Source organism: Clostridium sp. D5 (assembly GCF_000190355.1).
Lineage (GTDB): Bacteria > Bacillota > Clostridia > Lachnospirales > Lachnospiraceae > Faecalicatena > Faecalicatena fissicatena_A.
In genome coordinates this window covers 44,178-88,030 of the sequence record NZ_GL870813.1, presented here as the reverse complement: position 1 = coordinate 88,030, position 43,853 = coordinate 44,178, and the positions used below count along the sequence as shown (strand labels likewise).

The following is a 43,853-nucleotide window of genomic DNA, read 5'->3' as shown; positions in this document are numbered from 1 at the left end:
CGGCCAGGCCGTAAGGAGGAGCGCTTCTGGCACAAGTACGGTAAGTCGCACACTTACTGTATGAACCAGCGCACAGCCTTATAATTGCATAGAACCTTACCACAAAGTTTGTTTGCTAACAGGCTTAGTTAAAGTATGCCACTTTTAAATAAAAAAGTAAATGTCTGAGCATAAATTCAAAAAATTCATATGTCATTGCTGCAATTTGTAATATTACTTTCCAAACTTGTGGATCGTTTTGTATGGATTTAGCTTTGTGCAATTTTACTATACCTTAAGTTAATGACATTGCCCTATAGGGACAATTGTTCCCGCCGAAGAATTCTTATCCTGCTCAATGGGGTTGAAATTGTACATGACATCAATCTGTTTTCCACCCATTACCTGGATCGGAAGATTCACCTCATATTCCTGATCCTTGGGCATAATATCAAAACTGACATTTTTCCACTTCTCCGTTGTCTGAAGATAATCCAGTGCTTCAACCACTGCGGGATTATTTAACTGATCATGGATAGAAACCACCAGTTCACCACTGTAGCCTCCAGTATCGGCTTCTGATTCCGTACCTGACCCTTTCTTGCCATCTTCTTTTGGCTCGTCTTTCTTGCCTCCGCACCCTGCTGCGAGACTTACCGTCATAGCAGTCATTAGAAGCAGGGACATCATTTTCCTTACTTTTTTGTTGTACATACCTTTTCTCCCTTCTTTCTATTAGCTCGTTACTTTTATATTAATTACCCTTTGATACCTGATGAAGCAATCCCCTCAATAAAGTGCTTCTGGGCAATTAAATATACTACAATAATGGGAATCAGAGCCATGGATGCTCCCGCCATCTGCAAAGCATAATTTGCACTGTACTGTGCTTTAAAGGACGCTATGCCCACGCTCAATACCTGTTTGCTCAAATCCTGTATATATACCATAGGTCCTGTATAATCATTCCACCCCCATGTAAATGTTAAAATGCCCAGTGCTACTAACGAGGATTTCACAAGCGGCAGACAGATCTTAGCATACAATCCCACAACTCCGCACCCGTCAATTTTTGCCGCTTCCATCATCTCGTTCGGCACTGCTGTAAATGCCTGCCGCATGAAGAAAATAGAAAAACCTACAAACATTGCCCACGGCAGGATTGGGGCCCACATGGTATTTAGCACCCCTATTTTTTTAAATAGCAGGAACTGAGGAATCAGACGTATCTCTGCCGGTATCATCAGAGCCGATATATACAGCATAAAAATAATATTTTTACCTTTGAATTTCAGCTTCGCGAAAGCAAATCCTGCCATAGACGAAAACAATAAACTAGCAATAACAATTATGACCGTATTTCTTGCAGTATTGATATACCATGACAAATAAGGAAATGCAGTAAATGTCTTTATGTAATTGGAAAATGTCGGGTTTTCCGGAATCCACTGTATCGGAAAATTGAATACCTCGGCTTCAACCTTAAAAGAAGTCGAAACCATCCAGACCACTGGCGCCACCATTACAATCCCGATTGCTGCAAGTATACATGTTTTTACAATTTTCCCTATAAGGAGTGCCTGACTATGTTTGACTCTTCTGCTCATTTTTATCCCCTCCTTAATAGTTCACCCATTTTTTCTGTCCTATCCACTGAACCAGTGTGATTACAAGGATGACAGCAAAGAATATTACTCCCGCCGCTGCCGCATATCCCATGTCGTAATGTTCAAAAGCCTCTTTATAAATCATATAAACAATCGTGTAGGACGAAGTTCCAGGGCCTCCTCCGGTCATTACTTTTGTCTCTGCAAATATAGAAAACGAGAAGATTGCCATCGTAATCGCCAAAAAGAATGTCGTAGGGCTGATAAGCGGAAATGTAATATACCTGAATTTCTGTAAAGCGCTTGCTCCGTCAATCGATGCAGCTTCATAATATGATCTGGATATACCCTGCAGTCCTGCAAGAAAGATAATCATACAGTACCCGAGCATCCTCCAAACCCAGAAGATTGCAATCGTTGGTGTCGACCAGTCTACACTTGCAAGCCATTTGGGCGGATTGGCTATTCCAATCGCACGCAGGATTTCATTAACCGGACCGAATTCTTCATGGAACAATGCGGCAAACACAATTGCCGCAGCCGTGACAGTTGTGATATATGGCATAAAATAAACTGCCCTTAACGCCCCGCGTCCAAAAACGGCTGTATTCAATACTGACGCCAGGATTAATGCCAAAATCAGCAGAACCGGCACTGCAATAAATAGTATCTTCAGGTTGTTCATAAGACCTGCCTGGAAGTATTCATCGTGAAATACATCTATATAATTGGCTGCCCCCACAAATTCCGAGCCGTCCAATCCCTCAAACATATTCCAGTCCCAAAAACTTAAGAATATTGAATAAAACAGCGGATATGCCATAAATACTGTAAAACCTATAAATGTAGGCAGTATAAATAAATAGCCTGCTATGTTTTCCTTGAAATGCTTTCTCTTCATACAGCTCTTCCCCTCTCTCCCTTTCGTATTAAAGGCTTTCCTTATGCTGTAATGATAGCATCTGCATCCAGTTCTCTCCATGTTGTATTTTTGTATTTCTTGACATATTTTTAGGTCTTTTTCCTGCTCTCGACATCCTGCTCCATATACTTCTTTGGAGAGACACCAACACAGGACTTAAAGACCCTTGTGAAGTGTTCAACATTCCGGTATCCAACCGCCTGACTAATTTCATAGATTTTCAGATTGGAATTTTCCATCAGTTTCCGGGCATGGTTCACCCTTATGTTTTTAAGATAATCGCTAAAACTTGTGCCAAATTCTTTTTTGAATTTACTGCTGAAATAGCTTTCATTCAAACCTGCTATGCTTGCCGCCTCTGTGAGATTCAATTCCGCGTCTGCATAATTATCCATGATATATCTGCGCACTGCCTCAAATGACCTCTCCCCCCTGTTGGATGACGTTTTCTCGAGATAATCGAATAAAAACCTGTTAAAGTTATACATCCAGATCGTATAGTCATTCGCATTCGTCAGTCTCTCCAACTTTTCAGGAAAGGAGACATTCTTTCCAAAAACACTCCACATAGATGCCCCCATATTTTTCAGCATAATCCCTTCCAGATAGAGCATATAGATACATTGCTTTTCAATCTCTTTCTTTTCCATCCCCCTCAGTACTGCAAATAATTTTTCTTGTTCCTGCATCAGTGCCTCGTTGTCCCTTACCCTAAGAGCATTCAGAAGACCCTGAAAAAAATTCTTTTCGTACTCAAGGTATCCGAAATCAAGAAGTTTCTCCTGCTTTAGGTAAACCCTGTGCTCCCCAAATACGTACCGCAGGTTTAGCAGTGCCATGCTCTCCTCTGTTGCTTCTGATATACAGCCGGCACCTTTTCTGACTGCAGATGCACTGACAGTCACCTCCAGATTCATATAATTTTTCAACACCGTCTGTATCTGTCTGCAAATTCTTAAGATATTTTTTTCCACCAGCATTTCATCATGATATCTGAGGATAAGACAAGAGTCCGTATACTCTGAATGTTCACACCGCTTCGACACCCCCGGAATCTGCAAAAGCAGTTCTTCCATTGGCCAAATCAAATCCTGTCGTATGTCCTTAAAGCGCCCCTGAAGCTTCTGTTCATCAGATACATCAACCTGTATGATGGAAAACATATGTCCATCATCATAAAGGTCTGTATTCCCTTTCAGAAAATTATCCAGGACACTCTTCTTCCCCTTCTTATTTATCCTCACACACTTTGCATCCAAGTCCTTGTGTATCTTTGTCAGCAACTCACACAGATGTCCCTGATCCAGATGCGATTTTAAAAGGTAGTCTTCTACTCCCAGTTTAAATGCATCTCTGACCAGTTCAAATTCGTCAAAGGAACTTAATGCTATGATCGTAATGTCTTGATTTTCTAACTGCTTAATAAGCTCCAGACCATCCATAATTGGCATCTTCATGTCTGTAATAAGCACATTCACATCATGAGAATCCAGAAACTCCAATGCAAGCTTTCCATTTTTTGCTTCGCCTACAATTTCAAAGCCCAGAGATTCCCAATTCACGATATCTTTCAGCGTGGCGCGGATTACCAAGTCATCATCTGCTATTACTACTGAGTACACATGCATCCCCTCCTCCCATGTCCAATACAGCTTTGACATATTCTTTTACAACACTGTACCTGAGTTTAAATCAATTACTGACAGGTATCCGTATTTCCACTTTTGTGCCTACTCCCAGGCTGCTTTCTATCAGAAAAGCAAAATCTTCACCATAGTACAGGGGAAGCCGCTTTAAGACATTTGCAATCCCTATTCTGCCTGCTTTTGTTTCATATCCATCCTTTATTTGCTCCAGTATCTCATTTGATATCCCGCAGCCATTGTCTTCAATCACAATCACAATAAACTTTCCTGCCTTATGGATCCCCACTTTTATTCTGCCTTCTGCCATCTCATCCAAAAGCCCATGGGTCAGTGCATTTTCAATAAATGGCTGCAGGACAAGCTTCGGTATTCTATAGCCTTTGCACTGTTCTTCTATATCAATCATAACGCTGAAGTTTTCAGCATATCTTATTTTCATAATACAGAGATAAGCCTCCAGCATATGGACTTCATCCTCCAATGTATGGGTACTTTCAAAATCTCTGAAAGAGCAATCCAGAATCTGCATCAAAGCATCTGTCATTTGCCGGATCCCTTCATTCTTAGATACTTGTGCCATAAATTTAATTGTATTGAGGGTATTGGAAAAAAAATGTGGATTAATCTGCGACTGTAAGGCCTTCAGTTCCTCCTGATGCCTCGCATATTCATTTTGCTGATTGACTGTCACAAGGTTCTGGATCCTGCACACCATTTCATTAAACTGCATTTGAATCTGTTGTATTTCATATGGTGCTTCTGTATTTATTTCAATTGAAGAGGCCTTCAGATCTAATGCCTGCATCTCCTTGGTCAGAGTGGCAATAGGAAGCGCGAGCGTATTAAAAAAGCCCCGTGCAAAAAGATAAAATACAAAAAAAATAATAGCCGATATAAGCAGCATGAATCCGATATTCTGTATATACTCTCTCAAAATTAGCCCTTTATCCTTAATTAATATCAGATGCCAGTTTGTACCATAGATTCTTATACTTTGTGAAATCGTATTCCATATCCCTGATTTGCTCTGCAAGTCCTCAGCCTGCCCGACATAGCGTTCATCTGACTTAAGCAGGACATTCCCCTTATCGTCTGCTATATAAGCACTGTAATCTGTTCCGCTCAGCCCGGATAAAGAATCGAAGATAGTGCAGCCCTGTACCATTAAAACCAAATCCAGCTGTTCTTTGGGATCATATCTTTCCGGACTTACCAAAAAAAGCAATGCCTTTTTGTTCTGCCCCGATACATTGGGTATAAAATCCGCAGCATCTGCAATTGTTACATGTACTCTGTCTGTGCCTCTTTTAGTTTCCTTATACCAGAAGCATTCTTCTATCTCTGCTTTTGTCAAGCTTATATAAGTCCTGTTTCCATAGCTTTTTCCATTATTAAAGTAAAATTCTATCCCTTCAACATTGGAATCCGGTGTTGTCAGATAGTTAAACCGCTCTTCCATCTCTTTACGCTTATTGTAATCTATCGCACCTTCCGCCTCGGAATACTCTGACATCATCTTAAGCATTTCATTTTCATTAATCAGAAGAAACTGGCTCAGCTTCATGGATCCCTCACTGATTTCCTGTTCCAGGGACGTCTCATAGCTGCTTAGCATAACATCCAGATTCTGTAATTCATTTTTTTCGATTTGATGAATCAGCAACGGAATCCCCATTGCAATTAATAACAGAATCGGCAGAACCACAAATAAAATAAACCTTTTAAAAAATATTTTCTGCATATTCTGCCTCATACTCAATCTTCCTCCCAAGTATCTTCAACTCCCCTGACATACACGTAATATGCCCCGATGCTCCTGCCATCATCCATGAAAAATCTTGTTCTGAGATGAGTTGCTCCTTTGGGTAGTTTCAGCCTGAAAGTTACACATGCCCACGCTGCATCTGCCTTTGCCTCTTTTTTGATACCGGCAATACGGATATCCGCACCAACAATAGCATATGCTTTTCCTTCTGCACATTCTTCAAATATTCTTTCGTTCTTTGGAAGTTTCCCGCAGGTGTCCCCAAGTGCAAGACCAGACTCACGTGGATATCTTCTGAGCTCAAATTCATATGTACCTTCCTCCACAACCTCAACAGCAAAGAATCCATTTGCTTCAATTCCTTTCCGGATACTTGTCTGGCTGAAGCACATTTTGGTACATTCATGCCATGCATGGCAGGTCAGCTTCACCGGATGGCCTTTGGTCAGATATATGGGGCTGTACCTCATCGCTTCTTCCAGACGTTCATCATACCACTCTTCATAATATCGTGTGAGCTCAATTGCCAGCGGAATATGCTCCTCATAACAATTATGCTCCTCATAAGGGTCTTTTTTTATGTCATAGATTTCCGGAACTGCATCTTTTCCAGATTCAAATGCTCCCAACAAATAAGGATTTGTCTCATTTGTCAGCGGACACACAAGACGCATATTGTTCTTCAATACTGTATAATCCTTATATTTCTGGGGCATATCACGCTGCATGTTATGTATGACCAGCACCCTGTCCTGATTGATATGGTCTTCTCCTTTGGCAAGAGCCTGATACAGGCTGATACCATCTATTTGTCCGGGAGGCAGAAGCCCGCATATCTCTGCCAGAGTAGGCAGGATATCCATCTGTGCCGTTATGCCGTGTACTTCTCTGGGCACGCCTAAAAGATTCCCGGGAGTGGTGATAAAACATGCATTTCTATGGGCGCCTTCATAAGCCATCCCCTTCTTCCCTCTCATCCCTGCATTATAGCCCTCCAGAAGCCTTCCATTTTCATCCATCACACATCCATCGGCCGTTCCATTGTCTCCAAAATAGATAATAATGGTATCCTCGTATACTTCTTTTTCTTTGAGATGGCTGATCAGCTTACCAATATTTTTATCTACACATTCAATCATCCCATAGAATCGGGCTCTTTTCTCTGGTATTCCCATATCAATGTACTTCTTATAATAAACCGGTTCAACATTTAAAGGTCCATGGGGTGCATTTGTAGGGATATAACAAAAGAAGGGCTGTTCTGACGAGATGCTGCTGTCTATAAACTGTTCTGCCAATTTAAACCAGACGTCAGTACAATAACCTTCGAAGGGCTTTTCTATCCCATTTACCAGATATGTGTCATCAAAATACTGATTGTTCCAATAATCAGGTGTCTCCCCAATCACACCACCGCCAAAGCTGACCACCGTGTCAAACCCTCTGTTTTCAGGGCAGTAGGGATATGTATCACCGAGATGCCACTTTCCAAACATGCCTGTTGCATATCCCCCTTCTTTGAAACAGTCTGCCATAGTTTTAAGTTCCGGCTTCATGTAATATCTTCCATTGATTGTAGAATATACCCCTGCGCCAAATGAATATCTGCCGCTCATAAGGGCAGAACGTGCCGGGGCACACAATGGATCGGTATGGAAATCTTCCAGTCTTATGCTGTGCCGCCCCATCCAGTCAAAATTAGGCGTATGCAGCCAAGGGTTACCATTCACATGGATATCGCCGTATCCCTGATCATCGGTTACAATTATGATTACATTTGGTTTTAATTTTATTTCACAACTCACTCCTTCTCCATTCCAACCTACTCATTCCATCTATGGAGACCGGTCTTATTTCACTGCCAGCCTCAAAAATTCCACTGCCCGCTCCATTCTCTCACTGTTTTGGATAATGCCAATCACCACATCATCCCCCACAAAATCATAACACTGCATCAATGCCGCATCAGTACTCATGTAAATACCCACAGGCACTGGCTTTTCCATCAGCTCGGGCTTATGGGGATCAAAGTCATTCGTTCCATATTCTTTGCCATTTGCCGCATCCATTGCTTCTATGACTGCCTGATCGACATAAAAAAAGGAGGATTGATATTTTTCAATCTCTTCTTTCGTCAGAAAAGTTGTAAGGTCTGTAAACGCTCCATTTAAACACACTCCCTTATATGTGTTCTCCTCACTGACAAGCACATCCAGCTCTCCTGCCCCAATCATCGTTACCAATTTCTGCTGACCTGTCACAAACGCCATATCCTGACGCTGATAGTCCAAATAAATAGATGTATCATAATGAAAAGCATATTCATCCGGACTCATTCCAATGGATTCCGCAAATTTCTGCTTAAACCCGGACGCTTTTGCTTCCACTTCAGTGCCGCTGATAATCATTGTCTGAATTGCAATCTCCTGCTTATCGACAATAGTATATATGACAGCGCAGACGAGTACCACAGCTGCTGCAATAGCCAGCAGATGGTATTTGTAATAATACCAGTAATATTGCATCTTCTTTTTTAGCGCTGCATTTTTAATTTTCTCACGTTCTTCTTTAAATTCATCCATAACAGGCATAATGTTACCTCCTAAAAGTAGTATAAATTTGATGAAGTAGTTGCTTTACATTTATTGTATATCCTTTTTTAGATTTTATCAAGATTTTTGTATACAAAATCAGGTGAGCGATAACCCATGACAATGATTACCTTTTTACAAGAAACATTAAAAACGCAGCCGTTTCCGACTGCGCTCTCTGTATGTTATTCAATTTTATTACAACAAACTTCGATATTCCCGTGCCCCATATAACACGCGCATGATTACCACCTGTTTTTGATCCGAATCAACCAGATAGAAGACCAGGTAGTTTTCCACCACCAACTTGCGATATCCCTTTCGGGCAAGGTAAATGTCATCTACCTCGCTTCCGATATACGGGAATTGTACAAGCTGGCTGATCGAGTTCTCCATCTCTTCCAGCAGTCTTTCCGCCGCCTGTGGATTTACAAGAGTTACGCTGATGTAGGTGTCGATTTCATCCAGATCTTCATAAGCCAGCGGTGTAAAACGAATCTGAAAGTTCTCATTCTCCATGCTTTTGTCTCAGTCTTTGAAAGACCTCTTTCCCTTCCAGAAGGGGGACACCATCCTCCATCTGCGCCTCTGCGGCGCCAAGCTTTCGGTAGACATCCAAAACTCCCATTTGCTTATCATAGGTATCCATGCTCATAACAACGAGGTGGCCGCTGCCGTTTTTGGTGATAAACACAGGCTCATTTTTCTGGTAGCACAGCTCAGATATTTTCCCAGTGTCCCGAAGGTCGGCCATCGGACGAATCGTAGGCATAAAATCAGCTCCTTTCTCGCCCATAGTATATCACAAAGATCGGTAAAAATTCAAGCATTATTATGCCTTATCTTTTTTCAATTCATTTCCCCGGCAACAGTTCAGACAAGACCGAACTGCTAGTTTCCCCGACCATTTTATTGGGATCGCCGCCACCGTCAATTACTTCCTGCTCTACCGGACTTAGTGTAATCCAGCCTTCCTCCGAAAATATTTTTCCTGCCCCTTAAACACCTCCAGCAAAGCCAGTATATTCTCTGGAGGCACATCAAATGCAAGTGCATGGGTCGGAGCAATAATCTGACCTCCCCCTGTATGTAATGCCCTGTATATCCGAATTGCTTCCTCCTTTACCTCCTCCGGCGACGCAAAGGGAAGAACCTGCTGGGTAGATATCCCACCCCAAAAGGTCAGCTTATCACCATATAGTTCCTTCATTTTATAAATGTCATATACTTCAGGCTGAAATGTCTGGTAACAGTCCAGCCCTATTTCTATCAACTCCGGAAACAGCTCATGACAATCTCCGCAGGAATGCTGCATGACAAACAGCCCCTTGTCCTTCACTTTCTTATAAAGCCTTGCCATCTGCGGCTTGATATAATGGCGCCAGTGTTCAAGCCCCATAATCAGCCCTTTCTGCTGTCCCCAGTCATCTCCAAAATATACTCCATCCAAATCATATTCTAAGGCGATATCCACTAAATGACAGTAATAGTCGCCGATTTTTGTGAAAAGCTCTTCCATCTCTTCCGGATATAGAATCATATTGCACAACGTATTTTCAATCCCCATTAGAGACCAGGCGCGTTCAAACATTAGAAAACCAAATCCGTACATAATAAAACGGTCATCCTTTTCCTTATCTGCAGTAAGCTCCTCTAGTTCTTTCCTCAATCGCAACTCATCACAGACAGGAAACTCATAAGTACTTTCCTCCAAATCCTCAATCTGATATTCATCCGGAAGCCCAATATCTTTATCGCTGCCATTTCTGTTCCATATAACGCCAAACTCGTCCTTGAAATATCCCGGCTTCCCTTCAATTTCTGTTGGCCATCCCCAATACTGCTTATAGTGCAAGTATGTTCCCAGTTTACTTTCTATATCTGGATCTTTCGTAAAAATAATCAGCTCTTCTAATGCCTGCTCGGTAAAGTCCATATGGTACGGAACAGGAAATGTTTCCTTATGCCGTAAAGTATTTATAACTGCTTCTCTTCTGGTCATTTTTTCCTCCTTTTTAAGTGTGGGAACTCTTAAATTTGCAGGTATACATCCCAACTATGCCGCTTTTTGTATACACCTATTTCTTCTAATTTACCTGAATTTCTATTGCATCCGAACGTGTATTTCCAGATTTTGCATAAATTCCTATCCGACCTTTCTCCTTCCCCTGAACAACGAGCATGGCCAATCCCTGATAAGTCATAAGCTTAAGATTTTTATGGTTCTGCACATTTGAATTATCTCCGTTGTCCGTTCCGATTATGATAGCCGGTCCCTCTACAACGAACTCTACTTCTGCCTCTTGTGTCCGTATTCTTTGTCCTTTTTCATCCGTAAGAAGCAGCTCCAAATGAATTGCCGAATCTATGTCCGCCTGTAGATTCTTTTTATCGGCATGCAGGATAAGTTTTTCAAAAGATCCTGTCGTACTGCATTGTGCTTCAACGCTTTTCACACCAGTTACACCAACAGCCCGAAGAGTACCTGCCTCATATGGAACTGCCCATTTGTAAATATGATCCTCAAATTCATCCAGTCTATGTGTTCCCAAGTGCCTGTCATTTAAGTACAATGCTACTTCCTCACAATTGCTGTACACCTCTATTACCGTCATTTCTTGTTCTGTATAATTCCAATGTTCATTTACTTCATGCCAGCGCCACAGTCTTCTTTTCCAGCTGCCCTCTTCCTTTTCTGCCAAATTCCCGTTTTCATCCAGCTTATAAAGAGAATCACTGACCTTCTGTGTCACAATATGTATATACGGATCTTCCCGCCATAACGAACGAAACATATGATAGGATGCCCTGGGGTTCCCATTCAAATCCAGCAGCCCATTTTTCATGGCCTTCTGAGGCCATCCACAGGATTGAGCTTCTCCGATGTAGTCAATTCCTGTCCACAAAAAAATCCCCGGAATATACTCTTTTTCCAATACGTGTTTCCATTCATGCCACTGGCCTAAGTTTTCCGTCCCCATAATTGGTTTGTCAGGATAATTCTTATGCCCATATTCGTAAACTACCTGCCGGTAACTGTAGCCTACAATATCCAGCGCATCAGTATAGCCTGATTCATAGCTGGCACTTGGCAGAATGCAGTTTGCTACTACAGGTCTGGTTGTATCCATATCCTTTACCCATTTAGAAAGCCTGTGTGCAGTTTTATTCACATCATACATATCCCGTGGCAGTCGGGCAATCTTCTCTCTGATCTGTTCCTTTGAATACGGAGGCAGTGTCCAAAAATAATTACCGCTGGCATCCGCATTAAAATATCCTGTTGCCTGATTGTATTTTGGATATGTCCATTCAATTTCATTTCCAATACTCCACTGGAAAATGCCTGGATGATTGTAATCCCTTCTGATTACATTCTGTAAATCCTGCTGCGCATAGTCTTTAAAGAATTCTGTATAGCCTCTTGTTATATAATCTACAGTTTTTTCCGTGCCGTTTTTTCGCTTATCTTTCGGATTGTCCCATTCGTCAAAGAATTCTTCCTGCACCAAAAACCCCATTTCATCGCATAGGTCTAGGAAATCTTCAGATGCCGGATTATGCGCAGTACGTATCGCGTTGCACCCGCACTCCCGCAAAGCCAGGAGCCGCCGCTTCCACATATCCAAAGGAACCGCGGCACCCGCAAGCCCTGCCTCATGATGCAGACAGACACCTTTAATTTTCCGGCTGCGCCCATTGAGAAAGAAACCTTTGTCTGCATCAAAATGGAAATAACGGATTCCCGTCCGTTCCTCCATCACCTGAACCTCCTCTTGTACTTTTGCCTCTATTCTTACACTATATAAATTTCCTTCATGGATATCCCAAAACTTTGGTTCCTCGACTGTGAGTTCAGCATCTAGCTCCTCACGATATCCTGCAGCTATCATTTTTTTGTACTTCTTCTCATAGAGCCTTTTTCCACAAGGATCAGTAAGTATAACCTTTACTTTCGCTGTAGATTCAAATGCTGTTGTATTCTCCAACTGCACATTACAATGGATTACTGCACTTTGGTCACCCTTCACAACAGGAGTCAGCTTCACACCCCATACCGGAATCCGGACTTTCGGAAGAATATATAAGGATACCTTTCTATAAATTCCGGAGCCGGTGTACCATCTGCTGTCCGCATATCTGGTGTGGTCCACACGTACTGCTATGACATTCTTCTCCCCACAGGGATTTAGATAATCTGTCAATTCTACAAGACATGGAGAGTAGCCATAGGGATGAAATGTTACGAGTTCTCCATTGCAATATATACTTGCACGATTATATATGCCGTCAAAATTAATGAAAACGGTCTTTTGGCACATATCTTCCGATGTAACGAATGTTTTTCTATACCATCCCAAGCCTCCCGGAAGATAACCGGTACATGCCTCTGCTTCTTCAGAGTATCCGCTTGCTATGCTCCAGTCATGGGGAATTCTTACGTTCTCCCATCCACTGTCATCTATGTCTGTTTCATGTGGGGACGGAGGCTGCTCTAAAGTAAATCTCCATCCATCATTCCATACAATTCCTCTCATAGTTCTTCCTTTCCCGTATATACTCAAGTTATTAGATGCCATACAGCCAATGATAAAAATATGAGTCCTCACCCCTTTTTATCCGCAGCTTCATTCATACATTGTCTTTGTCATATAAACTTCCTTCTGCCATTCATTAATATCAAACCGGCGGATATAGCCATACCCCTTAGTCACATCATGGCAAAGCCCCCACCTCATGCCTTCCAAAGGGTTATCCTGGCTTTCCCCTGCGCGGAACGGTCCCGATGCCTCCGGTCCGCCCTTAATCACGGATTTTATTTCAAAGTTGATTCCGTCTTCTGCAAACTGGATTGTATTCTTCTCTACCCCATCTGTACGCAAAAATGCTGCAATGCCACCCGCATACTTCCAGAGACAAGTCTCATGGCCACTGTTCGTAATCGGATTGTATTCGCTCCTTGTATAAGGTCCCTCAATCTTCTCTGCAATGGCAACGCCCCACTTTGTCTCCCTTCCGCCCATATATAACTGCTCGCCCATAGGCTCTCCTTTATAATACAGATAAAATTTCCCCTGAAATGGAATCAGCAGAGGGTCATGTACTTTATGGCTGTCAAAACCGCCCTTTTTTTCCACTAAGAACCTGTTATCTTCCTCGCCTTTCCACACACCATCCATTGTAGGCGCCAGTATGGGCTCTTTTGATTTTACAAAGGGGCCGTCCGGGCTATCTGAAACAGCCATTGCAATATATTCAAAGCTTCTGCATTTATAAGGGGACTTTACAACCTGATATACCAAATAGTACTTCCCTTCATATTCCAAGGCTTCCGGTGTAAATACGCTCCTATCATCATAAGCTCCTGTTTCCCCTCTCTGGACTGCAATCCCTTTCTCTTCCCAGCGGTACCCGTCTTCTGAAACCGCATACCAGATATCACAGTAGTCCCATGGAAATACCTTGGCATTGTCATCGCCCGAATGAAACCCTACATGTTTGCCAGTAGATTTCGTATACCACACATAGTAAAGGCCTCCCACCTTCAAGACACTGCTTGGATCCCTTCTGTGTACTCCTTCTTCATATCCGATTCCTTCGACATCTGATTCATTAAAATCACAAAACCATTCACAGCTTTGATAATAATTTCTTTCCATCGCTCTCTTTGTTGCACTGCTTAACTTCATTTTCTTCCTCCTTTTTGTATACTTTATATTTTGTTCTTCTATTTTTATTGTATACTTATTAGTTTTGAAAGTCAATTTCTTTTTAATGAATTAAGGTTCTGTACCACAAGCCGGAAATCACTGAATCCGGCACATGCAGACGCTTTATTTCTGCATTTCCTTCATATGATAAAAGCTTCCTTTCAAAGCCATAAGCTCTTCATAGGTTCCAAACTCTTTCATCCCACCCTTTTCCATTACTATAATCTTATCTGCATCCCGGATCGTAGACAGCCGGTGCGCCACTACGAACGTGGTACGGTTAGATGAGAGCTTTGCAACAGCATCCTGGATCTGCCTTTCTGATACGCTGTCCAGTGCGGATGTTGCCTCGTCCAGAATCAAAATCTTCGGGTCACGAATAAATGCCCTCGCTATAGAAATTCTTTGTTTCTGTCCCCCTGACAAGTTCCCGCCGTGTTCTCTAATTTGGGTATTCAGCCCATCCGGCAGGCTCTCTACCATTTCTTTCAAATTCGATGCCTCCAGAACCTTCTGAAGTCTTTGCTCTGATACATGTTCCATGCCATACGTTATGTTGTCCCGAATCGTACCGCTGAACAGAATAGAGTTCTGAGGAACTACCGCAAGATGCTCTCTGTATGTCTGCAGGTCCAATGCGGTAATGTCCGCGCCATCAATCAGTATCCTCCCCGCCGTTGCTCTTGCAAATCCGATAACCAGATTTAAAATTGTTGATTTTCCGGCCCCTGAGGCCCCCACAATCGCTACGGTTTCCCCTGCCTGTACAGTAAAGTTTACATCTGAAAATACCGGCTGCTCTGTATCCTTATAGCAAAACCCCACATGTTCAAATTTCACTCTCCCCTCGACATTTATGACTTGCTTATTAGTTCCAGAATCCTCCACATCCTCGGACAGCAGCACATCCCCGACAGACTGCACTGATTCGAGCCCCTTTGAAATCACCGGAACAAGCCCCACTATTCCGGTAATGCTCCCAACGATAGTACTGAAATAGGATTGATACATAGCTACATCCCCAACTCCAATCTCCCCCTTTAACCCCATGAAGGCCGTATAGATCAGACACAGCACCTGAAACAACTGAAAAGTCACCCAGTTTACGGAGCTGAAATAAGTCTGGAGCATATCAAGCCGGAACCCTTTATTCGAAACACACTCAAGTCTCTGCTCCATCTTGCTGGTTTCTTGGTTTTCCTGTGCATGGGCGCGGGCTACAGGTATCATCTCAACCATCTCCATAACCTGAACAGACGTCTCCTCCATTTCTTTACGGAATTCCGTATTATAATTTTTTATTTTCTTTCTGAAATGAATAATAACCAGGGCAGCCACCGGAATCGTGCAAAGGAAAAATAGGAAGACCTCTTTGCTCTTTACCAGAACAACAATAAGCGCAACAGCAACATTCACCAGTATTCCAAGAACCGTAATAAAAATCTGGGCGCTGAGATTCTCAATCTGTTCTACATCCCGCATAATCTTTGACTGAAGGCGGCCGGACTCGATCTCCGTATGGTAGGATATCGACAGCTGCTGCAGTTTTCGGACCAATGCGCACCGAAGTTCCTTCTCCACCTGACGGATAGCCTTGGAGTAAAAATAAGTGTACATATAATTTGTAGGAATATTCTGCATCAGCACAATGAGCATAAAAAGTGAATACATCAAGATTTTATGCACCGCATTCCCCTGTGGATTCGTAACCACATTGATAATCCCCGCAAGAATCATCGGAGACAGCCATGCCGGCGAACTTTTAATCAGGAAAAACACCACTGACCAGAATAACTGCACATATTTGCCCTGGTACATCCCCAATAGTGTCCTGAAAGTTCTGTCTTTATTTTTTCTGAAGATTTTCTGATAATCAGGTGCATAATTTTCATGTTTTTTCATACTCCACCTCATTATTTACTTGTTAGTTTGCTACATATGGTGCATTTATGTATACATTTTGATTTATTATGTTTATTTTATGTATGTTTTTCAATCAATCCGCTTCCTTTTTCCACTGTTATTATTTAAAAATTACATTCTATTTTTTCAAAAAGCTTGATTTCTCAGCTTTTTTTGTATACTATAATTATAAATATATAAATTTAGTATATTTAAAGAAAGGAATAAACTATGTCAAGAGTAAGAGGAGAGGCTGTTAATCTCGCAACCAATTATATCCTAAAAAAAATTGAAAACTATGAGTTTTCAGCTGGCGATATCGTATCAGACTTAGAATTATCCAAAGAATTTGATATGAGCCGCACACCAATCCGTGAAGCAATCATGTCCCTCATCGACAGCGGCATTCTGGAACGTACTGCTACGAAAGTTGTTGTTAAGTCAATCACATTAACCGATATCACTGAGATACTTCAGGTACGGGAGGCCATCGAGCAGAAAGCCGCCTCCATTATTATTGAAGCCGCAGGCCTGTCAGCTGCTCAGGAGAAAGAATTTTCGGAAATTCATATGGAATTACTTCAGAACGTTACGTCCGGCAATTTTTCAAAGAACTTTCAAACTGATGAGCTATTCCACCGGAAATTGATTGAATTTTCCGGCAACAGCAGGCTGTTGGACATTGCAGAGCGTCTCTCGCTGCAGTCACAGCGTCTGCGCTGGATATCAACCCTGACGCCATCCCGTTACATCTCTACCCATAACGAGCATGCCGCAATACTTGAAGCACTGTTTCACAAAAATGCACAAAAAACTGACTCCGCAATACGTGAGCATTACCTATATACTCTAAAGAACTATCAGGACATACTGAATATGCCGCAATGGCAGAAAATTGCCCGTGAAATGAGACATATGAAAGTCTAGTACAGCATTGCGGGAGCCATTTTTTTAACAAGCCAAAAATCCCCTCTGGAGATTTTTGGCATTTTTACAATTCTAGTCTACAGTTGGATCTCCATTAATTACTGTCCATTCAATCCCCCCTATAAAGAAGCCTTCTTCATTTTCCATCTGCAGAACCATGTTCACTTTTTCATTCTTACAAAATCCTAACAAAGGGATTTTGACGTTCTCCGTGTCACCGCAGTTGAATTCTTTACATACTGTTAGAAATTCTTTGGGTTCTGGATTAGGCCAACAATTTTTATCATGAAATATCCTGGCTCTGCCCTTCCCCCTGATTTTTCTAAAACAAATTACCGGCGTTTGCCCGGAAGCGGCTCCTGGCACTAACAGCCTTGAAGTAAATACCCGGCCTCCATTCACTCCCTGGTATCCCTTCATTGCAACCGGCTGTCCTGTATTCATATCGTTCCAGTCGAAGTCTTCCCGAATTGCCTCTTCCCAGTATTCTTTTGGCCATTCCCTTACATTGCTAATCTCCATAACGCTCCTGCATAATGGCACACGGGAAATTTGCCTGCCTTGTGTCGGATAGAGTACGACACTTGTCTTCAGTCCCAATTCAGAAGCTTCTGCCGACAGCAAAATTTCGTGGCTCTTCTCACTTGCTTTCACTGCTGCCTGCAGCTTTCCGCTAAACATTCTTCTGCCACACCCTGCATGTCCATGATCTTTTGGATCCCCCGAATCAACTGTAAGAAGTTTGCCCTGCCCGCTCACAGAAAAGTGAACAAATGCATCCGCATCCGGTATTCGTACCCCTGAGACATCTATAAGGCTGCATTCCACCAGAAAAACGTCTTCTCCATTGTCAGAAGCCTGCACTACAACATCTAATTTAAGTTCCTGCGGCTGCAATGCCGTCACCGCCTCATCCGCAGCTTCTTCCTTCCCATCCTTCAGACCTGCCGCACGGAGTATTCCCGGTTCATACGGCACGTCAAAGTGAACCGGACAAAACCGCTCCGCTTTTTTTATGCCTATGCTTTTCCCATTCAGAAAAAGTTCCGCCTGGGGAAGGTTCGTATATACCTCTACACGTATCTCTTCGCCTTCCCTTCCCGGCCAGTTCCAGTGTGGCATCACATGTATCATTGGCTTTTCGGTCCACAAGGACTTGACAAGATAAAAACTGTCTTTTTCCATGCCGCAATTATCCAGAATCCCTATGCCGGAACACAGCATAGGCCAAACTGATTCGCCCCGGTACTCTATCCCCGCCCACAAAAAGGTACCGCAAACAAAGTCATTTCTTTCCGAGGCGGCAATGGCAGCGGCATAAGACGAACCGAAACTTGTCCGCTTCCTGTCATAAGCTGATGAATATCCTCCCTTTACTTCTGATACGTTCTCATCCTCATAAATCCCTCTGTGATTGGCGGAAGCTCCGCTCTCTGTAGCAATAATCGGCTTATCCGGGTGTGCCTGATGCATAAGCGGATATTCCTCTATGCGGTAATTTACCCCCACAGCATCGGATGCCTGTGCCGCGCAGGAATCATAATATCCGCCGTTTAACGCCAGTGTCACAGGACGGGCGCTGTCCATGCGGTGAAGAAATGCCTTCATCTGCCTGGCTAATTCTTTTCCCTCTAACGTATCCTGAAGCGGTTCTTCATTTCCAATGCTCCACATAATAACCGATGGATGGTTCCTGTCACGCAGGCACATATTTTTAAGCTGCTTTTTCACATCTTCACTAAAATTAAACCAGCGGTTTTCATCAATGACCAGTATGCCTTCCTTATCGCAGATATCCAACAATTGCGGATCCGGATTATGGTGCGCAGTCCTGATTGCATTTACACCTGCTTCTTTTAGCTTACGCACCCTGTATTCCTGCACCGTGCGCGGAACGGCCACTCCCAGTCCCCCATGGTCCTGATGCAGGCACACGCCCCTAAGCTTCAGGCCTTTTCCATTCAAAAAGAATCCCTTGTCCGGATCAAAGGCAATGGCGCGGAAACCGAAAGAGGTTTCTGTTTCATCCCACACCTTCTCATTTACAATAACCTGGCTGGTCAGGCGATAGCAGTGTGTCTCTTCCACAGACCATAATTTCGGATGCTCCACTTTTAGGGAACTGCTATACACATTTTCTCCGAACAGCGCTGTAAAGGGATACTCCGCTTCAGAAACTGCTTCGCCCGTGGGGGCTGTAATACGTAATCTGATCCTCCCCTCCTGGTGTTCTAAAAGACTATATACTGTGCTTTCCACCCGTACCTGCCAGCTTCCGTCTGTACCTTCTATGGTCTCCGCCTTGGTTCCCCATACATCCAGCGCTGCTGCCTCCATTTTCAGCATCCATACACTTCGGTATATCCCTGCGCCTTCATACCACCACCCCTCAACACTTTTATTGCTGATGTGCACGGCAACAATATTGATTTCGTTTTCATAAACAAGATAAGGAGTAATATCGATATAAAAGCTATTATACATACTTTCATTTCTGCCGGCAGGCTGTCCGTTCACCCACACCTCTGTCTTCATACCGGCGCCGTCAAACAGAAGTACAATTCGTTTTCCCCTGTCAGATTCCGGAAGCTGGAAACTCCTCCTGTACCATGCCCCATTCCTTTTCAGGCTTCCCTGTGACTCATTATATTCTTCTGACGGCTTCCCTTTGATTACATAATCATGCGGCAAATCTACATCCTCAAACTCACCGTCATAGAAGTTGGGCATTGACGGAGCCGGACCGTTTTTTGCCTTCGCATGCATATAAGTGTCATAATGTCCTTTTATGATTTCTTGTGGAAATTCACCTTCGAAGAATTTCCATCCGTAATTCATATTTAACTTCTCTGGCATTCCCTGTCCCCCTCTCTGTCCTGAGCAGGCAAGAACTGTTCCTTCAACTCCGGGTACTGCTCATCTCCATCGCCATACTGCTTTTTCAGTTCATATAATTGTTTTTTCAATTCTTCCCGTATATGCCGGTACTCCGTCTTTTCATAAATATTATGGAGTTCTCCCGGATCACTGCGCAAGTCATACATCTCCCATCCCGGAGGTGTTGGACGGTTAACCGCCCCTTTTGCATCTAGCGGAAGTCCATAATAATAAGTGAGCTTAAATTCTTTCGTCCGAATACCATAATGCGCAGGGTTATCATGATTATGTGCCAGATGCATCCAATACCGGAAATAGATGCCTGAATGACAGTTTTCCTGCTTCCTCCCTGACAGCATCTCCCTTCCGGAAATCCCCTGCATCTCATCAGGTATCCTGACGCCCGCATAATCCAAAAGAGTTGGGGCGATATCAATATTGGACATCAGTTCCGTACAGACATGTCCGGAAGTTATCTCTTTGGGATAGCGGATCACTAATGGCGTTCTCAGACTCTCCTCAAAACTCCAGCGCTTATCCTGGTAATCATGCTCTCCCAGAAACATCCCCTGGTCAGATGTATAGATGACAATCGTCTCTTCTAAGATTCCTTCTTCCTCCAGTACCCGTAGCAGCCTGCCAACTGAATCATCTATTGCCGCCACGGTCCTGAGATAATCCTTCAGATATTTCTGGTACGCTGCCCTGCCTTTTTCTTCAAAGCTCATATTCTCCGTTCCGTTTAAGCGTCCCGTCACATAATCCGGCTTCAAGAAATCCTGATATAAGCTGCGGACGCTGCTTCTGGGGGTAACAGAACTTCCAAACTCACGCGTTGCTTCCGAACGGTGCGAACGGTCTTCAAACAGGCTCTCCGGTTCCGGAATCTCCACCCCTTCAAGCAGATGCTCATATCTCTTTTCATATTCCCAAAAATCATGGGGGGCTTTATGATGGCACATGACAAAAAAAGGACGCGCCTTATCTCTTCTGCGGATACTGCTTTCTGTCAGATCTGTGATAATATCCGTCACATAACCATCGTACCTTACAAACCCTTCTCCCTTCTTCTTAAAAGACGGGTTAAAATAAACCCCCTGTTCGCCGAATTTCCCCGTACCGTCGGAGAGATATTGGTAATCTTCAAAACCTGCCGGCTCACAACCCAAATGCCATTTTCCGTACAAGGCAGTCTGATACCCGGAAGACTGGAGCAGCTGAGCCAGATTCGGGCTGCCGCCCGGATCCCAATTATCATCTAATGTCTTCACGCCATTGACATGCCCATACTGTCCCGTCATAATAGACGCCCTTGCAGGTGTGCATACTGCATTTGTCGCACAGAAATCTTCCATCCTGCATCCCTCTGATGCAATTCTGTCTATATGCGGTGTCTGAAACACCGATGCAAGAATCGACTGATAGCAGCTTATGGCATTCGCACTATGGTCATCAGACATAATATATAATATATTAGGCTTCATAAATTTTCTCCTCTTTTACCCTTTAATCGAGCCAATCATAACCCCTTTAACAAAATGTTTCTGTACAAATGGATATACGCACAATATCGGTATGATGACCAATATCATAGACGCCGCCTGTACCCCTTCCGGAATTGACTGCACGGTAGATGCGTCAATTGTCTGTCCAGTCTGTGAAGCCATCGTAGCCCCCATCATAATATTACGCAAATAAAGAGTTACCGGATATTTGGATCCGTCATTCATATAAATCAAAGCCGAAAACCAATCATTCCAATAGGAAACTGACATAAATAAAGTCATTGTTGCCAGAATCGGCTTTGAGAGAGGCAGGGCCATCCTCCAAAAATATCCAAATTGTGACAGACCATCTATGCTCGCTGCCTCTTCCAATTCATCAGGCAAACCTTCAAAATAAGTTTTCATCAGCAGTATATTGTAAGGTGCAATCGCCCCCGGCAGAACCAATGCCCATATAGTATCCAGCATATTCAGGTTCTTAATCAGGTTATAGTATGGGATCAAACCTCCGCCGAAAAACATGGTAAAAACAATCAGTCTGAGGAGTACTGTCCTGCCCACTAAGCGCTTCTTAGATAAGGCATATGCACAGATAGTTGTCATAAACAAACTAATCGCAGTTCCTACAACCGTATAAATAATCGTGTTCTTATAATTAATCCAGAATTTCGCCTCTCCTAAAAGGCCTTTATAAGTTCCCAGACTGAAATCTTTTGGAAATATTGTGATATCCCCCGTCAGAATCCCTGTATTACTACTGAGAGATACTGCGAGTTGATTTATAATAGGATAAAGCGTCAAAGCTGCAAGGACAATCATCAGCGTGACATTAAAAACCTCAAAAATCTTTCTGCTTTTACTTTTCTTCATTGTCGATCCCTCCTTACCATAATCCGCATCCCCAGCGCTTATTAGTTATCCTATTTGCAGCCCACAATAATGACAGGCTTATCACTCCCTGAAACAGTCCAACGGCCGTACCATAACTATAATTTGCATTCATAAGGCCTACCCTGTATACAAATGTCTGGATGATGTCTGCAGTCTCGTATGTCGTTGGAGTATACATAAGGAGCACCTTCTCGAATCCAATATTCAAGATATTGCCCAGTGCGATAATCAGGTTGATGGCAATGGTTGGAAGCATCATTGGCAGCGTTATATGAATTGCCTGCTTAATCTTTCCCGCCCCGTCTACCATTGCAGCCTCATACTGCTCCTGATCCGCCGAAGAGAGTACAGCCATATAGATAATGGAATTCCACCCCAGAAACTGCCAAAGTTCTGAAATGATATATATAATCCGAAACCAGAAGGGTTCGTTCATGAAGTAAATAGCCTCCCCGCCCAACTTCTCGATAATCGTATTAACAATACCGGTTGAAGGCGACAGCAGCGCATTCATCATGGCCACAACTACAACAACAGACAGAAAACGAGGGACAATGGTAAGCGACTGGACAACCTTCTTTACCTTTTTCTGCATAATTTCATTCAGCAGCAATGAAAAAAGAATTGGAATCGGGAAGCATATTAACAGGCTTAATCCACTTAATACCACTGTGTTTTTAAATACGCTCCAAAAAGCTTCGTCCTTTAAAAACATTTCAAAATACCGGAATCCTTCCCATGAAACACCAAAATAAGACTGACCAGGTATGTATTTTCGAAATGCTATGATGTTTCCAAACATCGGAACATATTTAAATATTATAAAATAGACAATTGGAAGCAGAAGAAACAAATACAACGTCTTGTTATTACGTAAACTTTTCCCCAGCTCTGCGGTCTGCATACGAAACTGATTTTTATTCTTCCTATTCATAAATTACCTCCTTAGACGTTGGCACTTCGTCTTTCTGCAAACAAACTCTGCAGATATCCCCTTATATATACAGAATGCAGCAGTCCACATTTTTCAAATCTGGTACTGCCGCATCTGCAACAAATATAGACACTGTGCCTTATTTATTATATGACCTGTTCATTCATTGTTTTGAACAGAGACATTATTACCTACTTACCTCTGGCCGCCCATGCTTCATTGTACATTTTTTCCATTTCAGTGCTTCCCTTGTTCTCACACTCTTTCACAAAGTTGTCCCAATTATCCAGAGACTCCGTACCGAAAATAAAGCTTTCCATCATGGACTTCACATAATCCACCAGAGTTGATGAGGTAACAGACAGTTCGTCCATCTGCTCAGTCGTCAGAGGAGAAGCAGGATTCGTTGGCGGAACATAACCGTTCTCAGCGCATACGTCATACACATCCAGAACCTCCTGTGGCAGTGTGCTGGCGTAGTAGTCTGTATCAAGCCTTACACAGAAGTTATTCTCATACAGGCCATAATCAGAATTATACTTCACCTTATCATCCATGAATACCTTCTTACCGTCCTCTACCTTGTAAGTCACACCCTCTTCGCCAAAGGTCATTGCCGTCATTGCCTCATCTGAATACAGCCAGTCAACCATTTTCAGAATGTCTTCAAAATTATCCTTTTCCGCAACTGTGGCCGGCATAATCCAGGCCTGCTCCCACGGTCCGTTCCACTGAAGCGCATATTCACCCTCCAGTCCTTCCGGCGGCGCCATAGCTACCATATTGAAATTCTCGTCAAATGGCGCCCCTTCCTGATTGAACTTTTTACAATTAGTTGCCCAGTCATACACGATAAATATTTCGCCCTTTGCAATTCTCTGCTCATATACAGATGAATCCTGTGTGGTAAATTCAGGGTCAAGCGCCCCTGAAGAATAAAGTTTATTTGCATATTCCATAAACTGTTTCCACTTATCCGTGGTCGGAGAGAATTCCCACTTATCTTCTTTTTCGTCATAAAACATTCCGTCTCCCAAAGTCCATCCTGCCAGACCGTCAAAAGCAGCGGCCAAACCTGCCATGATATTGTCAGACTTGAAACGATTGGAAATTGGCGTAGATTCCGGGTAAATCTCTTTCAGCTTCAAAGCCACCTCCATAAGCTCATCCAACGTTGTAGGCATAGAAAGATTATTCTTTTCTAAGATATCTTTACGCACCAGCCATTGATGATCCTGAATAACTTTTGTCTTCGCTTTTACTGGAAGCAGATAGAACTTACCATCAGCCATTCTCTGAGATTCCATATACTTTTCCAGACCGTTGTCTTCCAGATATTTCTGTAAATTGGGCAGTTTGTCCATATAATCGCTAATTGGAAGCAATAAACCTGACAGCGCATCTGCAGCTTTCGGAAATGTTTTAGTCATAATATCCGGCATATCTCCAGAGTTGAATACAACCTGCGTTTTGGTTGCCTGATCTGAAACAGGCACGGACTGTACATTCAGCTTAACACCTGTCTTCTCTTCAATCGTTTTAACTACCATCCAATCTTCTGAAAACGGCGCTTCGGCATCCTCGAAAATCATCATAGACACCTCGGAAACTTTTTCTTTTCCATCCCCTTTTTTAGTCTCCTCCTTTTTTCCGCCGCCGCAGCCAGCCAGCAGACCCACTGCCAATGCCGTCGCCAGTAAAACACTAACCATTCTTTTTTTCATACTTTTCCTCCTTTAAATATTTTAATTTCACTTCATTTGCATCAACATTATTGTATACTTTAAACGAGATTTAGTAAATAGTTTTTGTATACTTATCTTTTATTCACTGTCTTTTTCTACTTATTGCACAAATTTTAATGCATGCTTTAGTGCATCACTCACAAAGATTGCGTTTAAATTATCCATGTCAATAATCAGAGTCGGGGCAGTCCACTTAGCAGCTAACTCTATTCGAAAAAGAACAGTCCCACTGGACAATCAAGTATAAAAATCTTGATTCCCGTGGGGCTGTTCTTGTTTTGTATCAAAAGGACTGATATCCAGGATTAACCAATGGTTCCTTTTGCATTGGATACTGTATGATTTCTTCTGTTACTTGACTGCTTCATCATAAGCTTCCTGTAATTGGATTGCACCTTTTGCTTCACATTCTGCAACAAATGCATCCCAGTTTGCCAAATCTTCTGTTCCATAGATGAATTTTTCCGTCATAGAGAACACATAATCCTTTAATGTAGAAATATAAAGACTTGCACCTTCTAAGGTATCATTATCAAGGGGACACGCTGGATTAGTTGCAGGAACAACTTTACTGATTTCCCCCAGCAGTTCCATTTCCTCTGGCGTATATGCAGAATAAATAGCATCCAGATCCTCTCGTATTGTCAGCTCATTATTATTAAGGCCATACTTAACACGCGCAACATCCGGCTCTATAAATTCCTTGATGCCGTTATCATTTACCTGATAGGTCTCGCCCTCTTTGCCAAAAGTTAAGAGTGTCTCAGCCTCATCAGTAAAGCCCCAGTCGAGATATGCCAGCACCTCAGCCAAATGCTCTTCATCCTCTGCTAAAGTTGCCGGGAAACAATATCCCTGTGACCAGGAAGATTTCCATCCTACTGCATAATCTCCTTCCGGTCCCTCCATCGGATAAATCGGAGATACGTTATAATCCGGATCAATTTGCTTCCCCTGTTCATTGTAACGAACCTTATTCGCCGTCCAATCAAACATGATAAACGTTTCACTGTTTACAATCTTCTGTTCATATACTACCGAATCCAAAGTGGCAAACTCCTTGTCCAGCACACCCGTTTGATAAAGCTGATTCGTATATTCCAGGAATGATCTGTAATTATCTGTTGTCGGCGCAAAAGTCCATTTCCCTGTATCATGGTCATATAACATACCATCACCATATCCCCATCCGCTTGCAGTGCCAAACATGGCTGCAAGTCCCTGCAGAATATGATTGGTTCCGAATCGATTTGTGATTGGTGTTGAATCCGGATATAACTCCTTTAGTTTCATCCCTACATCAAGCAGTTCCTTATACGTTTTAGGAATGGGGAGATTATTCTTTTCAAAAACATCCGTACGTATCATCCACTGTACATCCTGAAACCGCTCTGTATGCGCCTTGCACGGCAAAGTATAGTACTTGCCGTCAGGAAACCTTGTCTTATCAATCTCGTCCCTCAAATCATACTTTTCTATAAAGGCCTGGTAATTTGGCATCTGATCTTCATAATCGCTTATAGGCAAAAGGATCCCTGATGCCACATCTGTTGAAGTGGCAAACGTATGTGCAACAATATCCGGAATCTCACCGGAATTAAAAATCAGCTCTCTCTTAGCAACATAGTCTGACGTAGGAACAATTGTCATATCAAGCGTGACCCCCGCTGCCTCCTTTATCCACTCAAATACAGGCCAATCCTTCTGATACGGTTCATTAGCGCCGTCACAATACATCATGCTAATTGTAACGTCTTTCTTCTCTCCACCGTCCTCTGATTTCTTCGATGTGTCCGGAGATTTTTCTCCGCCACAGCCTGCCAGCATTGCCGTCAACATTGTTGCAGCCATCAGCATAGCAATCATTTTTCTTTTCATATTTCTCCTCCTTGTAAATTCGTTTTATCCTAATCGGACAAATTGGCGTACCTGTTTTTGGCACTTTAGAATACAAACGAATTATTTTTGTTAGTTTTATTGTATACTATAAACATGCTTTTTTCAACGCTTATTATGTATAAGTGTTTGTTTTTTACTATATTGCTAAAAAATCAGGTCGTTTTTTGTGCACATTTTACAGCTGTTTTATAAAGCAAACCCGATTTTCTCCACTCCTATTCTATATCAGCCAACTCAAACCGCTCAATATAATCCCACTTAGCGCTTACCATACAAAGCCCCCACTTTAATCCGTCCAATGGACGCTTACATGGTTTTCCATCTCGAAACGGCCCTGCCGCATGTGGTACATGTTCCAATCTTGCAGCGGTTCCCATTATATCGAAATTTATCCCATCTTTTGCATATTGGATTGTATTCTTCTCGACTCCGTCAGAGGTCAGCATAGCAGCCATTCCGCCGTCATATTCCCAAAGGCAAGTTTCATGCCCGCTGTTTGTAATCGGATTATAGGGGGATTTAATGTAAGTTCCTTCAATATGGTCAGCTACAGCAACGCCCCATTTTATTTCTCTTCCTCCTCCAAACATTCCCTCCCCCATAGTCTCCCCTTTGTAGTAAAGATAGAATTTACCATTAAAGAAATGTAAGGATGGATCGTGTACCTTATGGCTGTCAAAATCACCTTTCACTTTAACCACAAAACGATTGTCACTGTCGCCTTCCCATACTCCATTATCTGCCGGCTCCAGAATCGGGTGCTCCAACTTCCTCCACGGGCCATCTACCTTATCTGCAACTGCCATACCAATGGTTTCCTTGACTCTGCATAAGTATGGACTTTTTACGCATTGGTAAGTTAAATAGTATTTCCCTTTATGTACCAGGATTTCCGGAGTAAACACACTGCGGTCATCGTAGCTGCCCGCCGCCCCTTTTGTAACCGCACAGCCAACCTCCCTCCATGTATATCCATCCAAGCTTTTTGCATACCATATTTCTGCATAGTCCCAGGGAAAGACCTTTACGCTTGGTTTTCCTTCAATAAAACCTTTTGTTTCCCCCACGCTTTTTGTATACCAAACATAATACTCTCCCCCCACCTGGATGACACTGCTTGGATCTCTCCTTGTCACCCCTTCCTGATACCCCAGGTCTCCTTTTAATTCTTTATAGCAAAAACGGGCATGCCACATTTTATCCAAATTATAATACCCCCGTTCTCTCGCCCGGATTGTTGCTTTACTTTCTACCCCTTCCATCTCATATACCACCTTCCATTACGGACATCACTACTTTGCTTCGTTCTTTCTGGGAAACCGTCCAGAGCAGCTGTTCACGCAGTTCCGCCGGCATCTTCCAGCCTTTATATGCCGCCAGAATATTTAAACCGCTTACCATCCCTGCTTCCAATCGTGCATCAACTTGAATATCCTGCTTCTCAAGACATCGGGACACCAAAATGCTGAATATCGGTTCCGCCTCTTCCGCATCCCAGAATGTTATCACATCGACAATAAACATCAGTAAAACATAATTTTGGCTGAGATAACAAATGTTATATAGCGCCCTCATATTTTTTCCCTTAAGGGCCGCACAGGCACGCACCGTTTCGCTTCCTGACAGCAGATACTCCTCTATTATCTTTTGTTCCCCTGTCTCTCCCTTTGTAAATGTGAGTTGGATAATTTGTTCACATGGATTTGTAAAAATGCCTCCGATCTGCACTCCATTCATTCCCTGTTCCCATAAAGCAGCAAGTTTTTTCACTGGATAAGCCAAATCATCCTGCAGAACTTCATAAGCCGTCAATCCCAGGGCATCTGTCAATTCTTGCAGCAATGGCTCGGGAATGAACGCTGCATCTCTTAGGATAATGATTTTCTCAATCAGCGCCTTCTGCAGTTTCCGGCGTATCTTCTTATGCGCTTCGCATTCACTGTCAATAAGGCTGTACAACTGATTGGGATCTTCTCTAAGGTTATAGAGTTGTTCCCTAATTCGGGGCATAGAACGAAAAAGAGCACGTCTTTCCGTATTTTGTATCCTGCTTTCCCTGCCCTCCAGTATCATAGAGCGGACAAACCAAGGAGCCTGGAGTATCTGATAAGCATTCAGTCGCTTTCGGGATGTAAACGCAAAATCAATAGTGTACATCCACTCCCCCTCATGTATACTTCTGGAGTTTTCAAACACTTCATCTTCCCTGGCGCAAAAAGAATACACCCTATTTTCCGCCGCTGTCTTGTGCTCTCCCAAAAATGCATGTCCCTGCATGTTCTCGGGGATTGCGGCTCCCGCAACAGACAAAAATGTAGGTGCAAAATCAACAAAAGTTACTTTCCTGTCGCTATACTTTCCTCGTGGATCCCTTTTATAATCCACCTGGTTTTCCAACTCTTCCGGAACATGCATAAGCATAGGAACATGCACACCTTCATTCCAGAGGTTAATTTTACCTTGCGGAATTCCGTGCCCGTTATCGCCCACAAATAGAATCACCGAGTTTTCATAAAGCCCGTTGTCCCTAAGTCCTGCTATCAATTCTCCAAACATACGGTCGAAAGATGTCAGTTTTTCATGATACTGCGCCCAAATTTCCTTTGCATCTGCCGTATCAAAATGATATCCTGGAACCTTTACCGCCTCTCTTTCCTGATATTCTTCCTCCTTTAACCTCGGCATAGATGCTCGATGTTCATCCGCAGCATTGGTATAACCATACTGAGATTGATGCGTAATTGCACTAGTTTGAATCATAAAAAGCGGCTTATCCTCTGGTAGATTCTTTGCAACATTCAGGATATCGCCGGCAAAATCTAATGTGTCCCGATAAGTATAATCTATCTGTTGATCATATCCTTCTTTCAGCGGGAAGTTAAAATCCGTTTTACCGATCACGGTATAATAACCAGCTTTCTGCATCCATTCACCTATATTCCGAATGGATGATGGCAAATCATACATGCTGCGGTGCTGCCCAACTCCTGCCGTTGTACCGTACATCCCCAAATTCAGTGACGTACGGGCCGCCGAGCAGACAGGTGCGGCAGAATAGCACTGGCTAAAACGGTAATTTGTTCTTGCAAAAGCATCCAGATGCGGCGTCCGTGCATTCGGATCGCCATAACATCCTAAGTTTGGGCAAATATCTTCTGCCATAATAAGTAAAATATTGGGCTTCATTATTTTTACTCCTCACTTATGTCGGTCTTACAGGCTATACAGCTTATGCTGTAAGTACCGAGCCTTTTAATCAATTCTTCTAAGCAACCCTGAATCAGAGTTTTTTATTTTGAAAATATTCTTTAAAAGCTGTTCCCTGCGGAAACATTGGATAAGTCTGCCCTCATATCCTGCAAGCTTCCCCTCCAGAGCCGCTTCAATCAAATGCGCAGCTGTAAGTGGAGACTGTCCCCGTCCTTCTGCAAATGCCCTCTCAATATCGGGCATGTAGGTTCGCCCTGCTGGATCTCTGCACAAAGCTTCCGTACGCTCATTTCTCACCAGCCCCGGATTTGTACAAAAAATCTGAACAGAAGATTTCTCTTTCTCCAATTCAAGCGCGACTGACTCTGTAAATCGCGCAACCCCTGCTTTCGCCGTAGAATATGCCGCTGCGTATAAATGAGGTTTTGCCGCCCCGCCTCCACAGAAATTTAAAATCACCCCCTGATTCTTTTTTAACATATACTGCAATGCTATATGCGTTCCATCTACAGCGCTCTTGAGATCCACTTGGATCTCCGACCACAGATCATCAGGCTGTAATTCCCAGAACTTCCCAATGGCTTTATTTTGCCCGGCACAATTCACCCAGACATCAATCTGTCCAAACCGGAGAACCACATCCTTTGCCATTGCCTCAAGCGCTTCATACTCTGTAGCATCACCGCTATAGGCCAACATTGTCCCGCCCTTTTTTTGCGCCTCCCGGCAAAGATTCGCCAAGCGTTCTCCTCTGCGCGCAAATACACAGACAATGGCGCCTTTTTCTGAAAAATAGTCACTCATAGCGGCTCCGATTCCACTGCTTGCCCCAACCACAATGATGACTTTATTTCTTAAAATCTCCATCATTCTCTGACACCTCTCGACAGTACATACGCATATCACAAATACGGGCTTTCTCGTCCCCATATGTTTTTAGTATCGTCACCCTGGTTCTTGTACATGTAACTTTTTCAAAACATTGTTTATTCATGCGAACACAATTATCCTTTATTATCATTTCTTTTACTAATTCTTCCTGATTCCAAAAACTGATTTTATAATCCCGCACAAGTTCACAAGGCATTTCCTCATAATTCCTATGGCTATCCGTTATCCTTGTAGAAATATACTTAGAAAAGTTAGGATCAAAACGAAGCAGAATTTCATTCACTTCCACTGCTTTTTCAAAAATAACCTCAATCCACCCGCCATTTTCTCCCATAGGCTGAGAAATCCACGCATTTTCCTTCTCCCCTATTCTTCTTGTGTATCCACTATTAACCCATTTTGCTTCAGCCCCACTTAATGCGCTGGAAGCCTGAATGCTGCATCTTGTATGTGAGATTATATCTTGCTCATCATCAATCTCAATGCCTGGAAGGTATGCATCATCATGCAATAACAATTGCTGCAATTCATGCATATATTTATTCACGCCTCTGGGCGTGACTCCATACTTATGGGCAACAGCGGCCGAGGTTCCAACGGCCTGCCCGATAACTGCGCATGTCCCAATCACCCGAGTAGAACTAAGCGCCATATGAGAAACACTGATTGCGCGACCGCCCACATAAAGGTTTTCTATATTACGGCTATAGATACATCTGTGTGGAATTGTATAAACATCTTCTACATCATGCCACACACTTCCCTGACCTTTTTTGTTTTCTTCAGTCTTTGCCCTGATACCGCCTATCGTGTGGTCGTCCATAGTCCACCCGCCGTAAGCAATCGTATCCTCAAAGCGGCAAGCTGCATCAATATCGTTTTGATTCAGAACATAATCCCCAAAGATCCTTCTGCTTTCACGCTTGCCAGGGACAGAACCAATCCAATCCAATGCAAGATTTGCCGCCTGTGGAAAGTCCCCACTGTTTTTAATATAATCAAATACACCATAGACATATTTAATCAGTTCTTTATGAATCTCCTCTGCATCTTCTATTGTAGATAAACTGTCCCCTCCTACTTCAACCCACCAATATCCATTAGACAGTTCTCCAATATCACGGGCTCCTATGTCCTTTGCGGTCAGTTTATATGCCCATTTTGGTCTTTTGAACACAACTGGTTTTCCCATATCCTTCGTAGTATATAAAATGGTTGAACCCATTGTTCCCGAATCAGCCTCATCCGGCGCAAGAGACTCATTATAGGCTGCTTTTGCCTCTCGTCCAACCGTATAATCCGCACCACTTTCATACGCCAAGTTGGCATCCCCTGTAGTATCTGCGAACAATGGCGCTTTCATTAAATAAGTTAATCCTGTCGTATTCTGATAAGCTTCAATACTCTCAATACGGTTATTTACAGTTACGGCTGTACGCATGGAGGTATTTAAATAGAGATCTATATTCTCCTCATCCTCCACCATTTCCCACGTTACATTATCCAAAACATGAAAAGAATACTGTGGATTTACCTTTTTATTTCGAAGGATTAATTCTAAAACAAGACCTGATTCAATTGCATTTTTATAGCCATTGTTACGTCCCGCTCCATTAATACTCACTCTAACTTCTGAACTGGCATTGCCTCCGAGTACAGGACGGTCATGTATTAATGCTGTTTTTACACCATTACGTGCAGCTGCAAGCGCCGCACACACACCGGATATTCCTCCGCCCACTACAATAAACTCATATTCTTTTGCTATCTCTTTCATTCGTCTCCTTCCCGGCTCCCGCTTTCCCTGGATAATCACCACTTACCCTTTAATAGCGCCGATCATAACTCCTTTTACAAAATGTTTCTGCACAAAAGGATATACACAGATAATTGGCGTAATGACAAGCACCATAGAGGCCGCCTGAACACTTTGTGGTATGGTCTGCATTGCAGAATCCATATCTCCGCTTTGTGCGGCCATCGTTGCGCCCATCATCATATTACGCAGATATAAAGTTACGGGCTGCATTTCCTGATCGTTCAGATACATCAATGCTGAAAACCAGTCATTCCAGTATACTACAAAGATAAACAAAGTAATGGTTGCAATAATTGGTTTCGACAACGGCAGCGCTATTTTCATAAAATATCCAAACTGCCCCATCCCATCAATCTTGCTTGCCTCTTCAAGTTCGTACGGCAGCCCCATAAAGTATGTACGCATCAGAAGTACATTATATGGAAGGATAGCACCCGGTAAAATAATTGCCCAAATTGTATCAATCATTCCCAGATTACGTATCAGCACAAAATTAGGGATCAGCCCCCCTGCAAAAAACATGGTAAATACAATCAGCCTTAAAAGTATTCCCGACCCAAATACATCTTTTTTTGAGAGGGCATATCCACAAAGCGTTGTCGCAGCTAAACTTAAGGCGGTTCCGAATACAGCATAAATAATTGTATTTGCGTAATTCTTCCAGAATATTCTTTGTTCAATCAATCCTTTGTATGTCTCCAGAGTAAAATCTTTGGGAAAGATGGTCACTGTAGACCTCAGAATTCCGGATGCACTGCTCAGGGAGATTGCAACTTGATTTAAAATAGGATATAAAGTAACAATCAAAATTACACCCAACAATCCATAGTTGAAAATATCAAACACTCTCTTGCTTTTGCTCTTTTTCATATGCTTCTATCCCCCCTTACCAAAGTCCTGTATTCCATCGTTTGTTCACTACTTTATTAGCGATATAAAGTAAAACCAGTCCGATAACAGCTTGGAACAAGCCAACTGCAGTACCATAGCTGTAATTTTTATTCAAAAGACCCATTCTATACACAAAGGTCTGAATTATATCAGAAGTTGCATACGTGCTTGGCTTTTGAATCAACAATGCCTTTTCAAACCCGAGATTTAAGATATGGCCAATAGAGATAATAAAGTTTATTGATATCGTCGGGATCATAATAGGAAGCGTAATATAACGTGTCTGCTTCCATCGATTAGCGCCGTCTATCATAGCTGCCTCGTATTGTTCCTGATCTGCGGAAGCCAATACCGCCATATAGATAATAGAGTTCCATCCCATGAACTGCCATATGTCAGTTATAATATACACAGGCCGGAACCATCCCGCCTCATTCATAAAAAAAATCTCCTCACCCCCAAAAAATTTTACAATCTCATTAACCACACCATTAGACGGTGACAGAAGCGAATTAAAGATCATAACAACAACTACTACCGATAAAAACTTAGGAACAATAGCAACGGACTGCACTATTTTTTTATACCCCTTATGCCCGACTTCGTTCAACAAAAGCGCAAAAATGATTGACAGCGGAAATGTAATTATTAAAACCATAGCACTTAAAGTAATCGTATTAAAAAATACACTCCAGAAATTTTCATCTGTTAAAAACATCTCAAAATACTTGAGACCTGACCATTCTTCTCCAAAATAATTGCCGCCCGTTCTATACTTTCGGAATGCAATTATATTCCCTGCCATAGGAATATATTTAAATAAAACAAAGTATAGTATAGGAAAAACCAAAAACGCATAGATCACTTTATTTCTAGAAAATGAATACATAAATCTTTTACCTGGTCCTGTGTACTTCTGTCTCTTATTTTTCATATAACTCCTCCTAACCTCATGTTTGAAACCCGGACTTTGACACACTCTGCGTCCTCCTCAACTTTAACAACTCCCTGCATTTTCCCTGGGAAAATCTTCGTACTCCACTCCCAATCTTTTTGATCACCTGCATCCACAGAAATAAGATTTCCTCCTTCCATCACATCAAATACATTTTTTCTGCTTTGTTCATTATCCGCTTATCATCATCCAGCAAAAAGGCTTCTAAGATGGGGGCATACTCTCCATTTTAGTTTTTCCCGCATAATCTCTCCTATCATTATCCCAGATTAAATGTAAGTTAACGTCTACGATACAATCTCAACAATTGTGTCATATAAAATATCTGCGCTGCTTTTTCCGAGCATCAATCTGACATGCCCCTTTTCCAAAACAAAATTCATATCATAATCATAAATGCGCAGTTCCTCATCCCCTACACTAAGTCTTACCTGCCTTTCTTCTCCTTTTTCAAGAGATACTTTTGCAAAATCCTTCAGCTCTTTTACCCGTCTCGTAATACAAGATTCCATGTCATAAATATAAAGCTGCAGGACTTCTTTGCCCTGTCTGCCGCCTTTATTAGTGATAGAACAGGTCATTTCAAATCGTTTTCCCTGTTCCAATTCTTTTAGGGACAAGCGCTGCGTATTCAGCTTGAAATCACCACAGACAAATTCTGTATAACTTTGTCCGTATCCAAATGGGTAAAGAGGTTTTGCGCTCTCATCAATATAATCCGTCTCATCTTTACGATTATAGTAAACAGGGAGCTGGGCTGAAGATTTGGGAATACTCACCGGAAGCCGGCCGCTTGGATTTGTCCGGCCAAATAGAATCTCGCCAACAGCATCCCCTCCTCTTTCACCTGGATACCATGCACAAAGGAGCGCGTCTGCATTTTCTTTCATCCAGGACACTGCATGTGGACGTCCCTCTATCAGCACAACAATCAGAGGTTTCCCAAACTTTTTTATTTCCTTTGCCAAATCTTCCTGCACACCGCCAAGACGGAGTTCTGCAAGATCAACAGCCTCACCGCAATTTAATTCTTTTGTAAATGCATTCATAAATACTGCCCCATTATCCTCAAAAGTCATTCCGGGCTCTCTTGTACTGCTTCCGCCCAATACCATAACCACCGCGTCCGCGTCTTCTGCAAGGGAGATTGCTGATGGAAACCCGTCTTTGCTCACATCCCTAATCCCGCATCCCGTGGCAAACTCTATGGTCACTCCCGATGGCGCCTGTTTCCTGAGACCCTGTAGTACAGTAACAACTTCCCCCTCTTCTTTCCACTGTGTATAATCACCTAATTGGTTATACACCGAATCTCCATTTGGTCCAATGACTGCTATTCTTTTTATTTCTTTGCCAAGCGGAAGAACATCTCCTTTATTTTCTAATAAAACAACCGACTCACGGGCAATCTCTAAGGCAGTTTCCTTTGCTTCCTTCGAACCTATATTTAGTAATGCAGGTGTTTCTTCCACATATGGATTTTCAAATAACCCCATCCTAAACTTCGCCTCCAGGATTCTCAATACCGCTGCATCTATATCCTTTTCTAACAACGGATTTTTGCGAACAGCATTTTCTAACTTCAGAAAACACTCATTCCACAAATTCAAATCCACTCCGGCATGCACAGCTGCAGCGCATGCGCTTTCATACGAACCGGTAATGTTTTTTGCCCGATCCACTCCCCGGCCATCCGACATAACAAATCCCGTGAATCCAAATTGTTCTCTTAGTATTCCCGTAAGCAGTGAGCGATTGATATGGCAGGGCACGCCGTCAATGTCATTATAGGCGGCCATGCAGCCAAGCGCTCCTGCTTTCGCCCCTTTTTTCATTCCTGGTAAATGAATCTCGAATAACTCCCTGGGACCTATATTTGTTGCCTTTCCGTTGTGACCGCCGATAGTAGCTCCCTGCGCACAAAAATGTTTTAAAACCGAGATAACCCTATCCGGTTGTGTTAACGCATCTTTGTCTCCCTGCATCCCCAGAACTGCTTTTTCACAAAAAGCTGCAGCTAAAAAAGGGTCTTCACTGTAGCACTCTTCTGTCCGCCCCCATCTGGGATCCATCGCAATATCCAATGCCGAAATCAAGCCAAGATGACCGCCTCTTGCACGTAGTTCTCTGGCAATTATGTTGCAAACCTTCTCGTATAGCTCTGTATTCCATGAGGCTCCTATCCCTATATTGGTTGGGAAGGTAGTTGCCTGAAGAGCTTCATGTCCATGCGGGCATTCTTCGCTGAGAAAGACCGGAATTCCAAGCCTTGTGTTCTCCCTGATATAACGCTGAATCGTATTGGCTACCCGAACACTGTCCCTCACCTTTATCCCGCTTGTCAGATGAGAATTCCAGCCGTCTGCCCGAAACACCCCATATATAGCCCCTACGCCATCGCCAAACGCTACTTCTTCTGCAAAAGCTTCTGTAAGTTCTACTGTTTCGCCCTCAACTTTATATGCATTCCATCCGTGCATCTTCTGATTCATCTGCCCAATCTTTTCTTTGAGTGTCATTCGTGAGAGCAGATCCTGCGCACGCTCTCCTACGCTCAATGATGTATTCATGTATTTCGTGGTATTCATTTTTATTTTCTCCCCGCATTCAAAACAGTGCACTTTTCTGCGTATATTTTTAAATATACTCTTTGAGCCATCAAGCATATTCATCCCATTTTGTTTTTTATTTTACGTCATTATTTATTATTATTGTATACTATTTATTTTGTTTTGGCAATACTTTTATTCAATTTAAACTGCTTTTTTGTTTCAAATAACCATTTCTTATGTAATACTGACAAAAAAAATTGACTTTATCTAAAACCTTTCATAACTAATGCTTAGACAATCCCCAGAATCGAGTAGGAGGGAGTGATTAACTCCCGTCCTCTCACAGCACCGTGCGTACCGTTCGGTACACGGCGCTTTCAATAGTTGACGTGCACAGACTGATAGGCTGTGGCTAAATCATAAAAGCCACTGTTTATCAATCTCTCTTTTGTCATTGCCAGGTTGACCGCCACGGTATGCGTCACAAACCAGTATCCTCTGCGACTATTCCCCGCCTGACATGCCAAATCCGTCGGCACTCCCATCTTTATCAGATTTCTTACCTTCGTTCTTGGTTTCTTCCATTGTTTCCATATACACATACGGATTCTGTGATATAGCCATCCATTCAGGTCATCTATCCTATTCTTCATATCTGCAAGCCCACAATAATTCAGCCACCCACGCATGTATACTTTTATCCTCTGTTCGTCAGACCAGGGGTTTGCCCATGGGTTTATATGTTCCCCATATCCAGCTTCCTTCAGATTCCACCTCACGATGGACACCCTTGCCTTCGGCTATATCCTTCCCACTACCGGGCGGATTCAGGACTTTCACCTGTTAGAAACGTGCGCCGCAAGGCGCACATATACATAAAGGGCGTATGCTTACGCATACACCCTTATACCTATATTTACTATTTTTTCAATCTCTTACGGAGCAACAGCATCAGCAGAACTATTGCTGATAAAACTAACGCCACAACTGCTACAAATATTCTGCTTTCATCTCCCGTTTTAATGACATCTGGTTTCTTTACCGTTTCACTACCTGCATTTTCTCTGATGGTCACTTTCAGCCGGCAGCTTTTCCCTTCATAAACTACAGTCAAATATATATCACCGCTTTTGCTGCTGTCAAATCCCTTAACCTGATACCCTGAAATGAGCTCGGTCGTGCCATCCTCATATCTTGCCATAACCTCCATGCCTGTAATATCCAGCTTTTCCCCAACCTGATATATCTTTTTATTGGGTTCTTTTGTAATTTCTATCGACACCAATTCTTTATCATCCGTTTCCCCGCCGTCCGGTTTCTCTGACCTTTTTATCGTAAATGTTGTTTCTGCTATCCCTGATTTGGAAACAATTGCAATATTGTACACTCCTGCTTCAAGTCCGTCCAGATATGACTCTTTTAAAGTTACAACAGTACTGCCTTCGCTCACTTCATAGCATTCACTGTTCAAATCAGTTCCATTAACTGTTACCTTAATAAAATCTGCAAATAAAGCATCCGACTTAATGATCAGATTTCCTTTTGTACCATTATCCCAAACAGCATTTGCCCCTTCTATAATTTCTGGTTCCTCAGGCAGTTTGAGACCCTCGACAATTGTTGTATCAACGTCTGGTCTTTCCGCTTTAACAAGAACTGTTGGTTCCTCATCCTCTTTAATCACACAAACATTATCCAAGATAAAAGAAACATTTTCTTTATCCTTCATCTCCATATGGGGTTCATTAATCCATATAGCAACTTTTGCTGCATTCTTAAAATTAGCTGGTGCAGCCGGAATTAACTCTACGTGTTTCGTTTCACCTGCTGCAACCTGCAGCCAGTTTTGTGTAAGTCCCCCTTCTGTATCGTATATATTAACCGCATAGTAAAGAGTATACTCATTTGGATTTCCTATATCAAAAGTCAAATGATTAGACATCAAATCCCAATACTCTCCATCCGCAGCTGTCCAGACAACCTGAGTAAGATCGTTCCATGAGCCCATCTTAGGAACTGTAACCTTTAAAACACTATTATTATTTTCTGTTATAATTTCACTCTCGGCAGGTTTTCCATTCGTTACTATATAAGAAACATCCTCCCCCTCTTCAAAGGTCGTGTCAGGGAATACGGCAGCTTCACTTTCTATCACCACTGCATCCTTTGAATTTTTCGAAAACATTGTCATTGCAGTATCTAAAATCTTTAATTGTGTTTGTATTTCTTTGTCGGTACGCATTACATCCTTCAATAAGGCACAAGCATCTGTAATTACATTCGTAAAACTTTCAAAATTAATTTGGGTTATCCATTTAGCGCCAGCCGGCAAACCTGAACCGTCTTCCGAAAGATAAAGTTTATCACCAATCATGTTCAATGCTTCCTCGATTTTCACCTTCAGCGGCGCTGCGTCTGCACAGGCTGCTGCTGCTTTATCGTAATTATTAATAATTGATACACAAGATACGCGCCCGCCTTCCGGCATAGAAACAACAATTTTATTGGTTCCTTCCTTTACCTCAGCAGGATCTATATCAAAATCTGCTGTAGTGAAGATATCTCCGGTTTTATTAGTATATTCCAAATCTCTGTTCCCAACTACTTTGCCGTTGAGAGATATGGTCATAGTTCCGGCGAAACCACTTCCTGACTTACCAAATCCTACCCGTATTGTCGAATCAACAAGGTCACTCTTAGAAGATTCAACGGTAAATTCCATATGATTTCCTGTTTCAACCAATTCTTCCCGGGCATAGTCTACTTCTTTGTATACTTCACTTACAAATTCAGCCGCATCTGATACTTTAATTTCAAACATTGCCATTTCCTGTACACGCATATGAATATCATTTAAATCATCTACCATTATTTCTTCATAGGTAAGCTTAGCATTTTCCAAAAAATAATGTTTTTCACTTATATTTTCTATTTGAATCCCATTCCCTAATATACCCTCAATATCAAGATTTACTTGCTGATTATTTAAATTTTGAACAGCCAGATATATGGTATCTCCCTGTCTGACAGCCTTTGTATAAATACGGCTTTTAAGTACCGGATCATCTGTACTTATGGATGCCGGTATAAAGGCGCCATTAAAATCAGTCCACATATCTACATATGCTTCCAGGGGAGTCATCTCCTCAAGAATGCCTGTCTGACCCTCATTGTACTTATACAGCTGATTGTTCCCATTTGGTCTCCAACTGCAAACCGGGTACAAATAAGGAATCAGTGAGTCAATTGTATCAGCATATTCTAAAGATTGGATAAAGTATCCGTTAAATGCCGTAAGATTTTGAAAATAATCAATATCTGTATTTAAAGAATTATAGCTTCCTTCTTCTGTGATCAGAATCGGCCGTACATTATCGGTATTCTCCATGTGTGCTCTCAGCAAATCCATAACTGCCTGAAATCTCCCACATAAAAAACCATCTGAGTTTTCTTCCCTGCCATTTACATACAAACTGGCCGAATTCTCGTAAAAGTGATGCGAATACCAGTCTAAATGCCCTTTCGTATCATCCATAAATTTTAATTGACGAAAAGCATCTTTAAAATCATCTTTCTCAATATACATGAATGCAGAGCTTGGTCCTCCCACCAAAACCTCAGGAACTTCCTTCTTAATTGCATCAGCAACTTCATTATGAAATTCAGCAAGATAATTCCACGCTGTATCCTCATCACATGTATTGAAAAAAGCCCACTCGCCACTAAATGTAGATTCATTTTTCACTTCAATATATCGAGGACCGTATCCGTCAAATCTTGTGTCAATTGCTTTCGTAAGCTTTGCCGCTGTATCTGCCGCTGCCTTGAAATATTTATAATCTGGTGTTGCCATATTAATATTTTTAATATTAATATCTCCCAGTTCTCCCCATTGCCACTCGGGCCATCCATCATAAGTCAGAATATAATCATCCTGGGTTGCCGGAAACAGAGTGTTCAATTTATCAACCATAACCGGGTTTAAGGCATAACTTTCAAACAAAGCATCGGTATTAGAGTATCCGTCAGCCCCCTCGGTCAGCAACCCACCTGCGTCTTTTATTTGGAATGTTCCTCTTCCTGGTGTAAACTTCCAGTCTCTGTATGTTTTAGAGAACACTTCATCATCTAATATCGGAGTATTCATGTTAGAAAACACCTGTACCGGCCCGCTGTTTACATGTACACGCTTAAACACATCATCTTCCATTTTGTTAACGCCATCAATGCTTAGATTCTTTGTAGCGTCAAATGATACAGTAGCATCAATCACATCTTTATCTGATCCAATTACTCCATAAGCAGATGTGTCATATTCCATAGGTAAACCGTTTTCTTCCCACAAGTTAATAAAATTTAAGCTTCCCGTCCCCAGGAACTTCAGTTTATATCCCGTATAATTCACTTCTCCATTCACTTTATGCTCGGTGGGATTCATTAAAGATGACTCATTTGCCGAGGTCTTTCCATAAGAGGTCCATTGAGGTTCACCTCCAATAGAAAATTCACCTTTCCATGCCTGCCCATAGTTTGGTAACAGATGTTCCTTTCCGTCCGGATCAACAATATACATTTTGCATGTGCCGCTGTCTGCAATCGACCCAGTATAACGCACATCTCCAAATAAACGTAAAATCCTTGCAATCTCTTCTGGGATAGGGATCTCACACTCTCCATTTACCTGCAACGGCTCTTCCGGAAAGTAAAAATTAATTCTTCTTACACGATTTTCACCATTAATACTGCTTTTATAAGCAATTGGATCAATCTCCCTGTTAGAAAATTCAGTTTTATACTTCTCTATAACCGTATCGACCGTATCAAACGATATTTTATTTTCAATAATATCTTCTGGTAAATCACTTTGTCTGTCTTCTGCCTGAACAGGCTTATTTGATAGCGCAGTCGGCAGCATCACACTTACACATAATAAAACTGCTATTATTCTTCTAATCCTTGTATGTTTCATCTTCTGCTTCTGTTCTCCTTTCCTCATTACAAAGGTTTTGTCTACGTCCCGGATCGTTGACAATCGCTTAGGCATGTTGGATAGATATTTGCCGCAGCCGCAATTCTCCCCTTCCCTCCTTTGTACCTGTCAGCGAAATCTTTCGCAACAGACCGCTTTCCTGTGGTATTTGAAATTCACAACAATAGATTTGTTGATCCTGCCTTACCTCCAAAGGGATCGTAATTTCTCCAGGCGCAAGTTTCCAATATTCACCTGTTTGATCCACCCACTCCAGCTTAAGCAGCAGCATCTCCGAAAAACCGCTCCATTCCAGTTCAAGACGCAGTCTCATCTTCCCCCTCATTAATATACCAGGAAAAACCGGACTGCGAATTCCACGCATTTCTGTTGGAATAACACGGATGCCGCTTCTGTCCCAATGCACATCCGTATAATCTGTCAGAAACCAGTTATTGTTTCCCAGGGTAAAATCCCACTGCTTATTCCCACTTGTGTCCTCACTGTCATCCTGTGGAATCACAACATCTCCATTGCAATCAAACTGCAGCTCCTGCACACGAATCCCGCGGTAAAAAATTCCTGTATCATGAAATTCATTGCAGATGTACCAATGCCCTTTCCATTGGAATACATCATTATGACCGCCTCCTATGAACTTTCCCTTATACAGATAAGGACCTTTCAGATGTTTAGAGACAGCGTATTGGTTTCCATAACACAGATAATACTGTTCACGGTATTTGAATACTGTTGATTTATCACCCGTCTTCAATTCCCGTCCCTTAGCATCCAGCACTTGAACCGGCTGCGCCGCTCCTGACGGCGCCAACAGATCTTCTGCCAGTTCCACACAATAGTAACGCCCCGCGCCAAAAAACATCGTATAAACACCATCTTCTTCATATACGCTGGGATCATATACTGCTGTATCTGCAAATCCCTGCGGCAGCAGAGGTTTTCCTAATACATCCTTATATGGTCCCTCAACATGTTCTGCACAGGCTACTCCTATATCAATATTCTTATTGGAGAAAAACCAGTAGTATTTTTCATCTTTTTTTAAAATATAACCCGCCCAGCAATTATCATTCAAATCCCCAATATAAGTATCACCAGGTAAAATCTCTCCAATCTTTTTCCAATCTTTCATATTAAAAGAGGACAGTATACACCATTTATCCATTCGCCAGGTATCTTCTGTTTTTGGACTTTTGTCACTCCCGCAGAATATGTAAATCTGGTCATTTTCCACCAATGCATGTGGGTCGGCCAACCCTGCAAAAGGCATAATATTTCTATTGATCATTGCATTTTTGTATGAAATTTATAGAAGCTAAACAACATACTTTTCCTTTCTTTTAATTTTCTGATTAGGCGTTTGCGAAACGCCACAACCCTCATAAATACGGCATTTTTCTGTTACTAAAAACAAATAACTCCTCACTGGATATGGTATAATAGAGTTGCCTAGAAACTATAAACCACTACCCAGAAAGGAGTTATTCTGATATCTATGATACCATACAAACAGCTTTCTTTGGCAGATATTTTTCAAGATTGCCAAGATAAATTTGATAATGACAAGCCTGCGTTTCTGTCTCTACTGGAAAACCATATCGACATGGATGAAATTATTCCGATTTCTTTTAGAAATCATTTTTA

30 protein-coding genes and 1 pseudogene are annotated in these 43,853 nt (G+C 42.3%); 2 read left to right on the top strand and 29 right to left on the bottom strand.

What is annotated here, in order from left to right; all coding sequences use genetic code 11:
* Positions 1–279: 279 nt before the first annotated feature.
* From HMPREF0240_RS12240 to HMPREF0240_RS12180, 13 genes are all read right to left on the bottom strand, one after another.
* Positions 280–693, bottom strand: coding sequence for a hypothetical protein (locus HMPREF0240_RS12240; RefSeq protein ID WP_009003727.1), 414 nt, complete (start codon positions 691–693; stop codon positions 280–282).
* Between the two features lie 44 nt (positions 694–737).
* Positions 738–1,586 carry a carbohydrate ABC transporter permease gene (locus HMPREF0240_RS12235; RefSeq protein ID WP_009003726.1) on the bottom strand — a complete coding sequence of 283 codons (849 nt, stop codon included), beginning with the start codon at positions 1,584–1,586 and terminating at the stop codon, positions 738–740.
* Positions 1,587–1,599: 13 nt separating this feature from the next.
* Entirely contained in the window at positions 1,600–2,487 is an 888-nt protein-coding gene (locus HMPREF0240_RS12230; RefSeq protein ID WP_009003725.1) for a sugar ABC transporter permease, read from the bottom strand.
* A 110-nt stretch (positions 2,488–2,597) separates the two neighbouring features.
* Positions 2,598–4,130: a response regulator gene (locus HMPREF0240_RS12225; protein ID WP_009003724.1), complete on the bottom strand. Its 1,533-nt coding sequence runs from the start codon at positions 4,128–4,130 to the stop codon at positions 2,598–2,600.
* Positions 4,131–4,200: 70 nt separating this feature from the next.
* Complete coding sequence (locus HMPREF0240_RS12220; protein WP_009003723.1) at positions 4,201–5,907, bottom strand: sensor histidine kinase; 1,707 nt, start codon at positions 5,905–5,907, stop codon at positions 4,201–4,203.
* 2 nt (positions 5,908–5,909) lie between these two features.
* A complete protein-coding gene (locus HMPREF0240_RS12215) occupies positions 5,910–7,724 on the bottom strand; it encodes an arylsulfatase (protein ID WP_009003722.1) in 1,815 nt (604 codons plus the stop codon).
* Positions 7,725–7,769: 45 nt separating this feature from the next.
* Positions 7,770–8,510, bottom strand: coding sequence for a hypothetical protein (locus HMPREF0240_RS12210; protein ID WP_009003721.1), 741 nt, complete (start codon positions 8,508–8,510; stop codon positions 7,770–7,772).
* Positions 8,511–8,708: 198 nt separating this feature from the next.
* Positions 8,709–9,029, bottom strand: coding sequence for a type II toxin-antitoxin system mRNA interferase toxin, RelE/StbE family (locus HMPREF0240_RS12205; protein WP_009003720.1), 321 nt, complete (start codon positions 9,027–9,029; stop codon positions 8,709–8,711).
* On the bottom strand, positions 9,019–9,282 hold the full coding sequence (locus HMPREF0240_RS12200; RefSeq protein ID WP_009003719.1) for a prevent-host-death protein: 264 nt from the start codon (positions 9,280–9,282) through the stop codon (positions 9,019–9,021). The genes HMPREF0240_RS12205 and HMPREF0240_RS12200 overlap by 11 nt, the downstream gene beginning before the upstream one ends.
* 183 nt (positions 9,283–9,465) lie before the next feature.
* On the bottom strand, positions 9,466–10,512 hold the full coding sequence (locus HMPREF0240_RS12195; RefSeq protein ID WP_009003718.1) for a uroporphyrinogen decarboxylase family protein: 1,047 nt from the start codon (positions 10,510–10,512) through the stop codon (positions 9,466–9,468).
* Between the two features lie 85 nt (positions 10,513–10,597).
* A complete protein-coding gene (locus HMPREF0240_RS12190) occupies positions 10,598–13,048 on the bottom strand; it encodes a glycoside hydrolase family 2 TIM barrel-domain containing protein (protein ID WP_148486335.1) in 2,451 nt (816 codons plus the stop codon).
* Between the two features lie 90 nt (positions 13,049–13,138).
* Entirely contained in the window at positions 13,139–14,200 is a 1,062-nt protein-coding gene (locus HMPREF0240_RS12185; RefSeq protein ID WP_009003716.1) for a family 43 glycosylhydrolase, read from the bottom strand.
* A gap of 144 nt (positions 14,201–14,344) precedes the next feature.
* Complete coding sequence (locus HMPREF0240_RS12180) at positions 14,345–16,123, bottom strand: ABC transporter ATP-binding protein (RefSeq protein WP_198137794.1); 1,779 nt, start codon at positions 16,121–16,123, stop codon at positions 14,345–14,347.
* Between the two features lie 231 nt (positions 16,124–16,354).
* On the opposite strand from HMPREF0240_RS12180, the gene HMPREF0240_RS12175 reads away from it, so the two are divergent.
* Complete coding sequence (locus HMPREF0240_RS12175) at positions 16,355–17,050, top strand: GntR family transcriptional regulator (RefSeq protein ID WP_009003714.1); 696 nt, start codon at positions 16,355–16,357, stop codon at positions 17,048–17,050.
* A gap of 72 nt (positions 17,051–17,122) precedes the next feature.
* On the opposite strand, the gene HMPREF0240_RS12170 is transcribed toward HMPREF0240_RS12175, so the two are convergent.
* From HMPREF0240_RS12170 to HMPREF0240_RS12095, 16 genes are all read right to left on the bottom strand, one after another.
* Entirely contained in the window at positions 17,123–19,906 is a 2,784-nt protein-coding gene (locus HMPREF0240_RS12170) for a glycoside hydrolase family 2 TIM barrel-domain containing protein (RefSeq protein WP_009003713.1), read from the bottom strand.
* Positions 19,891–21,411 carry a sulfatase gene (locus HMPREF0240_RS12165; protein ID WP_009003712.1) on the bottom strand — a complete coding sequence of 507 codons (1,521 nt, stop codon included), beginning with the start codon at positions 21,409–21,411 and terminating at the stop codon, positions 19,891–19,893. The genes HMPREF0240_RS12170 and HMPREF0240_RS12165 overlap by 16 nt, the downstream gene beginning before the upstream one ends.
* A 15-nt stretch (positions 21,412–21,426) precedes the next feature.
* Positions 21,427–22,302, bottom strand: a complete 876-nt coding sequence (locus tag HMPREF0240_RS12160) for a carbohydrate ABC transporter permease (RefSeq protein WP_009003711.1) — start codon at positions 22,300–22,302, stop codon at positions 21,427–21,429.
* A gap of 13 nt (positions 22,303–22,315) precedes the next feature.
* A complete protein-coding gene (locus HMPREF0240_RS12155) occupies positions 22,316–23,257 on the bottom strand; it encodes an ABC transporter permease subunit (RefSeq protein WP_009003710.1) in 942 nt (313 codons plus the stop codon).
* A gap of 191 nt (positions 23,258–23,448) precedes the next feature.
* The gene (locus tag HMPREF0240_RS12150) at positions 23,449–24,981 is read right to left on the bottom strand and encodes an extracellular solute-binding protein (RefSeq protein WP_009003709.1); all 1,533 of its coding nucleotides are present in this window, start codon (positions 24,979–24,981) and stop codon (positions 23,449–23,451) included.
* A gap of 372 nt (positions 24,982–25,353) precedes the next feature.
* Positions 25,354–26,880 (bottom strand): extracellular solute-binding protein, encoded by a 1,527-nt coding sequence (locus tag HMPREF0240_RS12145; protein WP_009003708.1) that lies wholly within the window; start codon positions 26,878–26,880, stop codon positions 25,354–25,356.
* Positions 26,881–27,116: 236 nt separating this feature from the next.
* Positions 27,117–28,163 (bottom strand): family 43 glycosylhydrolase, encoded by a 1,047-nt coding sequence (locus HMPREF0240_RS12140; RefSeq protein ID WP_035313290.1) that lies wholly within the window; start codon positions 28,161–28,163, stop codon positions 27,117–27,119.
* Between the two features lies 1 nt (position 28,164).
* Positions 28,165–30,087 carry a sulfatase gene (locus tag HMPREF0240_RS12135; protein WP_009003706.1) on the bottom strand — a complete coding sequence of 641 codons (1,923 nt, stop codon included), beginning with the start codon at positions 30,085–30,087 and terminating at the stop codon, positions 28,165–28,167.
* Positions 30,088–30,153: 66 nt separating this feature from the next.
* Positions 30,154–30,981: an SDR family NAD(P)-dependent oxidoreductase gene (locus tag HMPREF0240_RS12130; RefSeq protein ID WP_025656332.1), complete on the bottom strand. Its 828-nt coding sequence runs from the start codon at positions 30,979–30,981 to the stop codon at positions 30,154–30,156.
* Complete coding sequence (locus tag HMPREF0240_RS12125; protein ID WP_044927033.1) at positions 30,959–32,779, bottom strand: FAD-dependent oxidoreductase; 1,821 nt, start codon at positions 32,777–32,779, stop codon at positions 30,959–30,961. Before HMPREF0240_RS12125 ends, HMPREF0240_RS12130 begins: the two co-directional genes overlap by 23 nt.
* A gap of 42 nt (positions 32,780–32,821) precedes the next feature.
* Positions 32,822–33,691, bottom strand: a complete 870-nt coding sequence (locus HMPREF0240_RS12120) for a carbohydrate ABC transporter permease (RefSeq protein WP_009003703.1) — start codon at positions 33,689–33,691, stop codon at positions 32,822–32,824.
* Between the two features lie 16 nt (positions 33,692–33,707).
* Positions 33,708–34,646, bottom strand: a complete 939-nt coding sequence (locus HMPREF0240_RS12115; RefSeq protein WP_009003702.1) for an ABC transporter permease subunit — start codon at positions 34,644–34,646, stop codon at positions 33,708–33,710.
* Between the two features lie 308 nt (positions 34,647–34,954).
* The gene (locus HMPREF0240_RS12110) at positions 34,955–37,255 is read right to left on the bottom strand and encodes a glycoside hydrolase family 3 N-terminal domain-containing protein (RefSeq protein ID WP_009003700.1); all 2,301 of its coding nucleotides are present in this window, start codon (positions 37,253–37,255) and stop codon (positions 34,955–34,957) included.
* Positions 37,256–37,596: 341 nt separating this feature from the next.
* A complete protein-coding gene (locus HMPREF0240_RS12105) occupies positions 37,597–37,998 on the bottom strand; it encodes a group II intron maturase-specific domain-containing protein (protein WP_242833338.1) in 402 nt (133 codons plus the stop codon).
* A 140-nt stretch (positions 37,999–38,138) separates the two neighbouring features.
* Positions 38,139–42,188: a bacterial Ig-like domain-containing protein gene (locus tag HMPREF0240_RS12100; RefSeq protein ID WP_157134241.1), complete on the bottom strand. Its 4,050-nt coding sequence runs from the start codon at positions 42,186–42,188 to the stop codon at positions 38,139–38,141.
* 67 nt (positions 42,189–42,255) lie between these two features.
* Positions 42,256–43,479 carry a family 43 glycosylhydrolase gene (locus HMPREF0240_RS12095; RefSeq protein ID WP_025656329.1) on the bottom strand — a complete coding sequence of 408 codons (1,224 nt, stop codon included), beginning with the start codon at positions 43,477–43,479 and terminating at the stop codon, positions 42,256–42,258.
* Positions 43,480–43,704: 225 nt separating this feature from the next.
* Between HMPREF0240_RS12095 and HMPREF0240_RS25030 the strand changes: the two are divergent.
* Positions 43,705–43,853: pseudogene (locus HMPREF0240_RS25030) on the top strand (ISNCY family transposase); the annotation flags it as partial.

Bases quoted from the DNA above. Each gene is read 5' to 3' on its own strand.
- HMPREF0240_RS12210 (WP_009003721.1), bottom strand. From the start codon at position 8,510: ATGCCTGTTATGGATGAATTTAAAGAAGAACGTGAGAAAATTAAAAAT.
- HMPREF0240_RS12145 (WP_009003708.1), bottom strand. From the start codon at position 26,880: ATGAAAAGAAAAATGATTGCTATGCTGATGGCTGCAACAATGTTGACG.
- HMPREF0240_RS12165 (WP_009003712.1), bottom strand. From the start codon at position 21,411: ATGAAGCCTAATATATTATATATTATGTCTGATGACCATAGTGCGAAT.
- HMPREF0240_RS12135 (WP_009003706.1), bottom strand. From the start codon at position 30,087: ATGAAGCCCAATATTTTACTTATTATGGCAGAAGATATTTGCCCAAAC.
- HMPREF0240_RS12100 (WP_157134241.1), bottom strand. From the start codon at position 42,188: ATGAAACATACAAGGATTAGAAGAATAATAGCAGTTTTATTATGTGTA.
- HMPREF0240_RS12150 (WP_009003709.1), bottom strand. From the start codon at position 24,981: ATGAAAAAAAGAATGGTTAGTGTTTTACTGGCGACGGCATTGGCAGTG.
- HMPREF0240_RS12170 (WP_009003713.1), bottom strand. From the start codon at position 19,906: ATGCCAGAGAAGTTAAATATGAATTACGGATGGAAATTCTTCGAAGGT.
- HMPREF0240_RS12240 (WP_009003727.1), bottom strand. From the start codon at position 693: ATGTACAACAAAAAAGTAAGGAAAATGATGTCCCTGCTTCTAATGACT.
- HMPREF0240_RS12200 (WP_009003719.1), bottom strand. From the start codon at position 9,282: ATGCCTACGATTCGTCCGATGGCCGACCTTCGGGACACTGGGAAAATA.
- HMPREF0240_RS12180 (WP_198137794.1), bottom strand. From the start codon at position 16,123: ATGAAAAAACATGAAAATTATGCACCTGATTATCAGAAAATCTTCAGA.
- HMPREF0240_RS12095 (WP_025656329.1), bottom strand. From the start codon at position 43,479: ATGCCTTTTGCAGGGTTGGCCGACCCACATGCATTGGTGGAAAATGAC.
- HMPREF0240_RS12230 (WP_009003725.1), bottom strand. From the start codon at position 2,487: ATGAAGAGAAAGCATTTCAAGGAAAACATAGCAGGCTATTTATTTATA.
- HMPREF0240_RS12185 (WP_009003716.1), bottom strand. From the start codon at position 14,200: ATGAAGTTAAGCAGTGCAACAAAGAGAGCGATGGAAAGAAATTATTAT.
- HMPREF0240_RS12120 (WP_009003703.1), bottom strand. From the start codon at position 33,691: ATGAAAAAGAGCAAAAGCAAGAGAGTGTTTGATATTTTCAACTATGGA.
- HMPREF0240_RS12220 (WP_009003723.1), bottom strand. From the start codon at position 5,907: ATGAGGCAGAATATGCAGAAAATATTTTTTAAAAGGTTTATTTTATTT.
- HMPREF0240_RS12125 (WP_044927033.1), bottom strand. From the start codon at position 32,779: ATGAAAGAGATAGCAAAAGAATATGAGTTTATTGTAGTGGGCGGAGGA.
- HMPREF0240_RS12130 (WP_025656332.1), bottom strand. From the start codon at position 30,981: ATGATGGAGATTTTAAGAAATAAAGTCATCATTGTGGTTGGGGCAAGC.
- HMPREF0240_RS12110 (WP_009003700.1), bottom strand. From the start codon at position 37,255: ATGAATACCACGAAATACATGAATACATCATTGAGCGTAGGAGAGCGT.
- HMPREF0240_RS12190 (WP_148486335.1), bottom strand. From the start codon at position 13,048: ATGAGAGGAATTGTATGGAATGATGGATGGAGATTTACTTTAGAGCAG.
- HMPREF0240_RS12205 (WP_009003720.1), bottom strand. From the start codon at position 9,029: ATGGAGAATGAGAACTTTCAGATTCGTTTTACACCGCTGGCTTATGAA.
- HMPREF0240_RS12175 (WP_009003714.1), top strand. From the start codon at position 16,355: ATGTCAAGAGTAAGAGGAGAGGCTGTTAATCTCGCAACCAATTATATC.
- HMPREF0240_RS12155 (WP_009003710.1), bottom strand. From the start codon at position 23,257: ATGAATAGGAAGAATAAAAATCAGTTTCGTATGCAGACCGCAGAGCTG.
- HMPREF0240_RS12160 (WP_009003711.1), bottom strand. From the start codon at position 22,302: ATGAAGAAAAGTAAAAGCAGAAAGATTTTTGAGGTTTTTAATGTCACG.
- HMPREF0240_RS12195 (WP_009003718.1), bottom strand. From the start codon at position 10,512: ATGACCAGAAGAGAAGCAGTTATAAATACTTTACGGCATAAGGAAACA.
- HMPREF0240_RS12235 (WP_009003726.1), bottom strand. From the start codon at position 1,586: ATGAGCAGAAGAGTCAAACATAGTCAGGCACTCCTTATAGGGAAAATT.
- HMPREF0240_RS12115 (WP_009003702.1), bottom strand. From the start codon at position 34,646: ATGAAAAATAAGAGACAGAAGTACACAGGACCAGGTAAAAGATTTATG.
- HMPREF0240_RS12140 (WP_035313290.1), bottom strand. From the start codon at position 28,163: ATGGAAGGGGTAGAAAGTAAAGCAACAATCCGGGCGAGAGAACGGGGG.